Source organism: Halomonas saccharevitans (assembly GCF_900116405.1).
In the GTDB taxonomy this organism is placed as follows: Bacteria; Pseudomonadota; Gammaproteobacteria; order Pseudomonadales; family Halomonadaceae; genus Halomonas; species Halomonas saccharevitans.
The window spans coordinates 132380-188722 of record NZ_FPAQ01000001.1 but is presented as its reverse complement, the minus strand read 5'-3'; the positions used below and the strand labels follow the sequence as shown (position 1 = coordinate 188722).

Annotated in this window: 52 protein-coding genes (2 of these 52 only partly in view); 10 read left to right on the top strand and 42 right to left on the bottom strand. The window is 68.7% G+C overall.

The genetic code is table 11. From position 1 onward, the window contains the following. Positions 1 to 2056, bottom strand: the 5' portion of a protein-coding gene (locus BM388_RS00875) for a TonB-dependent siderophore receptor (protein WP_089846218.1). It extends 152 nt beyond the left edge of the window; only the first 2056 of its 2208 coding nucleotides appear in the window; its start codon is at positions 2054 to 2056; the stop codon falls past the left edge of the window. 166 nt (positions 2057 to 2222) lie between these two features. Continuing rightward, entirely contained in the window at positions 2223 to 4025 is a 1803-nt protein-coding gene (locus tag BM388_RS00870) for an ABC transporter ATP-binding protein (protein WP_089846216.1), read from the bottom strand. A 149-nt stretch (positions 4026 to 4174) separates the two neighbouring features. On the opposite strand from BM388_RS00870, the gene BM388_RS00865 reads away from it, so the two are divergent. The 3 genes from BM388_RS00865 to fhuB are packed head-to-tail and all read left to right on the top strand — an operon-like array spanning position 4175 to position 7867. Further along, positions 4175 to 4942 carry an ATP-binding cassette domain-containing protein gene (locus tag BM388_RS00865; RefSeq protein WP_089846213.1) on the top strand — a complete coding sequence of 256 codons (768 nt, stop codon included), beginning with the start codon at positions 4175 to 4177 and terminating at the stop codon, positions 4940 to 4942. 41 nt (positions 4943 to 4983) lie between these two features. Further along, positions 4984 to 5853, top strand: a complete 870-nt coding sequence (locus BM388_RS00860) for an iron-siderophore ABC transporter substrate-binding protein (protein ID WP_175535008.1) — start codon at positions 4984 to 4986, stop codon at positions 5851 to 5853. Continuing rightward, positions 5843 to 7867, top strand: a complete 2025-nt coding sequence (gene fhuB, locus BM388_RS00855) for a Fe(3+)-hydroxamate ABC transporter permease FhuB (RefSeq protein ID WP_245781419.1) — start codon at positions 5843 to 5845, stop codon at positions 7865 to 7867. Before BM388_RS00860 ends, fhuB begins: the two co-directional genes overlap by 11 nt. A 105-nt stretch (positions 7868 to 7972) precedes the next feature. On the opposite strand, the gene BM388_RS00850 is transcribed toward fhuB, so the two are convergent. The 3 genes from BM388_RS00850 to BM388_RS00840 form a co-directional block, all read right to left on the bottom strand. Further along, on the bottom strand, positions 7973 to 8584 hold the full coding sequence (locus tag BM388_RS00850; protein ID WP_089846209.1) for a superoxide dismutase: 612 nt from the start codon (positions 8582 to 8584) through the stop codon (positions 7973 to 7975). Between the two features lie 190 nt (positions 8585 to 8774). Beyond that, positions 8775 to 9725: an electron transfer flavoprotein subunit alpha/FixB family protein gene (locus BM388_RS00845; protein ID WP_089846208.1), complete on the bottom strand. Its 951-nt coding sequence runs from the start codon at positions 9723 to 9725 to the stop codon at positions 8775 to 8777. Between the two features lie 14 nt (positions 9726 to 9739). Then, entirely contained in the window at positions 9740 to 10489 is a 750-nt protein-coding gene (locus BM388_RS00840) for an electron transfer flavoprotein subunit beta/FixA family protein (RefSeq protein ID WP_089846206.1), read from the bottom strand. A gap of 394 nt (positions 10490 to 10883) precedes the next feature. Between BM388_RS00840 and BM388_RS00835 the strand changes: the two genes are divergently transcribed. After that, positions 10884 to 12524: an electron transfer flavoprotein-ubiquinone oxidoreductase gene (locus BM388_RS00835; protein ID WP_245781421.1), complete on the top strand. Its 1641-nt coding sequence runs from the start codon at positions 10884 to 10886 to the stop codon at positions 12522 to 12524. A 127-nt stretch (positions 12525 to 12651) separates the two neighbouring features. Here BM388_RS00835 and BM388_RS00830 read toward each other — a convergent pair whose 3' ends face one another. The 16 genes from BM388_RS00830 to BM388_RS00755 form a co-directional block, all read right to left on the bottom strand. Next, positions 12652 to 13482 (bottom strand): sulfurtransferase, encoded by an 831-nt coding sequence (locus tag BM388_RS00830; protein WP_089846202.1) that lies wholly within the window; start codon positions 13480 to 13482, stop codon positions 12652 to 12654. Next, entirely contained in the window at positions 13479 to 15770 is a 2292-nt protein-coding gene (locus tag BM388_RS00825) for an ATP-dependent helicase (RefSeq protein ID WP_089846200.1), read from the bottom strand. The genes BM388_RS00830 and BM388_RS00825 overlap by 4 nt, the downstream gene beginning before the upstream one ends. Further along, entirely contained in the window at positions 15767 to 16336 is a 570-nt protein-coding gene (locus BM388_RS00820) for a DUF1285 domain-containing protein (RefSeq protein ID WP_089846198.1), read from the bottom strand. The genes BM388_RS00825 and BM388_RS00820 overlap by 4 nt, the downstream gene beginning before the upstream one ends. Before the next feature lie 30 nt (positions 16337 to 16366). Continuing rightward, on the bottom strand, positions 16367 to 17212 hold the full coding sequence (locus tag BM388_RS00815; RefSeq protein ID WP_089846196.1) for a TatD family hydrolase: 846 nt from the start codon (positions 17210 to 17212) through the stop codon (positions 16367 to 16369). Positions 17213 to 17268: 56 nt separating this feature from the next. Beyond that, positions 17269 to 17604: a PilZ domain-containing protein gene (locus BM388_RS00810; protein ID WP_089846194.1), complete on the bottom strand. Its 336-nt coding sequence runs from the start codon at positions 17602 to 17604 to the stop codon at positions 17269 to 17271. A gap of 50 nt (positions 17605 to 17654) precedes the next feature. Further along, positions 17655 to 18656 carry a DNA polymerase III subunit delta' gene (locus BM388_RS00805; RefSeq protein ID WP_089846192.1) on the bottom strand — a complete coding sequence of 334 codons (1002 nt, stop codon included), beginning with the start codon at positions 18654 to 18656 and terminating at the stop codon, positions 17655 to 17657. Further along, complete coding sequence (gene tmk / locus BM388_RS00800; RefSeq protein ID WP_089846190.1) at positions 18647 to 19300, bottom strand: dTMP kinase; 654 nt, start codon at positions 19298 to 19300, stop codon at positions 18647 to 18649. The genes BM388_RS00805 and tmk overlap by 10 nt, the downstream gene beginning before the upstream one ends. Positions 19301 to 19319: 19 nt before the next feature. After that, the gene (gene mltG / locus BM388_RS00795) at positions 19320 to 20324 is read right to left on the bottom strand and encodes an endolytic transglycosylase MltG (protein ID WP_089846188.1); all 1005 of its coding nucleotides are present in this window, start codon (positions 20322 to 20324) and stop codon (positions 19320 to 19322) included. A 34-nt stretch (positions 20325 to 20358) separates the two neighbouring features. Next, entirely contained in the window at positions 20359 to 21159 is an 801-nt protein-coding gene (gene pabC / locus BM388_RS00790) for an aminodeoxychorismate lyase (RefSeq protein WP_089846186.1), read from the bottom strand. A gap of 31 nt (positions 21160 to 21190) precedes the next feature. Beyond that, a complete protein-coding gene (gene fabF, locus BM388_RS00785) occupies positions 21191 to 22429 on the bottom strand; it encodes a beta-ketoacyl-ACP synthase II (protein WP_089846184.1) in 1239 nt (412 codons plus the stop codon). 198 nt (positions 22430 to 22627) lie between these two features. Then, positions 22628 to 22861 carry an acyl carrier protein gene (gene acpP / locus BM388_RS00780; RefSeq protein WP_008956801.1) on the bottom strand — a complete coding sequence of 78 codons (234 nt, stop codon included), beginning with the start codon at positions 22859 to 22861 and terminating at the stop codon, positions 22628 to 22630. Between the two features lie 130 nt (positions 22862 to 22991). Then, the gene (fabG, locus tag BM388_RS00775; RefSeq protein ID WP_089846182.1) at positions 22992 to 23735 is read right to left on the bottom strand and encodes a 3-oxoacyl-ACP reductase FabG; all 744 of its coding nucleotides are present in this window, start codon (positions 23733 to 23735) and stop codon (positions 22992 to 22994) included. Positions 23736 to 23765: 30 nt separating this feature from the next. Then, positions 23766 to 24737: an ACP S-malonyltransferase gene (gene fabD, locus BM388_RS00770; RefSeq protein WP_089846180.1), complete on the bottom strand. Its 972-nt coding sequence runs from the start codon at positions 24735 to 24737 to the stop codon at positions 23766 to 23768. Between the two features lie 5 nt (positions 24738 to 24742). Further along, on the bottom strand, positions 24743 to 25864 hold the full coding sequence (gene plsX / locus BM388_RS00765) for a phosphate acyltransferase PlsX (protein ID WP_089846178.1): 1122 nt from the start codon (positions 25862 to 25864) through the stop codon (positions 24743 to 24745). Between the two features lie 38 nt (positions 25865 to 25902). Further along, positions 25903 to 26073, bottom strand: coding sequence for a 50S ribosomal protein L32 (rpmF, locus tag BM388_RS00760; RefSeq protein ID WP_089846176.1), 171 nt, complete (start codon positions 26071 to 26073; stop codon positions 25903 to 25905). Between the two features lie 32 nt (positions 26074 to 26105). Then, positions 26106 to 26633: a YceD family protein gene (locus tag BM388_RS00755; RefSeq protein ID WP_089846174.1), complete on the bottom strand. Its 528-nt coding sequence runs from the start codon at positions 26631 to 26633 to the stop codon at positions 26106 to 26108. Positions 26634 to 26762: 129 nt separating this feature from the next. Between BM388_RS00755 and BM388_RS00750 the strand changes: the two genes are divergently transcribed. Further along, positions 26763 to 27344, top strand: a complete 582-nt coding sequence (locus BM388_RS00750) for a Maf family protein (RefSeq protein ID WP_089846172.1) — start codon at positions 26763 to 26765, stop codon at positions 27342 to 27344. Positions 27345 to 27437: 93 nt separating this feature from the next. On the opposite strand, the gene sppA is transcribed toward BM388_RS00750, so the two are convergent. The 3 genes from sppA to BM388_RS00735 form a co-directional block, all read right to left on the bottom strand. Beyond that, positions 27438 to 28535, bottom strand: coding sequence for a signal peptide peptidase SppA (gene sppA / locus BM388_RS00745; RefSeq protein ID WP_089846170.1), 1098 nt, complete (start codon positions 28533 to 28535; stop codon positions 27438 to 27440). 66 nt (positions 28536 to 28601) lie between these two features. Continuing rightward, a complete protein-coding gene (locus tag BM388_RS00740; protein ID WP_089846168.1) occupies positions 28602 to 29252 on the bottom strand; it encodes an HAD family hydrolase in 651 nt (216 codons plus the stop codon). Positions 29253 to 29263: 11 nt separating this feature from the next. Continuing rightward, positions 29264 to 30211 carry an RluA family pseudouridine synthase gene (locus BM388_RS00735; RefSeq protein ID WP_089846167.1) on the bottom strand — a complete coding sequence of 316 codons (948 nt, stop codon included), beginning with the start codon at positions 30209 to 30211 and terminating at the stop codon, positions 29264 to 29266. A 564-nt stretch (positions 30212 to 30775) separates the two neighbouring features. On the opposite strand from BM388_RS00735, the gene rne reads away from it, so the two are divergent. Then, positions 30776 to 33856, top strand: coding sequence for a ribonuclease E (gene rne, locus BM388_RS00730; RefSeq protein ID WP_089846165.1), 3081 nt, complete (start codon positions 30776 to 30778; stop codon positions 33854 to 33856). Positions 33857 to 33966: 110 nt separating this feature from the next. Here the strand turns inward: rne and murB are convergent, their stop codons facing one another. Genes murB through BM388_RS00685 form a run of 9 tightly spaced genes read right to left on the bottom strand, consistent with a single transcriptional unit; the run spans position 33967 to position 42714 of the window. Beyond that, positions 33967 to 34980 carry a UDP-N-acetylmuramate dehydrogenase gene (gene murB / locus BM388_RS00725; RefSeq protein ID WP_089846163.1) on the bottom strand — a complete coding sequence of 338 codons (1014 nt, stop codon included), beginning with the start codon at positions 34978 to 34980 and terminating at the stop codon, positions 33967 to 33969. Beyond that, positions 34977 to 35453, bottom strand: coding sequence for a low molecular weight protein-tyrosine-phosphatase (locus tag BM388_RS00720; protein WP_089846160.1), 477 nt, complete (start codon positions 35451 to 35453; stop codon positions 34977 to 34979). The genes murB and BM388_RS00720 overlap by 4 nt, the downstream gene beginning before the upstream one ends. Then, entirely contained in the window at positions 35453 to 36241 is a 789-nt protein-coding gene (kdsB, locus tag BM388_RS00715) for a 3-deoxy-manno-octulosonate cytidylyltransferase (RefSeq protein WP_089846158.1), read from the bottom strand. Before kdsB ends, BM388_RS00720 begins: the two co-directional genes overlap by 1 nt. Beyond that, the gene (locus tag BM388_RS00710; RefSeq protein WP_089846156.1) at positions 36241 to 36450 is read right to left on the bottom strand and encodes a Trm112 family protein; all 210 of its coding nucleotides are present in this window, start codon (positions 36448 to 36450) and stop codon (positions 36241 to 36243) included. The genes kdsB and BM388_RS00710 overlap by 1 nt, the downstream gene beginning before the upstream one ends. 19 nt (positions 36451 to 36469) lie before the next feature. After that, positions 36470 to 37507, bottom strand: coding sequence for a tetraacyldisaccharide 4'-kinase (gene lpxK / locus BM388_RS00705; protein WP_089846154.1), 1038 nt, complete (start codon positions 37505 to 37507; stop codon positions 36470 to 36472). Beyond that, the gene (gene msbA, locus BM388_RS00700) at positions 37504 to 39249 is read right to left on the bottom strand and encodes a lipid A export permease/ATP-binding protein MsbA (protein ID WP_390882408.1); all 1746 of its coding nucleotides are present in this window, start codon (positions 39247 to 39249) and stop codon (positions 37504 to 37506) included. The genes lpxK and msbA overlap by 4 nt, the downstream gene beginning before the upstream one ends. Beyond that, complete coding sequence (locus tag BM388_RS00695) at positions 39246 to 39668, bottom strand: ExbD/TolR family protein (protein WP_089846152.1); 423 nt, start codon at positions 39666 to 39668, stop codon at positions 39246 to 39248. The genes msbA and BM388_RS00695 overlap by 4 nt, the downstream gene beginning before the upstream one ends. Continuing rightward, positions 39665 to 40378, bottom strand: a complete 714-nt coding sequence (locus BM388_RS00690; RefSeq protein ID WP_245781418.1) for a MotA/TolQ/ExbB proton channel family protein — start codon at positions 40376 to 40378, stop codon at positions 39665 to 39667. Before BM388_RS00690 ends, BM388_RS00695 begins: the two co-directional genes overlap by 4 nt. Before the next feature lie 38 nt (positions 40379 to 40416). Then, entirely contained in the window at positions 40417 to 42714 is a 2298-nt protein-coding gene (locus BM388_RS00685; RefSeq protein WP_089846150.1) for a DNA internalization-related competence protein ComEC/Rec2, read from the bottom strand. A 123-nt stretch (positions 42715 to 42837) separates the two neighbouring features. Here BM388_RS00685 and BM388_RS00680 point away from each other — a divergent pair, with 123 nt between their 5' ends. Further along, positions 42838 to 43380: a DUF2062 domain-containing protein gene (locus BM388_RS00680; RefSeq protein ID WP_089846148.1), complete on the top strand. Its 543-nt coding sequence runs from the start codon at positions 42838 to 42840 to the stop codon at positions 43378 to 43380. Positions 43381 to 43443: 63 nt separating this feature from the next. Here the strand turns inward: BM388_RS00680 and BM388_RS00675 are convergent, their stop codons facing one another. Beyond that, a complete protein-coding gene (locus tag BM388_RS00675) occupies positions 43444 to 44181 on the bottom strand; it encodes an ABC transporter ATP-binding protein (RefSeq protein ID WP_089846147.1) in 738 nt (245 codons plus the stop codon). After that, complete coding sequence (locus BM388_RS00670; RefSeq protein ID WP_089846145.1) at positions 44174 to 45415, bottom strand: lipoprotein-releasing ABC transporter permease subunit; 1242 nt, start codon at positions 45413 to 45415, stop codon at positions 44174 to 44176. Before BM388_RS00670 ends, BM388_RS00675 begins: the two co-directional genes overlap by 8 nt. A 144-nt stretch (positions 45416 to 45559) precedes the next feature. On the opposite strand from BM388_RS00670, the gene BM388_RS00665 reads away from it, so the two are divergent. Beyond that, positions 45560 to 46615 (top strand): agmatine deiminase family protein, encoded by a 1056-nt coding sequence (locus BM388_RS00665; RefSeq protein WP_089846143.1) that lies wholly within the window; start codon positions 45560 to 45562, stop codon positions 46613 to 46615. A 52-nt stretch (positions 46616 to 46667) separates the two neighbouring features. Further along, positions 46668 to 47570, top strand: coding sequence for a carbon-nitrogen hydrolase (locus BM388_RS00660; RefSeq protein ID WP_089846141.1), 903 nt, complete (start codon positions 46668 to 46670; stop codon positions 47568 to 47570). Positions 47571 to 47675: 105 nt separating this feature from the next. Here the strand turns inward: BM388_RS00660 and BM388_RS00655 are convergent, their stop codons facing one another. The 4 genes from BM388_RS00655 to BM388_RS00640 all read right to left on the bottom strand — a co-directional run bounded on the left by BM388_RS00655 (position 47676) and on the right by BM388_RS00640 (position 53154). Further along, on the bottom strand, positions 47676 to 48623 hold the full coding sequence (locus tag BM388_RS00655) for a Nudix family hydrolase (protein WP_089846139.1): 948 nt from the start codon (positions 48621 to 48623) through the stop codon (positions 47676 to 47678). An 82-nt stretch (positions 48624 to 48705) separates the two neighbouring features. Next, on the bottom strand, positions 48706 to 49935 hold the full coding sequence (gene argJ, locus BM388_RS00650) for a bifunctional glutamate N-acetyltransferase/amino-acid acetyltransferase ArgJ (RefSeq protein WP_089846137.1): 1230 nt from the start codon (positions 49933 to 49935) through the stop codon (positions 48706 to 48708). A gap of 57 nt (positions 49936 to 49992) precedes the next feature. Further along, positions 49993 to 52728, bottom strand: coding sequence for a preprotein translocase subunit SecA (gene secA / locus BM388_RS00645; RefSeq protein WP_089846135.1), 2736 nt, complete (start codon positions 52726 to 52728; stop codon positions 49993 to 49995). 69 nt (positions 52729 to 52797) lie between these two features. After that, positions 52798 to 53154: a hypothetical protein gene (locus tag BM388_RS00640; protein WP_089846134.1), complete on the bottom strand. Its 357-nt coding sequence runs from the start codon at positions 53152 to 53154 to the stop codon at positions 52798 to 52800. Between the two features lie 142 nt (positions 53155 to 53296). On the opposite strand from BM388_RS00640, the gene BM388_RS00635 reads away from it, so the two are divergent. Then, entirely contained in the window at positions 53297 to 53719 is a 423-nt protein-coding gene (locus tag BM388_RS00635) for a DUF721 domain-containing protein (RefSeq protein ID WP_245781417.1), read from the top strand. Between the two features lie 102 nt (positions 53720 to 53821). Here BM388_RS00635 and lpxC read toward each other — a convergent pair whose 3' ends face one another. From lpxC to ftsA, 3 genes are all read right to left on the bottom strand, one after another. Continuing rightward, positions 53822 to 54733: a UDP-3-O-acyl-N-acetylglucosamine deacetylase gene (gene lpxC, locus BM388_RS00630; protein WP_089846336.1), complete on the bottom strand. Its 912-nt coding sequence runs from the start codon at positions 54731 to 54733 to the stop codon at positions 53822 to 53824. A gap of 111 nt (positions 54734 to 54844) precedes the next feature. Further along, complete coding sequence (ftsZ, locus tag BM388_RS00625) at positions 54845 to 56029, bottom strand: cell division protein FtsZ (protein WP_089846130.1); 1185 nt, start codon at positions 56027 to 56029, stop codon at positions 54845 to 54847. 34 nt (positions 56030 to 56063) lie between these two features. Continuing rightward, positions 56064 to 56343, bottom strand: partial view of a cell division protein FtsA gene (gene ftsA / locus BM388_RS00620; RefSeq protein ID WP_089846129.1) — the 3' portion only. The gene runs 1010 nt beyond the window's last position; 280 of the gene's 1290 nt are visible here — the last part of the coding sequence; the start codon falls outside the window, past its right edge; it ends in the stop codon at positions 56064 to 56066.

Below are 56343 nucleotides of genomic sequence, written 5' to 3'. Positions count from 1 at the left end.
GGTCGACCAGCGCATAGGCGTCCTGGCGGGTCTTGCCGTCGGCGTTGTCGCGCTCGCGCTCGATATCGTCCTGCCAGCGCAGCCGGGCGCCGACCTTGAGCGCGGCCAGGGACGCCGGCCGATAGCTGGTGGTCGCACGCACCAGATGACGCGGGATATAGGTATTGGTGGCCTCGCCGTCGGCGTCCTCGATATCCAGGTAAGTGTAGCCTGCGCTCGCCTGCCAGCCCGGTGCCAGCTCACCGGCCAGGGTCACCTCGACACCCTCGCTGGTGATGCCGTCTGCCCCAGCGTAAACATCCCGGCCACCGATATTATCGATCACCTGAGCCACATTATTTTGCTCAGTACGGAACACGGCCAGGGCCGCATCGGCGCCCCCGTCAAAGACGTCCGCCTTGAGCCCCATCTCGTAGCTGGCCCCCTCGATGGGATCAAGATACTGGCCGCTGCGGTCCATCTCGGTCTGGGGATTGAAGATCTCGGTATAGCTGGCGTAGAGCGAGGCGCGGTCGGTGACGTCGTAGATCAGGCCGGCATAGGGCGTCAGCTCATAGTCGAGGGTGGTGTCCTGGGAGCTGCCGTACTGCTCGCCCACGGTGTCCAGCCAGCTCACCCGGGCGCCGGTGACCAGCGTCCAGCGGTCGGCCAGGTCCAGATTGCCGGCCCCGTAGACGCTGCGCTCCTTGATGGTGGCATCCCCTGTCCAATCCGGATCGCTATACCAACTCCCGGACTGGGGATAACCACCGTCCCAACCATCTAAATCCGGAATTTCATCTGGAGCATCACCATACAAGGACACCTGCTGGTTACGGCTCTGACTCCAGTCAGTCCCCAGAACCAGCTGATGATTTCGTCCAAAGAGATTCACATCTCCCTTAGCGTGAATATCGGCCACCCACTGTTCAAGATGACGGTCATACTGACTCACCAACATTGAATTTACAGGGTCACCATCAGCATTGAGATAGGTGGCCGGAATGTTACCTGTGCTCGCGTCAGGCACGTTACCGATATAGAGCATTTCGCCATCGGATATCATATCCAGATGCGTCACCGTACCCTTCAGCGACCAGTCGTTGGAGAGCCGCTGGGTCAGTTCGACGAAGCTGCGCTGGGTCTCGGTATTCCAGTATGACCAGTCGGGCGCCGATGACGTCGAACGATCATAGTCGGTGGAGTTGCCAGCCGAGTCGTAGAGCGGCAGCGCCCCCCACATGTTGCCGTCGGTGTCGTTCTGCTGCCAGGTATGCCCCAGCGCCAGCTGGGTGCTGTCGGTCAGGTCGGCTTCCAGCACGCCGAAGAGCACACCCCGCTCCCGATGAAGCCGATCCAGGTAGGAGTCGCTGTCCTGCCCCGCGGCCACCAGGCGGCCGCGCACCCGACCTTCATCGTCCAGGGGGCCGGAGACATCCAGTGCCAGACGGCGGTGGTCATCGCTGCCAAGACTGCCGGTGACGGAGGCGTGAGGGGTCGCGGTGGGGCGCTTGCGGACGAAGTTGACGGTGGCCGCCGGGTTGCCCGAGCCGGACATCAGCCCGGTAGCGCCGCGCACCACCTCAACCCGGTCGTAGACGGCGGTATCGATGTCGCCGTGGACGTTGTTGTAGGGCATGGGCAGGCGCAGGCCGTCGACCTGCAGGTTCGAGATCTCGAAGCCCCGCGAGCTGTAGTAGGTACGGTCCGTCTCGACACGCTCCACCGTCACGCCCGGCGTGGACTCCAGCACGTCGTTGATGGTGTCGAGGTTGAAGTCGTCGATCTGGGCCTGGGTCACCGTGGAGACGGACTGCGGGGTCTCGCGGGGTGTCAGGTCGAGCCTGGTTGCGGTGCTGGTCTGGGCGACCCGATAGTCGTCGGCCCCCTCGGTGACCAGCGACAGCGCCTCGGCCTCGACGGTGACCGTCTCGAGCTCTTCGGCGGACGCAGCCTCCTGGGCCAGCAGGGTGGGCGAGCCCAGCACGAGGCTGCCGAGGGCGGCGAGGCCAAGGGCGCGGCGCACGGCTTGGGCGAGGGGGTCGACCCCGACGCGGCGGGAAGCGGATGGGAACATGGGGAAAGCAAGCCTCTGGGTCAGATGCACGGGAAAGCGCATGATAATGACTCGCATTAATAACAACAACCCAATTGAAACTTATTCGCGTTTGAAGAGCCGCGTCGACGATACGACTCGGCGGTGGCCGTGGGGCCACCGCCTGGGAGAGCATGTGAGGCTCGCGTCAGCCCGAGACCGCCGTCGCCGCCTCGACCTCACCGGTCTGCACCCGCCACTGAGCGGCATAGCGCCCGTCCCGGGCGAGCAGCTCGGCGTGGCTGCCCCGCTCGACGACGCGGCCGGCCTCGATGACGGCGATCTGGTCGGCGTGGACGATGGTCGAGAGCCGGTGGGCGATCATGATCACGGTGCGGCCGTGGCCGATGCGCGAAAGCGAGCGCTGGATGGCCGCCTCGGTCTCGTTATCCACCGCGCTGGTCGCCTCGTCGAGCACCAGGATCGGCGGATCCTTGAGCAGCGCCCGGGCCAGCGACAGGCGCTGGCGCTGGCCGCCGGAGAGCCGAACGCCGCGCTCGCCCACCGCGGTGTCGAGCCCCTGGGGCAGCGCCTGGATGAAGTCCCAGGCCTCGGCGGTACGCGCCGCATCGACGATCTCGGCCTCGGGGGCGTCCGGTTTGCCGTAGGCGATGTTGTCGCGCACCGAGCCTTCAAACAGGTAGACGTCCTGGCTGACCAGGCCAATGGCTCCACGCAGCGAGGCCAGAGAGACCTCGCGGATCGGCTGGTCGTCGATCAGCACCCGTCCTGCTGCCGGGTCATGGAAGCGCAGCAGCAGCTTGATCAGCGTCGACTTGCCGGAGCCGGTAGCCCCGACCAATGCCAGGGTGTGCCCCGCCGGCACCGTCAGATCGATGCCCTGGACGCCGGCGCCCCCCTCGTCGTACCGGAAACTCACGCCCTCGAAGCGCACCGCACCGCGCACCGGCTTGGCCAGCGCCTCGGTCGCCTCATCGCGCACCCGGATGGGCGTGGCCAGCAGGTCGAGGATGCGCCGGGTGCTGGCCATGGCCCGCTCGAAGAGGTCGATCACCTGAGCCAGGCCGGTGAGCGGCCACAGCAGTCGCTGGGTTAGGAACACCAGCACGCCGTAGGCGCCCACGTTGAGCTCGCCCTTGAGCGCCATCATGCCGCCCACGGTGAAGGTCGCCAGGAAGCCGGCGAGGATCGCCATGCGAATCACCGGGATGAAGGCGGAGCTCAAGCGAATCGCCCGGCGATTGGCCTCCACGTAAGCCTCGCTGGCGGCCTTGAGACGCTCGGCCTCGCGGGCCTCGGCGGTGAAGCTCTTGATGGTGGCGATGCCGGCCAGGTTGTTGGCCAGCCGGCTCGAGAGCTCGCCGACCCGCTCGCGCACCTCGGCATACAGCGGCCCGGCCCGGCGCTGGAAATAGAAGGCGCCCCAGATGATCAGCGGGATCGGCGTGAAGGCCAGCAACGCGATCAACGGGGAGAGCACGAAGAACACCGCGCCCACGGCCACCACGGTGACGCCGACCTGGATCATGGCGTTGGCACCGCCGTCGAGGAAGCGCTCGAGCTGGTTGACGTCGTCGTTCATGGTCGCGACCAGCTGCCCCGAGCTCCTTGACTCGAAGAAGCCCATGTCCAGGCGCTGAGCATGCTCGTAGGCGTCCTGGCGCAGGTCGGACTGCAGACGCTGGGCCAAGTTGCGCCACAGGACCTGGAAGAGATACTCGAACAGCGACTCGCCGGCCCAGATGAAGAAGGTCAGCACCCCGAGCACCAGGATCTGCTGCTCGGCCGTGGTGAAGCCCAGCCCGGCGACAAAGCTCTCCTCCTGATTGACCACCACGTCGATGGCCACGCCGATCAGGATCTCCGGGGCGATATCGAAGAGCTTGTTGAGGATCGAGCAGAGCGTGGCGGCGATGATACGACGCCGGTAACCCCGGGCATAGCGCAAGAGGCGCCCCAGGGCCTGGAAGCTGGAAGCGGTGGAAGACATGGTGAGGGTCCTTGCAAACGGGGGACAAAGCCTAAGGCATGTCGGCGCCCGAACCAACCGATCATATTGATAAGTATTATCGTTTGCCTTACGCTTTGCGGCAATTCCGCTGCCCCCGCCGGGGCGGCCTTCCGCGAGCGGAGCCCTCCATGATTGAAACGCGCGCCGCCTCCTACGAGGTCAACGGCCAGTGCCTGCTGCATCCCCTCGATCTCGCCTTCGCGGAAGGCCGGGTCCATGGCCTGATCGGCCATAACGGCTCGGGCAAGTCGACCCTGCTCAAGCTGCTGGCCCGCCAGCAGCCCGCCACTCGGGGCGAGCTCAGGCTGGACGGCAAGCCGCTGACGAGCTGGGGCCATCGCGCCTTCGCTCGTCGGGTCGCCTACCTGCCCCAGCACCTGCCCGCTGCCGACAACCTCACGGGCCGCGAGCTCGTGGGCTTCGGCCGCTACCCCTGGCGCGGCCTGCTGGGCCGACATGGCCGCGATGACGAGGCGGCCATCGAGCGAGCCATGGCACTGACCCATACCGAGCCCTTCGCCGACCGCCAGGTGGACACCCTCTCCGGCGGGGAGCGCCAGCGCGTCTGGCTGGCCATGCTGCTCGCCCAGGGCAGCCGCTTCCTGCTGCTCGACGAGCCCCTAGCCGCGCTGGATATCGCCCACCAGGTGGAGGTGCTGGCGCTAACCCGAAGACTCTGCCGAGAGCTCGGCCTCGGGGTGATCATCGTGCTTCACGACATCAACATGGCATCGCGATACTGCGACCGTCTGGTGGCCCTGCACGGCGGCCGCCTGCTGGCCGAGGGCACGCCCGAGGCGCTGATGAACGGCGAGACCCTGAAGGCCATCTACGGCATTCCCATGCACGTCATGGCCCACCCCTGTGGCGAGCACCGCGTCGCCATCGCCCACTAGCCCGCTATCCATTGACCTTGGAATCGCCCCTGGAGTCACCCGTGCCCCGCCCTCGACGCGCCCTGACATGGCTGGCCGGCCTGACCGCCGCGCTGGTCGCCGCCGCGACCCCGGCCGATGCGCCGCGCCTCGCCACCCTCGACTGGACCCTGGCCGAGACGCTCGTCGCCCTCGGCGAGCCCCCCGCCGCCGTGGCCCAGGTCGAGGCCTATCATGCCTGGGTGGGCGAACCCGCCCTGCCCGCCTCGACGATCGATCTGGGCCTGCGCAGCCAGCCCAACCTCGAGCGGCTGGCAAGCCTGGCGCCGGAGCGCATCCTCATCTCGCCGATGTTCGCCAACCTGACGCCGCGTCTCGAGCACATCGCCCCGGTGGAAACCCTGCCGCTCTATCGCCCCGAGCGCGACACCTGGCGCGAGATGCGCGAACTGACCCGCTCGATCGGCGAGATGGTCGAGCGCCCCGAGGCGGCGTCGGGGCTGATCGAGCAGACCGAGGCCCGGCTCGATGCCCTGCGCCAGCGACTCGATGACGCCACAGCGCCGCTTCTGATCATGCAGTTCATGAATAGCCGCCATGTGCGGGTCTTCGGTGATAACGGCCTCTACCAGGCGGTGCTCGATCGGCTGGGCATCGACAACGCCTGGACCGGCCCCACCAATGCCTGGGGCTTCTCGCTGGTGGGCCTCGAGGCGCTGGCCGGCCTCGATGCCCGCCTGGTGGTGGTGGAACCCTACCCCGCCGGGGTCCGCGAGCGCCTGGACGACGGCGGCCTGTGGGGTCACCTGGTCGAGGCGAGCCGCGGCACTCCTATCGTGCTGCCGCCGATCTGGAGCTTCGGCGCACTGCCCTCGGCCGAGCGTTTCGCCGAGCAACTGGTGAATGCCCTGGAGCCCGACGATGCCGCCTGACGCCCTCGCCACTCGCCGCCCATGGCGTCCCCGACTGACCCCAGGCGCGCTCGGCCTGCCGCTCGCCCTCGGCGTGCTGGCCCTCGCCCTTGGCCACCTGCTCGCCGGTCCCGGTCTGGGGCCGGGCCTAATCGCGCTGTTCGCCCCCGAGGCGACGCTCGATGCCGCCTCGACGCTGGTGCTGCACTACGCCTGGTGGCCGCGACTCGCCATGGCGCTGCTCGCCGGCGGCGGCCTGGCGCTCGCCGGCGTGTTGATGCAGCAGGTGCTGCGCAACCCCCTGGCCGCCCCCACCACCCTGGGCGTGGCGAGTGGCGCCAACTTGGCGCTGATGGCCGCCTCGCTGATGGCCCCGGGCCTGCTGGGGCTGGGGCGGGAGTGGGTGGCACTGGCCGGCGGCGGCATGGCCATGGGCCTGGTCTTCGCCCTGGCCTGGCGGCGCGGCCTGGCGCCGGTGGTGGTGGTGCTCGGCGGCCTGGTGGTCAACCTCTACTTCGGAGCGCTCTCCATGGTGCTGCTGCTCTTCCATCAGGAGGAGCTAAAGGGACTGCTGATCTGGGGAGCCGGCTCGCTCGCCCAGAACGGCTGGCAGGACGTCGCCTTCCTGGCGCCGCGCCTGGCGATCGGCGGCCTGCTCGCCTGGCTGCTGCTGCGCCCCCTGGCGGTGCTCGCCCTCGACGAGGCCGGCGCGCGCAGTCTCGGCGTCTCGCTCAAGCATCTGCGCCTCGCCGGCCTCGGGCTCGCGGTCTTTCTCACCGGCTGCGTGGTCAGCGTGGTGGGCATCGTCGGCTTCATCGGCCTGGCCGCGCCCAATATCGTGCGCCTGGCCGGCGCGCGGCGCCTGGGCGCTCGGCTCGCCTGGTCGACGCTGCTCGGCGCCCTGCTGCTGGCCGCTACGGACCTCGTCCTGCAGCGGGTCTCGGGGCACCTGCCGACCCTGATTCCCACCGGCGCCACCACCGCGGCCCTGGGCGCCCCGCTACTGCTGTGGCTGATTCCGCGACTGCGCCTGGCCGGCGAGACGCCCCCGCGTGAGGCCCGCGCGCTCGGTGGGCGTCATCCGGCGCCCGGGCGGCTGGCCGGCGGGCTCGCCATCGCCTTGCTGGGCGTGGGGGCGGTCGCAATGCTCGCCGGTCAGGGCGCCGACGGCTGGCAGTGGGCCTCGCCCAGCGACTGGACGCTGCTGCAGTGGCGTGTGCCCCGGGCGCTGGCCGCCGCCGGCTGCGGGGTAATGCTCGCCATCGCCGGCACCCTGATCCAGCGCCTGACCGCCAACCCCATGGCCAGCCCCGAGGTGCTGGGCATCAGCGGCGGCAGCGCCATCGCCCTGATGGGCGCCATCTTCCTGCTGCCCGCTCCCGACAACCTGACGCTGGTGGCCGCCGGCACCCTGGGGGCGTTGGCCAGCCTGGCGGTGCTGGTGGGTCTCAACCGCGCCAGCGGCTTCCAGCCGGAACGGCTGCTGCTGACCGGCGTGGCGATCACCGCGCTGTTCGAGGCGATCAAGGGCGTGGTGCTGGCCGGCGGTGACCCCCGAGGCCAGCAGGTCATCGCCTGGCTATCCGGCTCTACTTACTACGTCGACCCGACCAGCGCGCTGTCGGTGGCCGCGGCGGCCCTGCTGCTGGCCCTGGTAGCCGCGCCGCTCGGGCGCTGGCTGGATATCCTGCCGCTGGGCGGCGCCACCGCCACGGCCCTGGGGCTGCCCCTGGCCCGCGCGCGGCTGGCGCTGCTGCTGATGGTGGCGCTGCTCACCGCCGGCGCCACCCTGGTGGTGGGGCCGCTCTCCTTCGTCGGCCTGCTGGCCCCCCACATGGCGCGCCTGATGGGCTTCGCCCGGGCCCGGGCGCACCTGGCCGGAGCGGCGCTCACCGGCGCCCTGCTGATGGTGCTGGCCGACGGGCTGGGCCGCCAGCTGCTGTTCCCCGAGGAGATCCCCGCCGGCCTGATGGCCTCGCTGCTAGGCGGCGCCTATTTCATGTGGGGATTGCAGGCCTCACCCTCACGGCGCTGAGGCCACCCACACCGCAACGAAAAGAGCCACGCCTCCTTGAGGCGCGGCTCTGGCTCGGTTCCAGACCAGGCTGATGACTTGCTCAGCCCTTGTCGGCCGACGAACTCAGCCGGTGGCGTTCTGATAGCGACGCTCGACGTCTGACCAGTCGATGACGTTGAAGAAGGCCGCCACGTAATCGGGACGCTTGTTCTGATACTTCAGGTAATAGGCATGCTCCCAGACATCCAGGCCCAGCACGGGCGTCCTGCCCTCCATGATCGGGCTGTCCTGGTTAAGCGTGTTCTCCACCTTCAGCTTGCCCTCCGGGGTGACGCTCAGCCAGGCCCAGCCGCTGCCAAACCGACCCAGCGCCGCCTTGGTGAAGGCCTCCTTGAAGGCGTCGAAACCGCCCAGCTCGCCGTCGATGGCCGCGGCCACCTTGCCCTGTGGCTGGCCTCCGCCGTCGGGCGACATCATCTGCCAGAACATGGAGTGGTTGGCGTGACCGCCGCCGTTGTTGATCACGGCCTGGCGTTTGCCGTCCGGTACATGATCAAGGTTCGCGATCAACTCCTCGACATGAACATCCTCAAGGCCGGTACCCTCGAGGGCGGCGTTGAGGTTGTTGACATAGGTCTGATGGTGACGGGAGTGGTGAATCTCCATGGTCAACGCATCGACGTGTGGTTCCAGAGCGTCGTAGGCATAGGGAAGATCGGGAAGGGTATGCGGCATGGTTCCTCCTCCTTGCTGGTATTCATGGGGCCCTCGGCCCCGCTACATTCTCAAGGATGGCAGAGAAGCACGGCTGTTGCTAATAGTTCTCGTTATCTCTTGTATAGTCATCGTTAATCAAAGCCTAACGCCAGATACGACAAGGCCGGCCCACTGGGGGCCGGCCTTGCATGGGACGAGCGACAGCGTTTTACAGCTTCTGCTCGAGCTCCGGCAGGACGTCGAACAGGTCGCCGACCAATCCATAGTCGGCCACCTGGAAGATCGGCGCCTCCTCGTCCTTGTTGATGGCGACGATCACCTTGGAGTCCTTCATGCCCGCCAGGTGCTGGATGGCCCCGCTGATGCCCACCGCGATGTAGAGCTCCGGGGCGACGATCTTGCCGGTCTGACCGACCTGCATGTCGTTGGGCACGAAGCCGGCGTCCACGGCGGCGCGCGAGGCGCCGATGGCCGCGCCGAGCTTGTCGGCGATGCCGTCGAGCAGCGTGAAATTCTCGCCGTTGCCCATGCCGCGCCCGCCGGAGACGACCACCTTGGCCGCACCCAGCTCCGGGCGGTCGCTCTGCGCCAGCTCCTCACCGACGAAGGTGGACTGGGCGTTGTCGGCCGCACTGGTGAAGGACGGGTCCACCGCTTCAATGGCGGCGCTGCCGCTGTCGGCGACCGCGTCGAAGGCGGTGGCGCGCACAGTGATCACCTTCAGGGCGTCGTCGCTCTGCACGGTGGCGATGGCGTTGCCGGCATAGATCGGCCGCTTGAAGGTGTCGGCACTCTCCACCGCGATGATCTCGGAGAGCTGGGCGACATCCTTCAGCGCGGCAACGCGCGGCAGCACGTTCTTGCCGGTGGTGGAACCCACCGCCAGCAGGTGGCTGTAGTCGTCGGCCAGTTTCGCCAGCAGCGCGCCCAGGGGCTCGGCGAGCTGGTGGGCGTAGACGGCATGGTCGGCCACGCGCACGCGGCTCACGCCGTCGAGTTGGGCGGCCGCCTCGGCGATGGCGCCGACGTTCTCGCCGGCCACCAGGACGTCGATGTCGCCGCCGCCCGCTTCGGCGATCTGCTTCGCCGCCGCCACGGCATGGGCAGTGGCACCGACCAGGGCGCCGTCATGATGTTCGGCAAGGACCAGAATGCTCATGAGATCAGCTCCTTTCAAAGCACTTTGGCTTCGTTCTTGAGTTTGTCGACCAGCTCGTCCACGGAGCCCACCTTGACGCCACCCTGGCGCTCGGCCGGCGACTCGACCTTGACCAGCTTGACCTTGGAAGCCACCTCGATGCCGAGATCCGCCGGCGTCTTGACGTCCATCGGCTTCTTCTTGGCCTTCATGATGTCGGGCAGCTTGGCGTAGCGCGGCTCGTTCAAGCGCAGGTCGGTGGTGACGATGGCCGGCAGGGTCAGCGACACGGTCTGCAGGCCGCCGTCGACCTCGCGGGTCACCTGCGCCTTGTCGCCCTCGATGAGCACCTCGGAGGCGAAGGTGCCCTGGGGCAGGCCGCACAGCGCCGCCAGCATCTGGCCGGTCTGGTTGTTGTCGGTGTCGATGGCCTGCTTGCCGAGGATGACCAGGCCCGGCTGCTCCTCCTCGACCACCTTGGCCAGCGCCTTGGCCGCGCCCAGCGATTCGACGCGCTCATCGGTCTCGACGTGCACGGCGCGATCGGCGCCCAGCGCCAGCGCGGTGCGCAGCTGTTCCTGGGCGGCCTTGGGGCCGACGGTGGCCACCACGACCTCGGTGGCCACGCCCTTCTCCTTCAGGCGCACGGCTTCTTCCACGGCGATCTCGCAGAAGGGGTTCATGGCCATCTTGACGTTGGTGAGGTCGACGTCGGAGTTGTCCGGCTTGACCCGGATCTTGACGTTGTAGTCGATGACGCGTTTGACCGCGACGAGTACCTTCATAGTGTCCTCGCTTGGTTCACTCTGGAAACCTGATGATGGAAGAAGCGGCCTCGACCTCCCGAACGTGCGGGCGGGAAACACGCCTCCTTGGAACCGGCTGGCATACCCTTATGCGTTTCATGCAAGCGTTTGATAGGCGCTACGGCGAAAAACGTTCCCAATGTGCCATGGCCGGCTCGGATCAACAATCCCCGACCCTGCCAAGCCACGCCGGTCACCCTTGCGCCCTGCACCATCGCAGGGGGTGACCCTTTGCCGCTATTATGCCTATCATGAGGCATGGCTAGAAGCAAACGACCGTTTTAAATCCTGTCGACGTTGGTCGCATCCGATGGCCGCGTCGTCGGGGACAGCAAGGAGAGTACTGGTGGAAGAACAAATCGAACGCGATTCCATGGACTTCGATGTCGTCATCGTCGGCGCCGGCCCCTCGGGACTCTCGGCGGCGTCTCGCCTGATGCAGCAGGCGAACGAGGCCGGTCAGGAGCTGACCGTGTGCGTGGTGGAGAAGGGCTCCGAGGTGGGCGCCCACATTCTCTCCGGGGCCGTTTTCGAGCCCCGCGCCCTCAATGAACTCTTCCCCGACTGGGAGGAGCTCGGCGCGCCGCTGACCACCCCCGCGACCCGCGACGAGCTCTATCTCCTCAAGGATGCCGAGAAGGCCCAGAAGCTGCCCAACGCCCTGGTGCCCAAGACCATGCATAACACCGGTGGAGACATCACCCGCTACGTGATCAGCGCCGGCAACTTGTGCCGCTGGCTCGGCGAGCAGGCCGAGGCGCTGGGCGTGGAGATCTTCCCGGGTTTCGCCGCCCAAGAGGTGATCGTCGAGGACGGGGTGGTCAAGGGAATCCTCGTCGGCGACATGGGCGTGGGCGCCGACGGACAGCCCAAGGACGGCCACATGCCGGGCATGGAGCTGCGCGCCAAGTACACCCTGTTCGCCGAGGGCGCCCGCGGCCACCTGGGCAAGCGGCTGATCCGCGACTTCGAGCTCGACGCCGGCAAGGATCCCCAGCACTACGGTATCGGCCTGAAGGAGCTGTGGGACATCCCCGCGGAGCAGCACGAGCCGGGACTGGTGCTACACGGCTCCGGCTGGCCGCTGGACAAGCAGACCCACGGCGGCTGGTTCCTCTACCACGCCGAAAACCAGCAGGTGGTGGTCGGCCTGATCATGGACCTCTCCTACCAGAACCCCTGGCTCTCGCCCTTCGACGAGTTCCAGCGAATGAAGCACCATCCGGTGCTCAAGGCCCACCTAGAGGGCGGCAAGCGCGTGGCCTACGGCGCCCGAGCGCTCACCAAGGGCGGACTCAACTGCCTGCCGAAGATGACCTTCCCCGGGGGCCTTTTGATCGGCTGCGATGCCGGCACCCTCAACTTCGCCAAGATCAAGGGCCTGCACACCGCCATGAAGTCGGGCCTGGTGGCGGCCGAGTCGGTCTTCGAGGCGCTCAAACAGGGCGACGAGGGCGGTGGCGAGCTGACCACCTTCACCGAGAAGTGGGAAGCGAGCTGGGCCTATGAGGAGCTCAAGGAGAGCGCGAGCTTCGGGCCGGCGATCCACAAGTACGGCACCGTCGGCGGCGGCGCCTACAACTTCCTCGACCAGCTGCTCGGCGGCAAGCTGCCCAACGTCCACGACACCACGCCGGACCACGCCCGGCTGAAGCCGGCGGCCGAGTGCGAGAAGATCGAATACCCGAAGCCCGACGGCAAGCTCTCCTTCGACAAGCCCTCTTCGGTGTTCCTGTCGAACACCAACCACGAGGAGGACCAGCCCTGCCACCTGAAGCTGGCCGATCCGGAGCTGCCGATCCGCGACAACCTGCCCACCTATGCCGAGCCCGCAAGCCGCTACTGCCCGGCCGGGGTCTACGAGGTGGTCGAGGCGGACGACGGCACGCCCAGGTTCCAGATCAACTTCCAGAACTGCGTGCACTGCAAGACCTGCGACATCAAGGATCCGGCCCAGAACATCACCTGGGTGGCGCCGGAGGGCGGGGGTGGACCCAACTATCCGAACATGTAAGCTAGAAGCTAGATAGCAGCATAATGACGATCGCCCCCCTTGCCTTGCCATGGGGGCGATCTTTCTTCCAGCTTCAAACGCAAGCCCGCGAAGCGGGCGCTCTTACGGCTCCGGGCGCAGCCCGGGCTCAGTCACCGGTGGCGATGGGTCTCGCGGGATCATGGATCCACTCGCTCCAGGAGCCGGCATAGAGCCGCGGCAGCGCTCGCCCGGCCACGGCGTAGGCCAGCACGTTATGGCAGGCGGTGACTCCCGAACCGCAGTAGGCGATCAAGGCATCGGCCTCGGGCAGTTCGCGGGCCAGCACCTCGGCGCGCTTGAAGTGGCCGCTGGCGTCGAGGTTGTCGGCGCTGGGGCGGCACACCGCGCCGGGAATGTGGCCGGCCACCGGATCCACGGGCTCTGCCTCGCCGCGAAAGCGCTCGCTGCTGCGGGCATCGACCTTCAGTGCCCCGTCGGCGGCGACCTCGTCGACCGCGACGAGGGCCGCGTCGCGATAGGCAGGCCGCCAGTCCGACGCTGCCGCCACGGCGTCCGGGTCGCCGTCCTCGCGAAGCTCGCCCCCCGCCGCTAGCCAGGCCTTGAGTCCGCCGTCGAGCAGGCGCACGTCGGGATGTCCCGCCCAGCAGGCGAGCATCCACCAGGTTCGCGCCGCCGCCAGCTGTCCGCCCATGTCGTCGTAGACCACCACCGGCTGCTGTGGCGTGATACCCAGACGCTGCAGCACCGCAGTGAAGGCCTCGGGGTCGGGCAGCGGATGCCGGCCGCCCGCTCCCGGCGCGGCGGCCAAATCGCGATCGAGGTCGACATGCAGGCTGCCCGGCAGGTGGGCCTCGACCCACAGCCGGCGACCGGCATCGGGCTCACCCAGCCGCGCGCGGCAGTCCAGCAGGCGAGGCGGATGGGTCTCCTCGAGGGCATCGGCCAGGGTGGCGGCCGAGATCAGCGGCTTGGTCATGCGTCGACTCCGTCCAGCAGTTCGATGGGGGCCCGGCAGGCGATCAGGCGGCGCCGGCCGGCCGTGCGGAAGCGTACCTCGATCACCGGGTTGTCGGGATCGCCCTCCACCACGTCGATCTGACCCTCGCCGAAGACCGCATGGCGCAGGGCCTGGCCGACTCGGAACTGGCCCGGGGCGACGCGGCCCGGCTCCGGCGCGGCGGGCCGCGCTCGGGCCACCGGCAGCGAGTGGCCCAGCGAGGCCAGGTAGCGCTGAACGAGCGCGGGATCGGCGACCTCCAGCGGGGCGCCCGGCTCGGCGGCCTCGCTCTCGGGCGCCTCACGCTCGACCGGCTCTCTCTCGACCGGCCTCCCGGCGCCGAGATCGACCTCGGCCAGTCGGCGGGCGACCCGCTCACCGTCCTGCCAGGCGGATTCGCCGATGAAGCGGCTGGGGCGGTGCTCGCCGCCGTCGTGGAGCAGGACCAGACGCTCCCGAGCCCGGGTGATGGCAACGTAGAAGAGTCGCCGCTCCTCCTCAAGCCGCGCCGGGGTCAGCGGGTTGTCGCGGGTGTAGTGGGGAAAGTCCTCCTCGTTGGTGCCGGCCAGCAGCACCAGCGGCCACTCGAGCCCCTTGGCTCCGTGCACGGTGTTGATCAGCACGCCGTCCTGGCGATTCTCGACCGGACGGCACAGGAGCTCGATGAAGGCGGCGGTGTCATTGCCGAGTTCGCGGGCCTGCTCGACCAGCACGTCGAGCAGGCGCACGTCTTCCTCACCCTTGTCGCGCCGCGCGGCGGCGCGCTTCAGGACCTTCTCGGCCTCCACCGCCTCGAGCACGTGCTCGAGCAGGCGGGCCGGCGGCCAGGTCGAGCGCCGCGGCAATTCGCAGAGCAGCGACCAGCGCCGCTTCAGGGTGCGCCGCTGATGGGGTTTGAGCCCCTCCAGCATAGGATCATGACGTTCCGGCCAGCGTTGAGTCTCGGCCAGCCGGGTCGCCAGGGCGGCGATTCGCTCCCGGGCCACGAAGGAGGTGGGCTGGGCCAGCAGCAGGGCCAGGTGGCCCGGATCTTGGAGCAGCCGCGGCTCCAGCGCCAGTCGCAGGTAGCCGGCCAGGGCCTCCACCAGCGGCAGGCGGAAGACGAAGCGATCCTCCCGGGCCAGCCGGAACGGGATACCTTGGCGCAGCAGCGCCAGCTGCAGCGGGACCGAGAGGGCCCAGCTGCGCACCAGCAGGCAGGCCTCGTCGAGGCCCCGTCCCTGGCGATGCCAGGCGCCGAGCTCGTCGAGCAGCGCCCGGCCGCCCTGCCCCACCGCGAGTCCGGTGTGGGGATTGTCGGGGGCGGCCAGGCAGAGCTGGTCGGGGCGCCGGCGGTTGGCGGCGATGGCGTGGTTGGCGGCCAGCGCCAGGGCGTGGCCGTGGCGGAAGGTGGTGGAGAGCGGGTAGTCATGCGCCGCGCCGAAGGTGGCGGTGAAGTTCTCCAGCATGGTGTCGGGATGGGCGCCGCGCCACTCGTAGATGCACTGGTTGGCATCGCCCACCGCCATCACCTCGGCCTCGCCCCCGGCGAGCAGCGCCAGCAGGCGCTGCTGGGCGGTATTGATGTCCTGATACTCGTCGATCACCACGTGATCGAGGAAGCCCTGCACCCGGCGGCGCAGCGCGGCGTCCTCCTCCAGCGCCAGCAGCGGCCGATAGAGCAGATCGGCGAAGGTCATCAGTCCCTGCTCGGCCAGCAGCCGCTCGGCATGCTCGAAGGCGGCAACGAAGTGGCCGGTCTCCTCGCCGAAGTCGAGTCGCGCATGCAGCTCGGCGGGCGAGGCCATCTCGGCCTTCACCAGCCCGCAGAAGTGCGCCAGCGCCTCGAGTCGCTCGGCGTCCAGCGCCGTCTCGCGGGCCTCGGGCTCCTCGGCCAGCGCCGCCAGCGTCGCCTGGCGCAGCAGCCGCTCGAGCTGCCAGTCGGCGGTGAGCAGCTGACGAGGCGCCAGCACGCCCCAGCGAGTCAGGCTGGCGGAGAGCCGATGGCCGAGCGAGTGAAAGGTGCGCACGTCGGGCAGAGCCTGGCCAGCCGGCGCCATGGCCGCGAGCCGCGCCTGGAAGTCCTCGCGGGCCGAGCGGTTGAACATCAGCACCAGTATCCGCCCCGGAGGCACGCCGCGGGCCAGCAGGTGCAGCACCCGGGCGACCATGGTGGTGGTCTTGCCGGCCCCGGCCACGGCCGCGACCCGGGCGTGCCCCCGCGCGTGAGAGACCACCGCCTGCTGTTCGGCGGTCAGCGACGGAGAAGAAGCGGAATGCTCGCTCATCGGCCGTCGCCGCCCCGGCGCTCGTTCGCCTCGAGTCGGCCGAGCGGCTGCCATGTCCCGGCGCTGGTCAGCCCCAGCTCGAGGGCGCCCTCCTCGCCCTCCCGGGTCTCGGCCTGCTCGACGAGCCGGTAGTAGACGTTGCGCCCCAGGCGGGCCGCGAGGCCGAAGCGGATCGGCACCTCGGGGATCGTCTCCCCGGCCGGCGTCTCGCTGAGGGTCAGCCGGCATTCCTCGTCGAGGCGTACTCGATCGCCGACGTTAGTGATGAGCCACCAGTCGCCCGCCTCGAGCTCGGCATCGACGATCAGAAAGGGACGATCCTCGACGCGGATGCGCTGCATCTCGGCCGGCGTGACCAGCCAGTAGTCGCCCTCGGCCTCGCGGCGCAGGATGGTCGACAGCAGGCGCACCAGGCGCGGTCGCGCGATGGCCGTGCCCTCGTGGAGCCAGCGCCCGTCGGCGGCGATGGTGAGGTCCATCACGCCGCGCTGCGCGGGGTGCCAGCGATCCACGGGGGGAATCTCGCCGTGGGGCTCGATCTGTGCCAGCAGGGGATCGAGGGTCATGGCAACGGCCTCCGTCGGTGGCGTCTCGGCCTAGACCAGCCCGGCGCGGGACAGGGCGTCGCGGACGCCCGCCGGCGCCTCGGGGGCCGCCGCGCGGAACAGGTGGTAGAAGTTGGCGGTGGTCTGGGCGGCGAGCTCCTCGATGCTGATGCCCCGCGCCTCGGCGATGCACTCGGCGACCTCGACCACCCAGGCCGGCTCGTTGGGCTTGCCGCGGTGCGGCACCGGGGCCAGGTAGGGGCTGTCGGTCTCGATCAGCAGCCGGTCCAGCGGCACGCGCCGGGCCACCTCTCGCAGCGACTCGGCGTTGCGGAAGGTGACGATGCCGGACAGCGAGATGTAGAAGCCGTGGCGCACCGCTTCCCGGGCCATGTCGAGGTCCTCGGTGAAACAGTGCAGCACCCCGCCCACCGCCGGATCGACGTGCTCGCGGATCAGCGCCAGGGTGTCCTCGCGGGCTTCGCGGGTGTGGATGATCACCGGCAGTTCGAGCTCGCGGGCGGCGATCAGCTGGCGACGGAAGCGCTCGAGCTGCACCTCCCGGGAGGGCACCGAGTCGGGGGACTTGTCGAGGTAGTGATAGTCCAGCCCGCACTCGCCGATGGCCACGGCACCGAAGCGCTCGGCCGACTCGATGATCGCCGCCACGTCGGGCTCCGCCTCGAGCGACTGCAAGGGGTGGATGCCGGCCGAGATCACCACGTCGTCGTGAGCACGACTGATCTCGGCCAGGGTCGGCAGGTCCTCCAGGGTCACGGCGATGGCCAGGAACTGGCAGACGTCACGAGCGCGAGCGGCCTCGAGAGCGGCGGCGAGATCGCCATGGTGCGTGCCGGGATCGAGGCGGTCGAGATGGCAATGGGAGTCGACGAACATGCGAGGAACTTCCGAAATGGCAGAGTGGGTTCAGACGGGCGGACAGGCGGGGTCCGTCACAGGGTGTAGGTCGGCGCGCCCTTGTCCAGCTGGCCGGCCAACAGCGTCTCGATGCGATCGCGCACGGCCTGATCCTCGGGGCTGAAGTGGATGCCAATCCCGGGGACTCGGCGGCCGGCCACGCCTTCGGGCGAGACCCACACCACCTGGCCGGTGACCGGCACCCGCTCATCATCGCCGGGCAGCATGAGCAGCAGGAAGACCTCCTGGCCCAGCGCGTAGCGCTCACGGGTGGGCACGAAGATGCCGCCGCGCTCGAGCACAGGCATGTAGGCCGAAAGCAGGGTCGGGACATCCTGGATGGTCAGCGAAAGTGCCTTCTGTGCGGCCATGGTGTCTCCCTTTGCGAAGCGTCACCGCGAGTCAGGATCGTCGCGGCGCGTCAGGAACGCAGCAGCGTGGACCAGCGAACCAGCCAGGCCTCGAGGGTCAGCTGGGGATTGGGATTGCCGCCCTCGGCCAGCAGCCGTCGCTGCTCACGGGCATAGTCCAGCAGGCGGAACCAGTCGCGTACCCGAGCATTCTTGACCGCCTGACGGTAGAGCACCAGCAGGTCGGGGTTGCGAAGCTCGGCGGTATCGCCCGAGAGCCCCAGGCGAATCAGGTCTTCGAGCCAGATGATACCGTACCACAGGATGGCGTCGATGGACTGGCGATCCAGGCGGGCCGCCTCGGCCACCGGCTCGCTACCGCGCATCAGCGCCTCGAAGGTCTCCGCCAGCTGCTGACGCAGCGCCCGAGCACTCGGCTCGGCGAGCTCCAGAGCGCGCAGCGGCAAGCCTCCCGCGGCGCGAAACCAGAAGCGGGCCTCCTCCTCGCCCCCCAGCTGCTCGATCAGCCAGGGTCGACAGTCGGCCTCGGCCGGCACCGGCAGGCTCCAGTGCTGGCAGCGCGAGCGGATGGTCGGCAGCAGCCGCGAGGGGATGTCGGAGAGCAGCACGAAGAGGGTGCGCCCGCCCGGCTCCTCGAGACTCTTGAGCAGCGCGTTGGAGGCCGCCACGTTCATCGCCTCGGCCGGGGCGATGGTGATCACCCGGTAGCCGCCCTGCTGGGCGGTCTGGGCGACGAAGGCGTTGACCTCGCGCACCGGACCGATGCGGATCAGCCGCTTGCCCTCCTCCGGCGCCACCCGCAGCAGGTCGGGATGGTAGCCCGAGGCGAGCATGTGGCAGGCGTGGCAGTCCCCGCAGGCGAACTCGCCGGGCGCGGCGCAGAGGGTACGGGCCACCAGGGCCTCGGCAAGCGACTGCTTGCCGATGCCGTGGCCGCCCGAGATCAGCAGGGCGTGGGGCAGCCGCCCGGCGTCGGCCAGCCTGACGAGCTCGCGCCAGCGCGGCATCAGCCAGGGCAGCGGGCGCGGCACCTCGACGGGGCTCATCGCCATGCGGCCATCCGCGCGTCCAGGCGGGCCAGCAGCTCGGCGCGCACCGCGTCGATAGCGGCGCCGGCATCGATCACCGCCATCCGCTCGGGGGCAGCCTCGGCGCGCTCGAGGTAGGCCCGACGCACCGCCTCGAAAAAGTCGCCGCGCTCACGCTCGAAGCGGTCGCGCACCTCGCCCTGCCCCGCGAGGCGACCGTCCAGGCGCCGCTGAGCGGCGGCCATGGACATGTCCAGCAGCAGCGTGAGGTCGGGCTCGAGGCCCTGCTGAACGAAGGCCTCGAGCTCGGCGATGCGCGCGGCGTCGATACCGCGCCCGCCGCCCTGGTAGGCATAGGTGGCGTCCGTGAAGCGATCGCAGACCACCCAGGCGCCGCGCGCAAGGGCCGGCTTGACTACCCGCGCCAGGTGCTGGGCGCGGGCGGCGAAGACCAGCAGCAGTTCGGCATCCGGGTCGAGGGGCTCCTCCTCGCTCGGATCCAGCAGCAGCCGGCGAATGTCTTCCGCCCGGGGGGTGCCCCCCGGCTCGCGAGTCGCCACCACCTCGTGCCCGCGGGCCCGAAGATGCTCGACCACCAGGGCGAGGTTGGTGGACTTGCCCACCCCCTCGCCGCCTTCCAGGGTGATGAATCGTCCGCGCTCGGTCATGTTCGATGCCGCTCCATGGTCAGCGATTGCGGATATACCGGTTCACCGCGTTGTTGTGCTCGCGCAGGGTACGCGAGAAGTGATGGGTGCCATCCCCCCGCGCAACGAAGTACAGGGTCTCGCCCTCGGCGGGGTGCACCGCGGCCTCGAGGGCGGCACGTCCCGGCAGGGCGATCGGCGTCGGCGGCAGCCCGTCGATCACGTAGGTATTGTAGGGCGTGGGCTCACGCAGGTCGGCCCGGGTGATGTTGCCCGCGTAGCGCTCGCCCATGCCGTAGATCACGGTGGGATCGGTCTGCAGGCGCATGCCCCGCTCCAGGCGGCGTTTGAACACGCCAGCGATCTCGGGCCGCTCCTCGGGCGCGCCGGTTTCGCGCTCGATCAGCGAGGCCATGATCAGGGCCTGGTAGGCACTCTCGAGGGGCAGGTCCTCGTCGCGCTCTTCCCAGACGCTCGCAAGAGTGGTCTCCATGCGCTCGAGTGCCTGGCGCAGGATCTCCAGGTCGCTGAGCCCCTTGTGATAGCGATAGGTGTCGGGGAAGAACCAGCCTTCGGGATGGCGTTGCTCCCGGTCGAGCAGCGCCATCACCTCGATGTCGCTGAGCCCTTCGGTGCGATGCTCGAGCTTGGGGGCCTCGTCGAGCGCCTCGCGCATCTGGCCGAAGGTCCAGCCCTCGGGGATGGTCAGCGAATAGGTGACCACCTCGTGGCTGCCCAGCAGCGCCAGCAGCTCCCGGCCGCTCATTCCGGGCTCGAGGCGGTACTCGCCGGGGCGCAGGTCGGGCAGGCTCTCGGGCTCCAGGCGTGCCAGCAGGCGAAAGGCCCAGACCTCCTCGAGGATACCGCGCTCGGCCAGCTCGCCGACCACGCGATGGTAGCCGGCGCCGGCCGGCACCTCGTAGAGCGTCGGCGCCTCGAGGACGATGGGCGCCTCGAGGCGCGACTGCCAGTAGCGGTGGCCGGCGAACAGCGCCAGGCCCGCCAGCAGGGCCAGCACCAACAGAATCTTCAACAGACGCAGCATGCGTGTCCTCGTTCCGTCATCACGACTCGCTCGTTCATGGGGTAATAGCGGGGTAGCCCAGCGCCTCGTGGGCCAGGGCCTGCAGGGGGCGATGGCTCGGCCCGACCCGCCAGTGGCGCAGGGGATTGCCCTCGGCATCGTCGAGCCTCGCCACCGGCCAGAGCCCCTGCAGCGAGTTGCCGAGCCACAGCGCCTCGACCCGCTCCAGCGTCTCGGGCGCGGCGTCGACCTCCCGGATCGGCGCCCGTTCGAGCAGCGTCACGCGCAGGGTGCCGGCCACGCCGCAGCGATCGAGCCGGGGCGTCTCGAGGACGCCGTCGCGCTGCCAGAAGAGGTTCATGCAGGTGGCCTCCACCAGCCGCCCCTCGGCGTCACAAAGCAGGCCCTCGGCCGTGTCGGCGTTCGTCCACTCGGCGCGGGCCAGGACGTTCTCGAGGCGATTGAGGTGTTTGAGGCCGGCGAGCAGGGGCTGGATGCCCAGGCGCAGCCGGCAGTGGCGCACCCGCACGCCGTGCCGCCAGCGCTGGGCGCTGGGCGCGAACGGGTCGAGTCGCCAGCGCAGCCGGGGCTCGAGAGTCTCGGGGAGCGCATAGCCCCGACCGCCGCTACCGCGGGTCAGGATCAGTTTAAGAACCGAAAGCCCCTCGCCGGCCTCGACCAGCGGCGCCTCCAGATGCTCCCGGGCGGGCAGCGGCATCCCCAGCACCCGACAGCCTCGAGCGAGGCGCGCCAGATGCTGCTCCCACAGCAGCGGCGTACCATCACGCACGAGGACGGTCTCGAAGAGACCGTCCCCATAGGCGACGCCACGATCCTCCAACGGCCAGTCGCTCATTCCCGCCTCTGCCACCGCCATGGGCCGCGGCTCAGACCTTGCTGAAGAGCAGCGTGCCGTTGGTGCCACCGAAGCCGAAGGAATTGGACAGGCTGACGTCAATCTTCATCTCGCGCGCGGTGTGCGGTACGTAGTCGAGATTGCAGCCTTCCTGGGGATTGTCCAGATTGATGGTCGGCGGCGCCACCTGGTCGCGGATCGCCAGGATGCTGAACACCGCCTCCACGGCGCCGGCCGCGCCCAGCAGGTGACCGATCATCGACTTGGTGGAGCTGACCGCCACCGACCGGGCGGCCTCGCCCATCACGGACTCGACGGCGCGACTCTCGGCCAGATCTCCGGCCGCGGTCGAAGTACCGTGAGCGTTGATGTAGTCGACGGCGGCAGGGTCGATGCCGGCATCCTGGATGGCGTTGCTCATCGAACGAGCCGCGCCGCGGCCATCTTCCGGCGGCGCCGTCATGTGATAGGCGTCGTCACTCATGCCGAAACCGGTGAGCTCGGCGTAGATGGTCGCTCCACGGGCCTTCGCCTGCTCGTACTCCTCGAGCACGATCACCCCGGCGCCATCGGAGAGCACGAAGCCGTCGCGATCCCGATCCCAGGGGCGGCTCGCCGCCTCGGGATCGTCGTTGCGGGTGGACAGCGCGCGGGCCGCCGAGAAGCCGCCGAGGCCCAGCGGGGTGGTCGCCATCTCGGCGCCGCCACAGACCATCACGTCGGCGTCGCCATAGGCGATGGTGCGCGCGCTGTAGCCGATGTTGTGCGTACCGGTCGTGCAGGCGGTGGTAATGGCGATATTGGGGCCGCGGAAGCCATGCTGGATCGCCAGGTTGCCGGAAATCATGTTGATGATCGAGCCCGGCACGAAGAACGGCGAGATCCGGCGCGCCCCGCCCTTGTTGAGGGCGTTGTGGTTGTTCTCGATCATCGGCAGGCCGCCGATCCCCGAGCCGATGGCCACGCCGATACGATCGGCGTTCTCTTCGGTGCACTCGATCCCCGCATCGGCGATCGCCTGGCCGCCCGCCGCCATGCCGTACTGGATGAACAGGTCCATCTTGCGGGCGTCCTTGGGATTGAGATAAGGACTGATGTCGAAGTCCTTCACCGAACCGCCGAAGCGCGTATTGAAGGCGCTGACATCGAAGTGTTCGATGGGGGCGACACCGCTCTTGCCGGCCAGGATATTGGCCCAGCTCTCCTTGACGGTATTTCCCACCGGCGTGACCAGACCGAGCCCGGTCACCACAACCCTTCTACGAGCCATCAGCTTTCCTCCAGACAACCTTGGTGACACGACCCCATCGCGGGATCGTCATTGCGCGCATTATACCCGAGTCTCCCCGACCTGTGCGGGATCGGCAAGTTCCCTACGCGCATAGCACGAGAGCCGTCCTGCCACGGCAGGACGGCTCTCCTCGGGGCACGGCCCCGGACGCTTCAAAAAGCGGTATCGACCGCCACCTTACTGGTGGGCGTTAACGTAGTCGATGGCTTCCTGAACGGTGGTGATCTTCTCGGCTTCCTCGTCGGGAATCTCGGTATCGAATTCTTCTTCGAGCGCCATCACCAGCTCGACGGTGTCCAGGGAATCCGCGCCGAGGTCTTCGGTGAAGGAAGAGGAGTTCTGGATGTCTTCTTCCTTGACGTTCAGACGCTCAGCCACAACCTTCTTAACGCGCTCTTCGATGGTGCTCATTATGACTACTCCAGTCGTTCACATTGGCCGTTCGGAAACCAGCCGTTAAAGATCCAGATCCGCTAGCCGGAAGCTGCGGCGTAGTTTATAGACGCCCCGGGGTCGGCGCAACCGCCTCCCCCTGAAGGCTTCAACGCATGTTCATGCCACCGTTGACATGCAGGGTTTCGCCGGTGATGTAGCCCGACGTCTCGCCGGTCAGGAAGCCCACCGCCGCCGCGATCTCCTCGGGATCACCGAGCCGAGAAAGGGGAATCTGGCCGAGCAGCATCTTGTGCTGCTCTTCGGGCAGCGCCTCGGTCATGTCGGTGGCAATGAAGCCCGGCGCCACCGCATTGACGGTGATGGCGCGCGAGGCGACCTCACGGGCCAGCGCTCGAGTGAAGCCCTCCATGCCGGCCTTGGCGGCAGCATAGTTGGTCTGCCCCAGGTTGCCCATGGTGGCCACCACCGAGCTGATCGAGACGATGCGCCCGAAACGCGCCCGAGTCATGCCGCGCAGGCACGCCTTGCTGACGCGATAGACGGACTTGAGATTGGTGTCGATCACCGAATCCCACTCGTCCTCCTTCATGCGCATCAGCAGGTTATCGCGGGTAATGCCGGCGTTGTTGACCAGGATGGTGGGCGCCCCGAACTCCTCGGTGATCGCCTTGATCAGGGCGTCGACGCTGGCCTGGTCGGTGACGTCCAGCTTGCGGCCGCCCCCCTCGATGCCCGCCGCGGCGAGATCGGCGTCGATCCGTTCGGCGCCGGCATCGCTGGTGGCGGTGCCGATCACGATGCGACCCTGGCGCCCCAGCTCATGGGCGGTGGCGCGGCCGATGCCGCGACTGGCCCCGGTGATCAGGGCGACTCTACGCTCGGTTGTCATGGTCTCTTCCGTCTACGTCCTGAAGATGAATCAGCCATTGGCCGACGGCGACTGGCCGGCGGCTTCCCTGGCCAGCTCGAGGGCCGCGGTGAGGCTGTCCGGATCATTGACCGCCAGCCCCTTGCTGCCCTTTGCAATGCGCTTGTTGAGGCCGGTGAGTACCTTGCCGGGCCCGCACTCGATGAGCACCTCGGCGCCCTGACCGGTCATGGCCTCGACGCATGAGGTCCAGCGTACCGGCTGATAGAGCTGCTCGATCAGCCGGGTGCGCAGGGTCTCCACGTCGGCATGCGCCTGGGCATCCACGTTCTGATAGACCGTGTAGCGCGGCGAGCGCAGCTCAATCTCCTCCATGGCCGCGGCCAGCCGCTCGGCGGCCGGACGCATCAGGTCACAGTGGGAGGGTACCGACACGGGCAGCGGCATGGCACGCTTCGCCCCGGCCTCCTGGCAGGCCACGATGGCGCGCTCGACCGCCGCCTTGCTGCCGGCGATGACCACCTGACCGGGGGCATTGTAGTTGACCGCAGCAACGACGTCGCCGTCCGCGGCGCGGGCGCAAGCCTGCTCGACGGCACCGTCATCCAGGCCGAGGATCGCCGCCATGGCACCCTCGCCCACCGGCACGGCCGCCTGCATCGCCTCGCCGCGCAGCTTCACGAGCCGCACGCCTTCGGCGAAGGTCAGGGCACCGGCACACACCAGGGCGCTGTACTCGCCCAGGCTGTGGCCGGCCATGGCACCGGGCCTCGGCCCCTCGAGCTCCTGCCAGACGCGCCAGATCGAGACGCTGGCCGTGAGCAGCGCCGGCTGGGTGCAGGCCGTGGCGTTGAGCGCCTCGGCCGGGCCTTCCTGAACCACTTGCCAGAGGTCGTATCCCAGGGCGTCGGAGGCCTCCTCGAAGGTGGTGCGCACCACGCTGTAGCGCTCCGCCAGCTCGCGCAGCATGCCGATCTGCTGCGAGCCCTGCCCGGGAAAGATGAGGGCAAGGGATTGTGTCATGTCGATCACCTTTGCGCTTGTTGACTGTCGTCGATGCCGGTTGCACCCGGCAGGATCGGCCCCTCGGGACCGGATCCGCTCTCGACTCGACCGACGGCGGCCGAATCGACAGCGGACCGTCGATGATGCAGTTCAGCGGCCAGCCGACTCGGCAAGTCGCGACTGACTTCGTTGGCGGCGCGCTGGATCGCGAAGCGAAAGCCCGTGGCATCGGCGCCGCCATGACTCTTGATCACGATCCCGGCGAGCCCCAGCAGGCTGGCCCCATTGTAGCGGACGGGGTCGAGCTCACCCCTTAGGCGTCGCAGTGCCGGCCGGGCCAGCAGCCCCACCAGCCGACTGCTCCAGCGGGCCTCGAAGGTCGCCTGCACCCGCTCCACCAGCAAGCGCGCCAGGCCTTCGCTGGCCTTGAGCACCGCATTGCCGACGAAGCCATCGCAGACCACCACGTCGGCGGCACCGCTGAAGACCCCGTCACCCTCGACATAGCCGAGGTAGGTGATGCCGGGATGCTGACGCAGCCAGGCATCCGCCTCGCGCACGCTTGCGGTACCCTTGGTGCCCTCGACGCCGACGTTGAGCAGCGCTACCCTCGGGGCGGCGAGGCCGTCCACGTGGCGCGCCATGACCTCGCCCATCAGGGCGAAGTCCACCAGGCGTGCGGCGCTCGCCTCGACATTGGCCCCCAGATCGAGCAGATAGCAGCGCCGCCGATCACGGGTCGGAATGGCGGTGCTGATCGCCGGCCTGGGGATACCCGCCACCGTGCCCAAGGCACGCCGCGAAAGGGCCATCAGGGCGCCGGTATTGCCGGCGCTGACTCCGGCCGCGGCCTCACCACTGGCGATGCTGTCGAGCATGAGAGCCATGCTGGTGCCGGCACCGTGACGCAGCGCCTCGCTGGGACGCTGCGCCTGACGAACCACGCCGGGCGCATCGCTGACCCGCAGACGCACCGCCGCCGCGGCAAGCTGCCGCGGCAGGCGGGCGATCTCGTCATTAAGCCGCTCGGCAGGGCCAAACAGCTGGAGCTCGAGATTCGGGTCGTCGCTGACCGCCTGAGCAGACCCCATTACGACCGGGCGGGGACCGAGGTCCCCGCCCATCGCGTCGATGGCGATCCGCACGTCAACGGCCAGCCACTACCGCTCGCGTCGCCGTCGTCTTAAACCTCGACGACCTTGCGACCGCGGTAGAAGCCGTCCGGCGCCACGTGGTGACGCAGGTGGGTGGTGCCGGTTTCCTTGTCCTGGGACAGGGCCGCGGAGGTCAGGGCGTCGTGGCTACGGCGCATGCCGCGCTTGGAACGGGTCTTGCGGTTCTGTTGAACTGCCATGGGTTATCACTCCAGAGTGAAACGAGGGTGTATCAGAGTTTGCCCTTGATCTGCCGCAGCACATCGAAAGGGTTCGCCGGGGCGTCGGCCGACGCGTCGGTCGCCTCCCCGCTGGTCAGCTGGTCGCGCGAGACCGGGCACTCGGCCTCGTCGTGGTAAACCACCTGGGGCAGGCTGAGGATGATCTCATCCTCGACCACCGCCATCAGGTTCAGCTGTTCGTTTTCCACCAGCACCGGTTCATGGGTGCTCGGCAGCTCCGCGGCCAGGGCGTCGCTGGTGACCATCCCCAGCCGGAAATCGCTCTCGACGCGCTGCGCCATGGGCTGGAGACAGCGGCGGCACGGGATCTGCAACTCGGCTTCCAAGTGGCCGCGAATCTCCCGGCGACCTTGGGAGTCGATGGCAAAATCCAGCCACACCTGACCATCACCGGCCTGGGCGCCGACTTCGTCTTCGAGTCGGGCCAGCTCGGCGAGTGCCACCAGGCCTTCCAGGTGTTCGGCACGGGCCGCGAGCTTGTAGGGCTCGACCCTGCCGGGGAGTCTTGAGGTCAACATAGGCGCGCAATGATAGGCACTCCCCTCCCCCCTGTCAAAGCCGCCATCACCCCGGGTTAGAATGGCTGCGCGACGCCTGAGTCGTCATCATGCGTCTCGCCCATTCGCCCCACCGCAGAGGAAGCCTTCATGCCCCGCCTGGTCCTTGCCTCCGGCTCTCGCTGGCGCCGCCAGCTGCTCGACCGCCTTGCCCTCCCCTATGCCTGGGAGAGCCCCGATATCGACGAGACGCCGCGTCCGGGCGAAACGCCCGAAGCGCTGGTGCATCGCCTGGCGCTGGCCAAGGCCGAGCGGTTAGCGGCGAGCCACCCTGACCACCTGATCATCGGCTCCGACCAGGTGGCGCTGTTCGAGGGCGAGATCCTCGGCAAGCCCGGTGACGAGACCACGGCACGCGCCCAGCTGGCGCGCTTCTCCGGCCAACGAGTGCGCTTTGTCACCGGCCTGGCGCTGATCGATACCGGGCGCGGCCGGCATAGCGTCTGTCACGAGACGTATGACGTGGTGTTTCGTCGACTCGACGAGCGGGAGATCGCGACTTACGTCGCCCGGGAGCAGCCGCTGGACAGTGCCGGCAGCTTTCGCATGGAGGGCCTGGGCATCACGCTGTTCGAACGCCTCGAGGGCGAAGACCCCAACACCCTGATCGGCCTGCCGCTGATCCGACTCTGTGCGATGCTTCGCGAGGCAGGGCTCGACCCGCTGGACTGACACCCAGCGACCGACAGAAGCTCCCGCGATCGGCAAAAGCACCCCGCGCCTGAGAAGAGCCCCTCCCCGACGGCGCGGGGCATCGAGCGTCGCTTACGGCAGCTGGTAGCGCACCGGCGTCTCGGCCTGCGGGAGCCCCACCCACTCGGCGGCGACTCGGCCGAACTGCCGGGAGATCCGCTCGAACGGATCCAGGCGCGGCGTGTAGTCCTGCAGCCGCGCACCCTCGAAGCGGCGCGCCAGGGTATCCAGGCTCCCCAGCTCATCCACCAGGCCGAGCGCCTGGGCCTGCTCACCCGTCCAGATCAGCCCGCTGAACAGCCGCTCGTCATCGGCCAGGCGGTCGCCGCGCCCGGCGCGAACGTCGTCGATGAACTGCTGGTGAGTCGTCGCCAGCACCTCCTGCCAGAAGTCACGCTGCGCCTCGGCGACGGTGGAGAAGGGATCGAGGAAGGCCTTGTTCTCCCCGGCGGTGAAGACACGACGCTCGACCCCGAGACGCTCGATGGCCTCCTCGAAGCCGAAGCCGGCATGGATCACCCCGATCGAGCCCACCAGGCTCGCCGGAGCGGCGACAATCTCGTCGGCCGCGGCCGCCACATAGTAGGCGCCGCTGGCGCCGATGTCCTCGACCACCGCGACGATCGGCTTGTTGCCCTCCTCGCGCAGCCGCATCACCGCATCGAAGATGCGCTGGGACTGCACCGGACTGCCGCCGGGACTGTTGACATGCAGCACCACCGCCTCGGCCTGCTCGGCCCTCCAGGCTCGCTCGAGCCCCTCGATGACGCGCTGGGCACTGGCCGGCGACTCGCTGTCGATCACGCCCTTGACCTCGACGACGCCCAGGTGTCGCCCGGCAGGTGCCGCTGCCCCCGGCGCCACGAAGAGCCCATAGAAGGTGGTGGCGAGCGAGGCCAGGATCAGCAGCGCGAAGAAGAAGCGGAAAAACAGCTTCCAGCGCCGCGAGCGGCGCTGCTCGACCAGCACACCGTCGATCCAGCGATCCATCATCGCCAGCTGAGCCAGGCGCTGGCGTTCGCGCAGCGTCTCGGCATCCTCGTCGCCGGACGGCTCGACATCGGCCACCGCGGCATCGGCCGGCGAGCCCTCACGCGCCTGGCGCGCCTGCTCGGGCGTCAGCTCAGGGCCCGTCGTCCAGCGGTCATCCCGCTTGTCGTCGTCGCTCATGGTAATCCTTCCCCTGGTGGGCTGATCGTTGTCGGGCGGGTCGTGGCGGACCTGAAAATGAAAGAGCTAGCCGTGAAGCCAGTCGAAGAGTTCAGGCACCGTCTCGGCGGTGAGCACCGGGCGACTGACGGCCAGCCGGTCCGGGGCATGCACGCCCCAGGTCACCGCGATGCGATCCATGCCCAGCGCCCTGGCCATCTCCAGGTCGTATTCCGTGTCACCGATCATCACCGCCTCGTCGACATCGACGCCGAGCTCGACGAGGAGCTCCTCGAGCATGCGCGGATGCGGCTTGGAGAGGGTCTCGTCGGCGGTGCGACTGCCGTGAAACCAGCCGCCGCTGCCGCTCTCGCGGAAGATGCGATCCAGGCCGCGTCGGCTCTTGCCGGTAGCCACGGCCAGCTGCTGCCCCTCCCGTCCGCGCAGCCGGGCGAGTCCCGCCTCGACGCCCGGATAGAAGCGCATCGGCGTGACGTCTCCCTCGACGAAATGGTAGGCGTAGCGGGCCCTGAGCCGCTCGGCCCGCTCGGCATCGATCCCGGGGCAGAGCGTGGCGATGGCCTCGGGCAGGCCGAGACCGATGATGTTGCGCACCGCGCCCGCCTCGAGCTCACCCAGGCCTGCATCCCGGGAGGCCGCCTGCATGCAGGAGACGATACGGGCGATGGAGTCCATCAGAGTGCCATCCCAGTCGAAGATGGCCAGTCGATAACGCATGAGATCTCCTGTCAGCGAGATTGGCGCGCTCGGGAGAGCGCCGCCTCAAGCTCGTCGGGCAGCGGTGCCTTGATCTGCACGGGGCGACCGCTGGTGGGTTCGGGAAAGGTCAGCGAGGCGGCATGCAGGAAGAGCCGCGAGATGCCGAGACCCGACGCCAGGCGCTGGCTCTCGCGGCTGCCGTACTTGTCGTCGCCGAGCAGCGGATGCCCGGCATGGGCGGCATGTACGCGAATCTGGTGCGTCCGTCCGGTGACCGGCTCGGCCTCGATCAGCGTGACTCGATCGAAGGTCTCGCGCACCGCGAAGCGGGTGCGGGCCACCTTGCCGGCCGAGTCGACCCGCACCCGCCGCTCGCCATTGCCGAGCTCGAAGCGGTCGAGCCTGGCGCTGACGAAGTCGCGACGCGCCGGCCAGCGACCCGCCACCAGGGCCAGGTACTGCTTGTCCATGCGGTGCTGCTTGAGCGACTCGTTGAGCGCCAGCAGCGCCGGACGTGACTTGGCCAGCAGCAGGCAGCCGGAGGTATCACGATCCAGGCGGTGCACCAGCTCCAGGAAGTCGAGATCCTCGCGCACCTGGCGCAGCGCCTCGATCAGGCCGATCTTGACCCCGCTGCCGCCGTGCACGGCCAGCCCCGAGGGCTTGTTGATCACCAGCCAATCGCGCCCTTCCACCAGCACGCTGCCGGCCAGCAGGTTACGCAGGTTGTCGCTGACCTCGCGCACCGCCTCGCGTGGCGCGAGACGCAGCGGCGGGATGCGCACCAGGTCGCCCAGCGCCAAGCGCGTATCCGCCTTGACCCGCTTCTTGTTCACCCGCACCTCGCCCTTGCGCACGATGCGATAGATCAGCGCTCGCGGCGCCCCCTTCATGCGCGTCAACAGGAAGTTGTCGACCCGCTGGCCGACCTGACCCTCGGTCACTTCCACCCACTGCACGTCGCGCCCTTCGGCCATGCCGCCACTCCACTGAAAAACCGCTCGAAAGGCGCATTCTAACGCAGTGTGCACCATCCTGCGCCAATTGCTGGCCACCCCCGTTACTGGTATATTGCCGACTCGCCTCAATGGGTCGTGACGACCCGCTAGAGCGCCTGCACGACAGACACGCAGGCCGAGGCGAAAAGATCGGGCCGCGAAGATCCTCGCCAATCCGAGGTCCCGCCGCCGACAAGCAAACGATACTACGCCACGCCCGGCTCCGATCGCGCCCGCTGAGGCATGACCGGAGACCACGGGATACGTACAACAACGTGCCGGAGGCCGGCGTTGGCGAATCGATGAATGCCAGGTGTTGGCGGTGACCGCAGAACCGGATGGGCGATGTCCCACCGTGACATGTCCTGCCACCGCCCCGTACTCAACATGATCATGCCGCGTCGGATCCATCGTGCAAGGATGCTCCGGGGCGGCCGGGCGCTATACCGCATCCGCGACATGCGCTGAGCACAGGCACGCTGCAGCCAGCGGTTCGCCTCCGTCGTTGACCACCATCCGGCACGTCCATATTTGTGAGACGACATGAAACGGATGCTCATCAATGCGACCCAGCCGGAAGAGCTGCGCGTCGCGCTGGTCGATGGACAACGCCTCTACGATCTGGACATCGAATCCGGTGCCCGGGAACAGAAGAAAGCCAATATCTACCGCGGCAAGATCACCCGCGTCGAACCCTCCCTCGAAGCCGCCTTCGTCGACTTCGGTGCCGACCGCCACGGCTTCCTGCCCCTCAAGGAGGTCTCCCGCGACTACTTCCTGAAGGAGCCCTCCGGGCGCCCCAGCATCAAGGAAGTGCTCAAGGAAGGTCAGGAAGTCATCGTCCAGGTCGACAAGGAGGAGCGTGGCAACAAGGGCGCAGCGCTGACCACCTTTATCAGCCTGGCCGGCCGCTTCCTGGTGCTGATGCCCAACAACCCGCGGGCCGGCGGCATCTCGCGGCGCATCGAGGGCGAGGAGCGCAGCCAGCTCAAGGAGGCCATGGGCCAGCTGACCGTGCCCGACAAGATGGGCATGATCGTGCGCACCGCCGGCATTGGTCGCTCCCCCGAGGAGCTGCAGTGGGACCTCGACTATCTCATCCAGGTGTGGGAATCGATCACCGAGGAGGCCGGCAAGCGCGCGGCCCCCTTCCTGATCTACCGCGAGTCCAACGTCATCATCCGCGCCATGCGCGACTACCTGCGCCAGGACATCGGCGAGGTACTGATCGACAGCGAAGAGGTCCACCAGGAGGCGCTGGCCTTCATCCGCCAGGTGATGCCCTCCTACCAGCAGAAGATCAAGCTCTACGTCGACGAGGTCCCGCTCTTCTCGCGCTTCCAGATCGAGTCGCAGATCGAGACCGCCTACGAGCGCGAGGTCAAGCTGCCGTCCGGCGGCTCCATCGTCATCGACCACACCGAGGCGCTGGTCTCCATCGACATCAACTCGGCGCGCGCCACCCGGGGCAGCGACATCGAAGAGACCGCCCTGCAGACCAACAGCGAGGCGGCCGACGAGATCGCCCGCCAGCTGCGCCTGCGCGACATCGGCGGCCTGGTGGTGATCGACTTCATCGACATGAGCCCGGCACGCAACCAGCGTGAGGTCGAGAACCGCATGCGCGACGCGCTGAAGCTCGACCGCGCGCGAGTGCAGATCGGCCGCATCTCGCGCTTCGGCCTGATGGAGATGTCTCGCCAGCGCCTTCGCCCGTCGCTCGGCGAAACCAGCGGCGTGGTCTGCCCGCGCTGCGACGGCCAGGGCACCATCCGTGACGTGCGCTCCATCTCGCTCTCGATCATGCGTCTGATCGAGGAAGAGGCCATGAAAGAGCGCAGCGCCCAGATCCGCGCGATCCTGCCGGTGCCGGTGGCCACCTACCTGCTCAACGAGAAGCGCAGCGTCCTGGCCGAGATCGAGCGTCGCCAAGACGTGCGGGTGGTGATGCTGCCCAATCCCGACATGGATACGCCCCACTACGACGTGCAGCGCCTGCGCGACGACCACGTGGACGAGGAAGGCACCGCCAACCTCTCCAGCCATGAGCTCTCCACCGAGAGCGAAGTGGGCAAGGAGCCTGAGGCCGCCTTCGGCAAGCCGATACAGCGCGCCGAGGCCGCGGTCAAGACGGTGATCCACCACGAGCCGGCCCCCGCCTCCCTGCAGAAGGAGGAGGCCGAGGCACCGGCACCCGCCGCCAAGGCCCCGGCCGCCAGCAAGCCCAGCGCGCCCAAGGCCTCCAGCGCCAAGGCACCGGCGGCCAAGGCGCCGAGCGCGCGGCCGGCCGCCGAGCCCGAGGGCGGCGTCCTGGGACGCCTGGTCAAGGGACTGGCCAAGCTGCTCGGCGGCGACGAAGCGCCCACCGAGCAGGAGAAGAAACCCGCCGCTCGCCGCAGCGAGTCATCGACCGCCAGCGACCAGACGGCGCGCAAGCCCGCCGCGCGTGACGACGATCGCGGCAGCCGCGGCGGCCGCCAGCGCCGGCAGCGCAATGACGATCGTCGCGGCACCGCTCGCCAGGAGGGCGGGCGCGATGAGGGCAAGTCCACCGCCAACGAGGGACGCGGCAACCGTGGCGGCCGTGGACGTGGACGCCAGGACGACAACCGCCAGGCACCGCGCCAGCAGGAAGCGCCCAAGGGCCGTGACGACAAGCCCCGCGATGACAAGCCGCGCGACGACAAGAGCCGCGAGGAGAAGCCCCGCGATGACGCACGCCGCCAGAAGCCGAGCGACAAGCCGGCCGAGAAGGTAGCCGACAAGCCGAGCGAGAAACGCGCCGAGACGCCGGCGGCCAGCGAGCCGGTCGATGATGGCAAGCCGAAGCGGTCCCGCAACAACCCGCGAAGCCGCACCCGCAAGCACGCCATCAATCCCAAGGCAGAAGCCGAGCAGCAGCGCCTGCAGGCCGAGGCCGCCGAGGCGCCCAAGGCCGAACCGGTAGCGACAGAGGCCAAGGGCGATGCACCGGCCAAGGCCGAGCAGCAGCCGACCGAGGCCAAGACAGGCGAGAAGGTCGAGCCCAAGGCCGACTCCAAGCCCGAGCCTAAGCCGATCGAAGCCAAGTCCGACGAAACGGTCGAGGCCAAGGGCGAACAGCCGGACGCGTCAAAGCCCGCCGAGCCGAAAGCCGCCGAAGCCAGGACTGAGCCGAAGGCCAAGGCTGACGATAAGGCCGAAGCCAAGCCCGAGCCGAAAGCCGAGGCCAAGCCCGAGCCGAAAGCCAAGGACAAGACCGACGAGAAGGTCGAGACCAAGGGCGAACAGCCGGACGCGTCAAAGCCCGCCGAGCCGAAAGCTGCCGAAGCCAAGACTGAGCCTAAGGCCGAGGACAAGGCTGACGAGAAGGCCGAAGCCAAGCCCGAACCTAAGCCCACCGAGTCCAAGGCTGAGCCGAAAGCCGAGCCCAAGACCGAAGCGAAGCCCGAGCCGAAGCCGACAGAGACCAAGGTCGAGGAGAAGGTCGAGCAGCCGGGTGAATCCAAGCCTGCCGAGGTGAAAGACGAGCCTCAGGCCGACGCCAAGGCCTCTCGTCGTCGGGGACGTCGCGCGCACAACGATCCGCGCGAGATCCGCCGCCGCGAGCAGGAGGCCAAGGCTCAGGAGGGCAAGCAGGGCTGATCCCTGCCCTGCCCCCAACGACAACGCCCGCAGCCATGGCTGCGGGCGTTGTCGTTTAGGGTCACGGTCAGCTCGATGTGGAGCGAATCTCCCGCCCCATGTCTATGGCCCTAGACTCCAGCCCACCGAGGCTCACGTTCGAGGCTGACGCCGAAGCGCTCCCGCACCCGGGCAGCTACTTCGCCGGCGAAGCCGAGCAGCTCGTCGGCACTGCCACCCCCGAAGTGCACCAGTACCAGGGCCTGGCGGTCATGTACGCCGAAATGGCCCCTGCGCCACCCCTTCAGCCCGCAGCGATCGATCAGCCAGCCGGCCGCCAGCTTGACGCGACCATCGGGCTGGGGAAAGTTCGGCATGGCGGGATGCTCGGCCAGCAGTCGGCGGACGCGCTCGCCATCGACCAACGGGTTCTTGAAGAAGCTGCCGGCATTGCAGAGCGTCGCCGGGTCGGGAAGCTTCTCGCCCCGGATCGCGCAGACCGCCTGGGCCACCGCCAGCGCCGTCGGCTCGGCATCTAGCCGGCTCGCCAGGTCGCCATAGCCAAGCCGTGGACGCGGCGTCCGCGACACGCGAAGTACCAGCCGCGTGATCACCACCCGGCCCTCCAGCGCGCCCTTGAAGACGCTGTCTCGATAGCCGAAGGCGCAGTCGGCGGCCGACAGCACCGCCTCGCGGCCGTCGTCGAGATGCACCAGATGCACCGACTCGAGAAGATCACTCAGCTCGACTCCGTAGGCGCCGATGTTCTGGATCGGCGCCGCCCCGCAGTGGCCGGGAATCAGCGCCAGGTTCTCGGCGCCCCACAGCTCACGCTGCGCCAGGGCCATCACCAGCGCGTGCCACGCCACCGCCGCCTCGGCATGCACCAGCACTGAGTCGCCCTGCTCTTCCAGCCACCACTGCCCCATGGCCGGCTGGATCACCAGCCCCTCGAGTCGCTCGGGCAGGATGAGGTTGCTGCCGCCGCCGAGCACCGTCAGCGGCCAGTCGTGCCGCTGCGCCAGGGCCAGCGCCTCGCGCAACTCGGCCAGGGTCGCCGGCGCCGCATGATGCTCGGCGACGCAGGGCAGCCCGAGCGTGTTGGCATCGGTCAGGGCGTGATCGGTGTGGAGCGCCAGGCTCAAGGCGAGGCCTCCAGGCGCGAGGCGATATCGACCAGCAGCCCCCGGGAGGCCGCCTCGACCAGGTCCAGCACCGCCTCGAAACCGTCCTCATCGCCAAAGTAGGGGTCGGGCACGGCGCGCTCGGGCCAGCCGGCGAAGGCGAGAAACAGCGCGACCACCGCCTCGCTGGACGCGGGGCGCTGCGCCTCGATGGCGGCGAGGTTGTCGTGGTCCATGGCGAGAACGTAGTCGAAACGCTCGAAGTCCTCGACGGCGAGCTGTCGCGCCCTGAGATCGGACAGGTCGATCCCGCGTTGCATGGCGGCTTCCCGTGCACGGGCATCCGGTGCCTTGCCCACGTGCCAGGGCCCGATGCCGCAGGAATCGACCTCGACCCTCGACGCCAGGCCGGCCTGCTCGAGATGGGCGCGGAAGACCCCTTCGGCGGTCGGCGAACGGCAGATGTTACCTAGGCAGACGAAGAGCACACGCATCAGGCGCCTCCCGAAGGGTCATGGCCCGCGAGCAGCTCGCGCACCCGCGCGAGGTCCGCTTCGGTATCGACGCCGGCCGGATGAGGCACCTGGGCCAGGGCGACCTGAATGGCATGGCCGTGGTGCAGGGCGCGCAGCTGCTCGAGCTGCTCGAGTCGTTCCAGCGGTGACGGGGGCCAGTCGCGATAGTCGGCGAGAAAGCCCACCCGATAGGCGTACAGGCCGATGTGGCGCAGCCAGGCATCGGTCTCGAGCAGCTCAGGGCGCCGAGCGAAGGCCTCGCGATCCCAGGGGATGGGTGCCCTGGAGAAGTAGAGGGCACGCCCGGAGAGCGAGCGCACCACCTTGACCGCATTGGGGTTGAAGAGTGTCTCGACGTCGCTGATCGGCTCGGCCAGGGTGGCGATGGACGCCTCGGGATCGTCGAACAGCCGGGCCGCGACCTGGTCGATCAGCAGCGGCGGAATCAGCGGCTCGTCGCCCTGCACGTTGACCAGCACGGCGTCGTCGGCCAGCCCAAGGCGTTCGGCCACTTCCGCCAGGCGGTCGGTACCGGAGGGATGATCGTCACGCGTCATCACCACCTCGGCGCCCAGCGGCACGAGAGCCTCGCGGATGCGCTCATCGTCAGTGGCCACCACCACCCGCCCGGCGCGACTCTCGCCGGCGCGCCGCCAGACGTGCGCCACCATGGGCTCGCCGGCGATGTCGGCCAGCGGCTTGCCGGGCAGGCGTGAGGAGGCATGCCGTGCGGGAATCACCGCGATGAAGGAGTCGGCGTCGCCCATCACTCCTCCCCCGTGCGTCCCGGAGAGTCGTGCAGCGTCTCATCGACGCTCATGGCGCGCGCCTCCTCGGGCAGCATCACCGGGATGCCGTCGCGGATCGGATAGGCGAGGCTATCGAAACGACACTCGAGCTCGAGAGCCTCGCGGTTGTACTTCAGCTTGCCCTTGCACAGCGGGCAGACCAGCATTGCCAGAAGTTCCTTGTCCATGACTCCCCCTCGTGGTGATTCAGTTCGTCGCCCGGGCCTCGCCCGGCGTCGGGTAAGATGATGACAGGGCGTCCAGCCGTTGCGCCAGCCAGGCGCGGAAGGCGGCATCGGGTTGCGCCTCTACCTCCAGGACCCAGCTCTCGTCGGGCGCCAGGCCCCGACACTTCACCGCGTCCTTGGCAGTCATCACCAGCGGTCGATCGTCGCCGAAGACCAGATCGTCGGCCGTGTAGTGGTGGTGATCCGCGAAGGCATGCGGGATCGCCTCGACGCCCTGGTCCGCCAGGGTCGCGAAGAAGCGTGGCGGATGGCCGATACCGGCGATGGCGTGCACCGCCCCCTCGAAGGGCAAGGGCGAGAGCGGACGGCGCTGGCCATCGCCGAGGCGGCGCCAGGCGGCGGGCTCCAGGGCCATGGCGTGGGCGCCGGGCGGCGGCGTGAAGGCCGGCGTGCCGTTGATCACTAGCGCATCCACGCGGTCGAGCCGCGAAAGTGGCTCGCGCAGAGGGCCCGCCGGCAGGCAGCGGCCGTTGCCCAGGCCGCGCCGCCCGTCGACCACCACCAGCTCCAGGTCGCGGCCCAGCGCCAGGTGCTGCAGGCCGTCGTCGCCGAGCAGGATATCGCAGCCGGCCTCGAGCAGGCGCCTCGCTCCGCGCGGCCGGTCCGGGTCCACGACCACCGGCAGGCCGGTCTGGTCGGCCAGCATGCGCGGCTCGTCGCCGCAGGCGGTGACCGGGGTCGAGGCGTCCAGCAGCAGCGGGTAGTGCTCGCTGCGACCGCCATAGCCCCGGGAGAGGATGCCCGGAGACCAGCCCTGCTCGGCCAGGTGGCGGGCCAGCCAGGCGACCAGCGGCGACTTGCCGGTGCCGCCCAGGGTGACGTTGCCGACCACGATCACCGGCACCGGGGCCTGCCACACCGCCTTGCGGCCCGACGCGTAGGCCGCGGCACGACGGCGCACGGCCAGGCGATAGAGCGCCTCCAGCGGTCGCAGGGCGGCAAGCCAGGCGTCGCCGCGGTAGGCCGCCGTCAGCCAGCGCTCGCCGAGGCCGGTCATGCCGGCCCGGGCTCCTGGAACTGCAGCCGATGCAGCGCGGCGTAGGCGCCGTCGCGAGCTAGCAGCTCGTCGTGAGAGCCCTGCTCGATGATCTCGCCCTGCTCCATGACCAGGATGCGGTCGGCCCGCTCGATGGTCGAGAGGCGGTGGGCGATGACGAAGGTGGTCCGGCCCTGGCACACCTCCTCCAGGGCCGCCTGGATGTGGCGTTCCGATTCGGTATCCAGCGCCGAGGTCGCCTCGTCGAGCACCAGCAGCGGGGCATCCTTGAAGATCGCCCGGGCGATGGCCAGGCGCTGGCGCTGGCCGCCGGAGAGCATCACGCCGTTCTCCCCCACCACGCTGTCGTAGCCGTGCGGCATGCGCTCGATGAATTCGTGGGCATGGGCGGCCCGGGCAGCGGCCTCGATGGCGGCGGGGTCAGCCCCCGACACGCCATAGGCGATGTTGTCGGCGATGCTCGCGTTGAACAGCGTGACCTGCTGGGAAACCAGGGCGATCTGGCGGCGCAGCGGGGCCAGGCGGTACTCGCCCTGTTCCACCCCGTCGATCAACAGCCGTCCCGCGGTGGGGCGATAGAAGCGAGGCAGCAGGCCGACGAGGGTCGACTTGCCGCTGCCGGAGCGGCCGACGATGGCGACCATCTCGCCGGGTGCCACCTCCAGGTCGATGCCCTTGAGGACCTCGGGCTGGTCGTCACCGTAGGCGAAGCGCACCCCTTCGAAGCGGACTCGCCCCTCGAGGCGACCGGGCTCATGGGTCCCGGTGTCGGGCTCGGGGGGCTCCTCGAGCAGCCCGAACAGTTCGCCGGCGGCGGCGATGCCCTTCTGGATCTCGCTGTTGATCTCGGTAAGCTGTCGCACCGGCTTGGCCATCAGGGCCGCGGCGGTGATGAAGGCGACGAATTCGCCCGGCGTCATCTCATCGAGCAGCGCCGGCGACATCGCGAGCCACACCAGCAGCGCCAGCGACAGCGCCACCAGCAGCTGGATCACCGGAGTGCTGGTGGCCTTGGTCAGCGCCTCCTTCATGCTCTGGCGACGATTGACCTCGCTGGCCCTCTCGAAGCGCGCCTTCTCGAAGGTCTCGGCGCCGTGGGTGCGCACCACCCGATAGCCCGAGAGCGCCTCGGAGGCGACGTGGGTGACGTCGCCCATGGAGCGTTGGATGCGCCGCGAGATACGCCGGAAGCGCTTGCTGGCGTAGCTGACCACGCCGCCGATCAGCGGCGTCACGGCCAGAAACAGCAGGGTCAGCATCCAGTTGGTCCACAGCAAATAGACCACCAGGCCAATCACGAAGAGGCCCTCGCGCAGCAGGATGGTGACCGCCTTGGTGGCGGCCCCGGTGACCTGCTCGACGTGGTAGGTCACCCGGGAAATCAGGTGCCCCGTAGAGTGAGCATCGAAGAAGCGCCCGGGAAGATGCAGCATGTGGTTGAAGACGTCACAGCGCAGCGCATGCACCAGGTTGCGGGCCACGCTGCTCATGAAATAGGTACCGAGGAAGGTGCCGAGGCCGCGCGCCGCGAACATGCCCACCACGAACAGCGGCAGGAACAGCCGGAAGGCCGCGTCCGGGTTCTGGATGCCGTCGATCAGTCGCTTCATCATCTCGGCAAGCGCCGTGCTCGAGGCGGCATAGATCACGTAGCCCAGGATCGCCAGGGCAAAGGCGCGCCAGTAGGGCTTCACATAGCCCAGCAGGCGCTTGTAGAGGTTCCAGCCGGAATGTTCGATCACGGTGTCTCCGCTTGAGGTTTTGCAACGGCCTCGGTGGCGATGCGAACGTGCCGGATCTCGAGACCGGCGGCCCGGTCCAGCACGCGCACCACGTCGGCATGGGCGGCCCGCCCGTCGGCCTCCACCACGAGGCCATGTTCGCGGGCCTGTTCGGCCTGTGCCGCCAGGGCATCACTGAGCGTCCCGGCGGAATACGTTCGATCATCCAGGCGATACTCACCAGAGGCGGTGACCACCAGGGTCACCGGGCCGGCCTCCATGGGCTGGCCGCTCGCGCTCTCGGGCAGTTCGAGTTCCAACGCCTGACGAGTCTCGAAGGTGGTCGAGACCATGAAGAAGATCAGCAGCAGGAAGACCACGTCGATCAGCGGCGTGAGGTTGACCTCCACCGGGTCGCGTCGCCGCCGGGAGAACCTCACAACGATTTCACCCCGGGCGCAGTGCGGCCATCCGCCTCTCGCTGCTCGTTGCCGCGCGAGGCAGACTGCACCTCGTCGGCACGGCGTTCGGCCAGCACCAGCTCGCCGGGATAGTGAGCGAGGTACTCGACCACCTGGCCGGCCTGCTCCTCCATGCGCACGGTGATGTCCTCGACCCGACGCTGGAAGTAACGGTGAAACATCAGCGCGGGAATCGCCACGGTCAGGCCCGCCGCGGTGGTCACCAACGCGCGGGAAATGCCGCCGGCGAGATCGGCGGTGCGACTCGCCCCGTCGCCGCTGACGATCACCGCGAACACCTCGATCATGCCCACCACGGTGCCCAGCAGGCCGATCAGCGGCGTGATGGCAGCGATAGTGCCCAGCGGACTCAGGAAGCGCTCCATGTCGTGGATCACCGCGGTGGCGGCCTCCTGCAGCCGGGCGCGCACCTGCTCATGGCCGAGTCGGGCGTTGCGCAGCCCGGCGGCGAGTACCCCGCCCAAGGGCGAGTGTGCCTCCAGCCAGTAGAGGTTGATCTGACCGCGCGCCATCAAGTGGCAGACCTCCTGACCCAGTCCGGCCGGGGCGATGCGGCGCGCGCGCAGGGTCCACAGGCGCTCGATGATGATCACCGAGGCCAGCAGCGAGCAGCCCAGCAGCGGCACCATCAACCAGCCGCCGGCGATCAGGGCATCCATCATGTCCATGGCGTTCTCCCCGGGTATGACCGGCCCATGGGCCGGCATCAGTGGGGCGATTCTAACGCAAGGCAGCCGCCTTCGACACCGCCGCGCCGCCAGGCGGCCGGCCGCGCGGTGATGAGCCGCGATTGCGCCCCGTCGCCGAGCCACAGGGTCACGGCGCCGTCCTGGGCGGTGTTCCACAGACAGCTGCCCACCTCGCGAAAGCGACGCACGACGCGATCCGCCGGATGGCCGAAGGCGTTGTGGCGCGCCGCGCTGAAGATCACGTGGCGCGGCGCCAGGCGTCGCACCAGCTGCAGCCCGGAGCTAGTGGCGCTGCCGTGGTGGCCCGCCACCAGCAGCGTGATTCCCGGCGCCACCTCGTCGAGAAAGCGCCGTTCGGCTTCGCGGCCGACATCCCCGGTGATCAGCAGCCGCTGGTCACCGACGCTGATCAGCAGCACGCAGGAGCGATCGTTGGCGGAGAGCCCAGCGGTCTCCCGAGGCGGCCACAGGATGCGAAAACTGACCCCGTCATGCCGCCAGCGTCGCCCCGCCGTGCAGGGCCTGGCCGGCCGACCCACGTCTTCGCCGGGAGGCGCCAGGATGCGCCGCACTCGATGCGCGTCGAGCAGTGCCGGCAGGCCGCCGGCATGGTCCTGGTCGGCGTGGCTGACGATGACATCGTCGAAGCGCTGGCCCGGCGGCCACAGCGCGGCCAGCGGCATGAAGCCCGAGGCGAAGCGCGGACCGGTATCATAGAGGGCCCGATAGCCGGCAGTACGCAGCTCGATCAGCTGGCCCTGGCCCACGTCATGAATCCGGACCTGCAGCTGCCCGTCGGCGAGCATCGGCGGTGCAGAGGCAAGCCCCAGCGGTACCAGCATCAGCGCCGCCGTGGCCGCCAGGCGCAGGCGCATCGCGAGGCCCGGCAGCGCCCAGAGCAGGCCGGCCAGCCCCAGCGCCAGGCCAAACGGCACCACCCGCGCCGGGTCCGGCCGCCACAGCGGCAGCCGGGCGACCGCCCACTCGAGCAGCGTGGCCAGGGCATCCACCAGCAGGCCGAAGAGATCCCAGCAGAGCATCGAGAGCGGGGGCAGCCAGGCGGTGAGCCAGCCGAGCAGCCCGAGGGGCACCAGCAGCGTGCTGACCAGCGGCACGGCGACCAGGTTGATCAGCGGTGCCGTCGGCGCCAGTCGATCGAAGGCCAGCAGCACGGCGGCGGCCATCACCGGCGCCAGCAGCAGCTGAGTGCGCACCAGGGCCCACAGCCAGCCGGACAACCCTCGCGGACGGGCTCTCCCCTGCCAGATCAGGATCAGCAGCGCCACGGCGGAAAACGACAGCCAGAGACCGGGCCGCCAGGCCGATAGCGGATCGACCGACAGCACCAGAGCCAGCGCCAGCCACCAGGCCTGCCAGGGGCCGGGCGCGTGTCGTCCGCTGGCCACCCAGAGCCCCACCAGGGTCATGATCATGGCGCGCAGCGCGGGCGGCTCAAGGCCGGCGAGCACGGCGTAGCCCACCGCCGAGGCGGCGGCCAGCCACCAGGGCCACACCGCCAGGCGCCAGGCCCCGGGCGTCATCAGCCGCGCCGCGCCCCGCGCGAGCCACAGGGCAAAGGTCGCCACCAGCCCGACATGCAGGCCGGAGATCACCACCAGGTGGGTGGTGCCGCTGGCATTGAGCAGGTCCCAGTCGGCGCGCTCGAGGCGTTCGCTGGCCCCCAGGGTCAGCGCCGCCAGCCACCGCGCCTGGCGATCCGGTAGCGCCTGGGCATCGAGGTGGTCGAGGGCCTGCCGGCGCAGCGAGACACCGGCTTCGGCGATCCTTACCGGTGGCGGGTCGCGACGCACGTAGCCGCTGGCCTGGATGCCCTCCCGCCGCAGCCAGGCACCGTAGTCGAAGGTGTCGGGGTTGGCGAAACCGGATGGCGGGCGCAGGCGCACCGTCAGCCCCCATCGCTCGCCTGCCTCCAGGTCGGGGGCCTCGAAGAAGGAAAGACGCACCCGCGTCAGATCTTCACAGGCCGGCAGTCCGACCGTCGCGGCCCGACACGCGTCGACCGACAGGACCACTCGGGCGAGACCCGCATCGCGGCGCACCGAGATCAGCGAGCCCTCCAGACGCAGGTCCTGACGAGTCAGGCCCGGGGCGAGCTCGCCGCCGCGCAGCGTCAGCAGCTGCACGGCAACCAGGGCCGTCACCAGAAGTCCCAGCGCGAGTCGCGGGCGGCGCCCGGCCAGAGCCGCCAGGAGGGCGAGCGCGAGCAGCTCGGCGCTTCCCGGCATGACGAGATGACCCACCAGCACGCCAGCCAGCACGGCGAGCGCCAGGGGAATGGCCAGACCCAGCAGCATGATGTCGTCCCTGAACGGCAGGCATGGCAACCCGCCCTCCATCGTGTCAGCGAGACGCATCATGGCGAGGCAGGCGACTTCTATGGATAATAGCTCGGGTTTCGACGCCGCGAGCTCGTCTTCATGCCGCGCAGACTCCTGCAGCGCTACTTGCCTCATCCCGACGCCCTCAGGCGCCGACGCTCCCTGCGCGTGGTCGGCCACCTGATCGGCAATCCGTCGCTGTGGGTGCTGACAAGGCGCAGCGTGGCTAACGCCTTCTCCGTGGGGCTGTTCAGCGCCCTGCTACCGATCCCCTTCCAGATGCTGGTGGCCGCCCTGGGCGCCTGGCTGGCGCGCTGCAACCTGCCACTGTCGATCGGCCTGGTGTGGATCACCAACCCGCTGACCATGCCGCTGATCTTCTACGGCAACTATCGCCTGGGCGCCTGGCTGCTGGATACGCCCGTGCGCCAGGCGCCTGATCATATCTCCACTCAGTGGATCGCCGAGCAGCTGGTGGAGATCCTGCCGGCGCTCGCGCTAGGATCGCTGGTCGCGGCGGTGGTCATCGCCGCCCTGGCCAACCTGGCGATCCGCCTGATCTGGCGCTGGCAGGTGTCACGCAGCTGGCGTCAGCGCACGCGCCGGCGCCGCCGCTCGCACGAGGCCGCCCAGGAACCCTGACGCACAACGCACGCGGCCGGCGCCAAGGCGCCGGCCGCTGCTTCATCGCCCCACCGGACGCGTTCAGGCGCTAGCGGGCTGCTCGATCAGGCGTCCGCCGTCGAGCTGGAGGACGCGATCCTGATGGGCGGCGAGCCCCGGATCGTGGGTGACGATCACGAAGGCGCAGGCCGCGCTTGCCGCCAGCTCGTCCATCAGCGACAGGATGCTCGCCGCGGTGGTCTGGTCAAGGTTCCCGGTGGGCTCATCCATCAGCATCAGGCTCGGATCGGTGACCAGCGCCCGGGCGATGGCCACCCGCTGGCGCTCGCCCCCGGAGAGCTCACCCGGCTTGTGATCGGCCCGGTCGGCCATGCCGACACGCGTGAGCAGCTCCCGGGCGCGCTCCTCGGCGTGGCGCTTGCGCTGCCCGCGAACGATCAGCGGCAGCGCCGCATTCTCGAGCGCCGTAAACTCCGCCAGCAGGTGATGGAACTGATAGACGAAGCCAATCTGGCGGTTGCGAAAGCGCCCCAGGTCGGCGTCGTTGAGTGCCCGCAGCGATTCGCCGGCGATGCACACCTCACCGCGGCTGGGCTGATCCAGCCCGCCCAGCAGGTTCAAGAGCGTGGTCTTGCCGGAGCCGGAGCTGCCGACCACGGCGACCCGCTCGCCCGCCTGCACCCGCATCTCCAGGCCGTCCAGAACGGTCAGATCCCGCGGCCCCTCGCGATAGACGCGGGTCAGATCCGTACACTCGAGCATCACCTGCCCCGCTCGGCTGGCCGCAGCGGGGCGTGGCGTCGTGGCCGTATCACTCATAGCGCAGTACCTCGGCAGGCTGGACCCGCGCGGCCCGCCAGGCCGGATAGAGGGTCGAGAGGAAGGTCAGGATGAAGGCCGCGGAGACGATGTTGCGCACATCGGACCAGATCAGACGCGAGGGCAGCTCGCTGATGAAGTAGACGCCGGCATCGAGGAAGTGGATGCCGAAGGTGCTCTCCACCCAGCCGATCAGGTCCGACACGGTCAGCGCCAGCAGCACGCCCACCGCGACGCCGACCAGGATGCCGATCACCCCGATCGCCAGTCCCTGAACGATGAAGATACCCATGATCGAGCGCGGCGTGGCGCCGATGGTGCGCAATATGGCGATATCGGCCCGCTTGTCGGTGACCACCATCACCAGGGTGGAGACGATGTTGAAGGCCGCCACGGCGATGATCACCGTCAGCAGCAGCGCAATCATGCGTTTTTCCATCTGGATCGCCTGGAAGAGATTGCCATGGGAGTAGGTCCAGTCGAGCCCCCGGTAGCCGGCGCCGAGCTCGTTGATGATGGCGCGGGTCTCGCTGCCGGCGACGAACAGGTCGTCGAGCTCCAGGCGCAGCCCCCCCACGGCATCGCCCAGGCGCGCCAGGGTCTGCATGTCCTCGATGTGGGCATAGGCCAGGGCGGCGTCCAGGTCGGCGCCGACGCTGAAGATGCCGCTCACCGTGAAACGCTTGAGCCGGGGGAACACTCCGGCCGGGGTGATCGAGGCCTCGGGCACCAGCAGGGTGACGCGATCGCCCACCCCCACGCCCAGGCGGCGGGCGAGGATGGAGCCCAGTACGACGTTCCATTCGCCCGCTTTCAGGTCGTCGAGCCGGCCCTGACGCATGTTCTCGTCGACGATCGACACGCGACTCTCCCAGGCGGGCTCGATGCCGTTGACCATGGCGCCCTCGTTGCGACCGCCCACCGAGAACATGCCCTGCTGCTCCACGTAGGGCGCGGCGCCGATCACCCGCTCGCGCTCGATGAGGCGTTCGGCCAGGGACTGCCAGCCGGTGAGCCCACCCGGCGACTCGATCTTGGTGTGCGGCACCATGCCGAGCACGCGGGTGCGCAGCTCGTGGTCAAAGCCGTTCATCACGGAGAGCACCAGGATGAGCACCGCGACCCCCAGCATGAGGCCCAGCATGGAGGTGAGGGAGATGAAGGAGATGAAGTGGTTGCGGCGCTTGGCCCGCACATAGCGCAACCCGATCAGGAAGGGGAGACGGTCGATCATGGGAACGTTCCTTGTCGGCGGGCGCCCATGGTACGGTTTTTTGCCCGCCCCTGCATCGCCGCTGGCGGCCGCTTGCGCGATCATTGCATCATTGACGGCGGCGGCCTACATTGCGCCGTCACGACCCGCACGAGACTCGCACCCATGGCCCATCGCCTGCTCCCCGAATGGCATCCCCAGGATGCCGTGCAACTCACCTGGCCCGGCGCCGACAGCGACTGGGCGCCCCTGCTCGAGCGCATCGAGGCGACCCTGGAGGCCATGGTGGTGGCCATCGCCCGCTATCAGGCCGTGCTGATCGCCGTGCCGGATGCGGCCACCCGTGGCCACCTGACTCGGCGCTTCGCCTGCCTGGGCGTGGACCCCGCTCGCCTGCGACTGATGGTCGCCCCCGCCGACGACACCTGGGCGCGCGACCACGGCCCGATCGCCGTGGCCGAGGGCAAGGCGCCGCGGCTGCTCGACTACGTCTTCACCGGCTGGGGCGGCAAGTACGAGGCCGCTCGGGACAACACCCTGACCCGGCGCCTGGCCGAGGCCGGCGCCTTCGCCTGCCCGGTCACCTCGAGCGAGCTGGTGCTGGAGGGCGGCGCCATCGAAACCGACGGCGAGGGCACCCTGCTGACCACCGAGGCCTGCCTGCTCAACCCCAACCGCAATCCCGAGCTCGATCGGGCGGCCATGGAGGCGCGCCTCAAGCAGGACCTGGGGGTCTCGCGGGTATTGTGGCTGACCCACGGCCACCTGGAAGGCGACGACACCGACAGCCACATCGACACCCTGGTGCGCTTCTGCGACCCGGCCACGCTGGCCTATGTGCGCTGCGATGACCCGACGGACTCCCACTACCCGGCGCTTGCCGCCATGGAGGCCGAGCTCAAGGCGCTGCGCCGCGCCGACGGCGAGCCCTACCGGCTGGTGCCCCTGCCCTGGCCGCGCGCCTGCCATGACCCGGTGGACGGCCACCGCCTGCCCGCCACCTACGCCAACTTCCTGATCATCAACGGCGCCGTGCTGGTCCCGACCTACGGCGACGCCGCCGATAGCCTGGCGCTTAGCGCCCTGGCCGGCGCCTTCCCGGGCCGCGACCTCATCCCCATCGACTGCCTGAGCGTGATTCGCCAGCACGGCAGCCTGCACTGCCTGACCATGCAGCTGCCCGCCGGCAGCCTGGCCACCAAGGACACGACAGTTGCGTGACGCACGAGGCGCCGAGGTAGCCTCGCACACCGAACTACGAGGAGACTTATTCATGTCCCGTCATCTAAAGGTGGGCCTGGTCCAGCAGCCCGCCTGGCCCGACAAGGCCAAAAGCCTCGATGAGAGCGAGGCCGGCATCCGCGAGCTGGCAGGCGCCGGCGCCCAGCTGGTGATGCTCCAGGAGCTTCACGCTACCCACTACTTCTGTCAGACCGAGGACACCGACGTCTTCGACCTGGCCGAGCCCCTCGACGGGCCGACCGGCACTCGGCTGGCGGCGCTGGCGAAAGAGCTCGACATCGTGCTGGTGGGCTCGCTGTTCGAGCGCCGCGCGCCCGGCCTCTACCACAATACCGCGGTGGTCTATGATCGCGATCGCGGCCGCGTGGGCCACTATCGCAAGATGCATATCCCCGACGATCCGGGTTTCTATGAGAAGTTCTACTTCACCCCCGGCGACCAGGACGACGCCCGCGACCAGGGCTTCACGCCGATCGACACCTCGCTTGGGCGGCTCGGCGTGCTGGTGTGCTGGGACCAGTGGTACCCGGAGGCGGCGCGGCTGATGGCACTCGCCGGCGCGGAGCTGCTGCTCTACCCCACCGCCATCGGCTGGCATCCGCCGGACGACACCCCGGAAAAACAGCGCCAGAAGGAGGCCTGGACCCTCATCCAGCGCAGCCACGGGGTGGCCAACGGCCTGCCGGTGGTCGTCGCCAACCGTGTCGGCCACGAGGCGGATCCCTCCGGGGCCACGCCGGGTATCGATTTCTGGGGCGGCAGCTTCATCTGCGGCCCCCAGGGCGAGCTGCTGGCCCACGCCGGCGAAGAGGCCGCGCGGATGCTGGTGACGCTGGACATGGCGCGCAGCGAGGACGTGCGACGCATCTGGCCCTACCTCAGGGATCGGCGTATCGACGCCTACGGAGATCTGGTCCGCCGCTACCGGGACTGAGGCGGCCAAGCCGCCAAAAGTGTGGGGGCTGCTAGGCAAAAGCAAACCCCGAGGCAACGGGCCTCGGGGTTTGCTTGTAGCTCGGCGCTTGTAGCTCGGCGCTGATTACTTCCAGAAATCGCGGATCGAGGCGATGCCCTGGGCGCCCACGGCGCGCGCGTGATGGGCATCGAAGCGGGTCATGCCGCCCAGTGCGAAGACCGGCATGCCGGCGTGCTCCACCAGCTGCTGGAAGTCGTGCCAGCCGATGGGGGGCACCTCGGGATGCGAGGGCGTGGTGCGCAGCGGCGACAGGGTCACGAAATCGCAACCGATGCGGCGCGCGTGATCCAGCTGCCGGCGATCATGGGTCGAGGCCGACAGCCACTTGGCCTCGGCCACCGGACGGCGTTCCAGGCTCATCAGGCGATCGCTGGTCAGATGGATGCCGTCGGCGTCCACGGCTTCGAGCAGCGACGGCTCGCCGTTAAGCACCAGCCGGGCGCCCCGTGCCCGGCAGAGCTCGAGAGCCTGCTCGGCGCGGCTCAGGTAATCCGCCTCGCCCAGCGACTTGGCCCGCAGCTGCACCAGGCGCACGCCATCCTCGTCGAGGGCACGCACCAGGCACTCCTGGAAACGAGAATCGTCGGCCTCCTCCCCGGTGATCAGATACTCCGTCGGCAGCATCACCGCGCGCAGGATCGGCAGGTTGGCCGCCGGGAAGGGATAGTTGACCAGATCGCTCATCGGCACCCAGCGCACGGCCTGCCCCTCGCGCCCGAACGGCTCGCCGGCGAAGTCATGCACCTGCCATACGTCCAGCAGGATATGCTTGTCGGAATATTCGTGATGGATGCGGATCAGCGGCTGGGCGCGCCGAATCTCCACGCCCAGCTCCTCGTGGAGCTCGCGTTTGAGCGCCTCCAGGCCGGTCTCGTAGGGGGCCAGCTTGCCGCCGGGAAACTCCCAGAGGCCGCCATGATCGACGTTGGAGGGACGACGGGCCAGCAGCACCTCGCGGCCGTCGGCACTGATGATGGCGGCCGCCGCCACGTGCACCCTTCTCTTCACCATTGCGTTCATTGACTCCTACCCGCTGTTCCACACGGCCTCGGCCGTGTGGGGTTTCTGTCTGATTGCCGACCAAGAAACTCGGTCAGCTACGATAGTCGGCGTTGATGCTCACGTAGTCGTGGGACAGGTCCGAGGTCCAGACCGTGGCCTCCTGCTCGCCGCGCCCCAGGGCGATGCGGATCTCGATCTCCTCGCGGGCCATCTCCGCGCTGCCGGCCTCCTCGACATAGCCGGGAGCGCGACCGCCGCTTTCGACCAGGCGCACCTCGCCCAGGTCGATGGTGACGCGGTCGACGTCGAAGTCCTCGACGGGCGCCCGACCCACCGCGGCGAGGATGCGCCCCCAGTTGGCATCGGAGGCGTAGAGCGCTGTCTTGACCAGCGGCGAGTGTGCCACGGTGAAGGCCACGTCCAGCGCCTCGCGACGGCTGTGCGCGCCCTCAACCCTCAGGGTGACGAACTTGGTCGCGCCCTCGCCGTCGCGAATGATCGCCTGGGCGAGCTCGGTCATCACCTCCAGCAGCCCCTCGCGAAAGCGCTCGAGTGCCTCGCCGTCGACCACCGCCGCACCACGCCCGGTGGCGATCAGCAGGCAGGCGTCGTTGGTCGAGGTGTCGCTGTCCACGGTGATGCAGTTGAACGAGCGCTCCACCGCCTCGCGCAGCAGCCCATCGAGCAGCGACTGCTCGATGGCGGCATCGGTGGCCACGAAGGCCAGCATGGTGGCCATGTCGGGACGGATCATGCCCGAGCCCTTGGCGATGCCGTTGATGGTCACCGTTTCGTCGCCAAGCGTGAGGGTGATGCTGGCGCCCTTGGCTCGCGTGTCGGTGGTGAGGATGCCCTCGCCCGCCTCACGCCAGGCCCCGGGCCCATCGTCGAGGGTCTGTACCGCGCCGGGCAGGCCGGCCAGCAGGCGCTCCATGGGCAGCGGCTCACCGATCACCCCGGTGGAGAACGGCAGCACGCTCTGCGCCTCCACGCCGGCCAGCCGCGCCAGCTCGGCACAGGTGGCCCGGGCGTCACTGAGTCCCGTCGCGCCGGTACCGGCATTGGCATTGCCGGTGTTGATCACCAGGTAGCGCGCGCCCTCGCCGCGCGCCACGCAGGCGGCGAGATGCTCTCGGGCCACCGTCACCGGCGCCGCGCAGAAGGCGTTGCGGGTGAAGGTGCCCGCTACCCTCGCCCCCTCGGGGATCTCGATCACCACCAGGTCGCGGCGCTCGGGCTTCTTGATGCCGGCCATGGCGGTGCCCAGCCGCAGCCCCGCGATCTGCGGCATCTCGGGAAAACGTGTCTCGCCCACTGCCATCGTCTCGTCTCCTCTATCGACCGGGACTTGCCCGGCCCGTCACCTCAACTCACGGCCTCAGCTCAGCTTGCCGCAGCACTGCTTGAACTTCTTGCCCGACCCGCAGGGGCAGGGGTCGTTGCGCCCCACCTTGGGGCCCTCGCGGCGCAGCGGGCGACCGTCGGCGCCCGGTGCCGGTGCGGCCGGTGCCTCGTCGCGCGCGTCGCCGGCCATGGCCGGCTCGTCGTGGCGGCTCGCCGCCGTCGCCTTCTCACGCTCCAGCGCCTCGCGACGCTGGCGCTCGAGCTCCTCGACTTCCTCGGGACGACGCACCTGGACGTGGCTCAGGATGCGCGTCACGTCGGCCTTGATGTTGGTCAGCAGGTGCTGGAACAGCTCGAAGGATTCGCGCTTGTACTCCTGCTTGGGGTTCTTCTGGGCATAGCCCCGCAGGTGGATCCCGCGGCGCAGGTGGTCCATGGACTGCAGGTGCTCCTTCCAGCGCGTGTCGAGCACCTGGAGCATCGCCTGCTTCTCGAAGCGGCGCATGAGGGTCTCGCCGGCCTCGGCGACCTTGGCCTCGTAGGCCTCGCGGTGCATGGTCTGGAGCCGTTCGCGCAGCTGCTCCTCATGGAAGCGCTCATCCTGCTCGGCCCACTCGACGACCGGCGCATCCAGGTTGAACTCACTCTTCAGGTGGTCCTGGAGCCCGGCCAGATCCCACTGCTCGGCCAGGCTCTGGGGCGGTACGAACTCGCTGATGGCGAGATCCAGCACCTCCTCGCGGATGCCGGCGACGTTCTCGGAGATGTCCTCGGCGGCGAGGATCTCGTTGCGCTGCTCGTAGATGACCCGACGCTGGTCGTTGGCCACGTCGTCGTACTCGAGCAGCTGCTTGCGGATGTCGAAGTTGCGACCCTCGACCTTCTTCTGGGCCCGCTCGACGGCATTGGAGACCATCTTGTGCTCGATCGCCTCGCCCCGCTCCAGGCCCAGCGCCTGCATCAGCCGCTGGACCCGGTCGGAGCCAAACAGCCGCATCAGGTTGTCTTCCAGCGAAAGGAAGAAGCGCGTCGAGCCCGGGTCACCCTGGCGGCCGGCACGGCCGCGCAGCTGGTTGTCGATGCGCCGGGATTCGTGACGCTCGGAGCCGACCACGTGCAGGCCACCGGCCTCCAGCACCGCATCATGGCGCGCCTGCCACTCCGCCTTGAGCCGCTCGAGTTCGGCCTCAGAGGGATTCTCCAGGGTGGCGGCCTCGGCCTCCCAGTTACCGCCGAGCACGATGTCGGTACCGCGACCGGCCATGTTGGTGGCGATGGTCACGGCGCCGGGACGGCCGGCCTGGGAGATGATCTGCGCCTCGCTCTGGTGCTGCTTGGCGTTGAGGACGTTGAAGGAGATGCCGGCGCGCTTCATCAGCTCGGCCAGGTACTCGCTGGTCTCGATGGAGGCCGTGCCGACCAGCACCGGACGCCCCGCTTCCGTCTGGGTCTGGACGTCCTCGATGATCGCCTCGAACTTTTCCTCGGCGGTCAGGTAGACCAGGTCGTTAAGGTCCTTTCTCACCAGCGGTCGGTTGGTGGGAATCACCACCACGTCCAGGCCATAGATCTGTCGGAACTCGAAGGCCTCGGTGTCGGCAGTGCCGGTCATGCCCGAGAGCTTCTCGTAGAGGCGGAAGTAGTTCTGGAAGGTGGTGGACGCCAGCGTCTGACTCTCACGCTGAACCGTCACGCCCTCCTTGGCCTCGACCGCCTGGTGCAGGCCCTCGGACCAGCGCCGCCCCGGCATACTGCGACCGGTGTGCTCGTCGACGATCACCACCTGACCATCCTTGACGATGTAGTCGACGTCGCGGTGATAGAGGTGACGGGCGCGCAGCGCCGAGTGCATGTGCTGCAGCAGGTTGAGGTTCTGGGCCGCGTAGAGGGAGTCCGCCTCGCCGAGGAGCTCCTGCTCGCGCATCAGAGACTCGACTTTGTGGTGGCCACCCTCGGTGAGCTCCACCTGTTTCTGCTTCTCGTCGAGGGTGAAATCGCCACTCTCGGGATCCTCCTCGTCGCTGCACTGCTCGAGGTGATGCGCGAGCCGGTCGACCACCTGATAGAGCTCGGTGTTCTCGTCCACCGCCCCGGAGATGATCAGCGGCGTGCGCGCCTCGTCGATGAGGATCGAGTCGACCTCGTCGATGATGGCGAAATGCAGGTCGCGCTGCACCTTCTCCTCCAGCGAGAAGGCCATGTTATCGCGCAGGTAATCGAAGCCGAACTCGTTGTTGGTGCCATAGGTGATGTCACAGGCGTAGGCGTGGCGCTTCTCCTCGGGGCTCTGGCCAGCATAGATGACGCCCACCGACAGGCCCAGATATTCATAGAGCGGGCGCATCCACTCCGCGTCGCGGCGGGCCAGGTAGTCGTTGACCGTGACCACGTGAACACCCTTGCAGGGCAGCGCATTGAGGTAGACGGCGAGGGTCGCCACCAGCGTCTTGCCCTCGCCGGTCTTCATCTCGGCGATGCGGCCGCTATGCAGGGTCAGGCCGCCGACCATCTGCACGTCGAAATGGCGCATGCCCATGACGCGCCGGCTGGCCTCGCGGACCGTCGAGAAGGCCTCCGGGAGCAGCGCCTCGAGAGACTCTCCCCCCTCGAGGCGCTCGCGAAAGTGTTCGGTGCGGCCCTTGAGGGCGGCCTCATCGAGGGCTTCGTGGTCGGCTTCCAGGGCGGTCACGCCCGCGACCTGGCGGTTCATGCGTTTGACGTCGCGGTCGTTCTTCGAACCGACGACCTTGCGTAACAGGTTATTGATCATGAAGGATCCAGTGGCTGCGTATGATGTCGCATCGCGGGCAAGGGCTCGCGACCTCTCCGGGGCGGTGGCTCAGCGGCCGGCGGGAGGGCCACGGCGCGACAGGACGTCATGGGCGGCAACCGGAAAACAGGGGGGCGCGGGACGCGGAAGGCTTCGCCGCGTCGCAAGTGGCCAGCCCATGCGGCGGCGGACCCAGCGCCCCAGAGCGCGACTGCGCGCCTGGAGGCGGGAGCGCACGCGCAGCAGCACGGGCACCAGCAGGCTGACCTGGGCGGCCCGCTCGACGGGGCGCAGGGATTCCAGCTGGGCGAGGCCCGCCGGCAACAGGCAACCTACCAGCAGACCGGCCAGCCACCAGCGCGTCGCGCGGCGCATGCGCCGCGAGCCCTGGGGGCCGGCGCAGTTGTCGGTGATGGCGGCGGGCATGCTGTCGACGGCCTCCGGTGCGTGCTAGGCTCTGGCTGTTCAAGGGCCGCCTGGATCATGGCGGCCGACGGATAACGGCAGGGCTTCGACCCCGAGAATCAAGCAGATGAGTATAAAGGTTAAGCGGTTCCGAGCACAGCCCATGTCCCGCCTGCTGGAAGGTCGCGGCGAGCTAGGCGCCTTGATGCGTATGGCCACCCTGGTCGAGCGGGCCCAGGCCCATCTGCGCGACCATCTGCCCGAGGAGATGCGCGAACATGTCTTCGTCGGCGGCTTCCATCAGGGGCGGCTCGCGCTGATCACCGACCGCGCCGTCTGGCTGACCCGGCTGCGCTACGAGCAGCCGCGACTGCTCGGCCTGCTGCACCAGCTGCCTGGGTTCGAGGCGGTCACCGGCTTCACCCTCAAGGTGCGGCCCGTGCGCCCGACCCGCCCGCCGTTGCGCCAGACCCGCCACCTGCCGGAGAAGGCCGCCGATGAGATCACGAGCTGCGCCGCCGACGTCGACGACCCCGGCCTCAAGCGCGCCCTGGAACGACTGGCTGCCCACGCCGAGAAACCCTGAGCGGCTCTCGAACAGGACGCACACGAAAACGCCGCCATCCTCTCGGATGGCGGCGTTCTTGAGACTGCCCGGTGCCGCTTTTGGCTTCAGGCCCTGGCGGCTTCAAGCCATGGCGGGCGCCGCATAGGAAATCGGGGCCTTCTCGGCCTCGCCCTCGAAGGTAACGAGCTCCCAGGCCTCCGGCTGAGCCAGCAGCGCACGGCACAGCTGGTTGTTCAGGGCGTGTCCCGACTTCACGCCGCGGAACTCGCCGATCAGGCTGTATCCGAGCTGGTAGAGATCGCCGATGGCATCGAGGACCTTATGCTTGACGAACTCGTCGTCGTAGCGCAGCCCACCCTCATTCACGATGCGGTAGTCGTCGACCACGATGGCATTATCGAGGCTGCCACCCAGCGCCAGGTTGTTGGCACGCAGGTACTCGAGATCACGCATGAACCCGAAGGTCCGCGCCCGGGACACTTCCTTGACGAAGGAGGTGGTGGAGAAGTCCACCATCGCGGTCTGCGACTGCCCCTCGAATACCGGGTGATCGAAGTCGATGGCAAAGGAGACCTTGAAGCCCTGGTGAGGCAGGAAGATGGCCTCCTTGTCGTCTTCGCGCACCACGATCTCACGCTTGATGCGGATGAATTTCTTTGGAGCATTCTGCTCGGAGATACCCGCCGACTGGATCAGGAAGACGAAGGGCCCCGCGCTACCGTCCATGATCGGCACCTCGGGCGCGCTGACGTCGACGTAGGCGTTGTCGATGCCGAGGCCGGCGAAGGCCGACATCAGGTGCTCGACGGTCGCGACCTTGGCTCCACCCGCTGATAGTGCGGTGCACAGAGTGGTATCGGTGACGTGCTCGGCGCGAGCCGGTATCTGCACCTCGGGCTCGAGATCAGTGCGCACGAAGACGATCCCGGTGTCGGCCGGCGCCGGACGCAGCGTCAGGTAGACCTTCTTGCCGGAGTGCAGGCCGACACCGGTGGCGCGGATGACATTCTTAAGGGTTCGTTGTCTGATCATGGGCAGTCGCCAGGCAGTCATTGGTTATCAAACAGCGTTCACTATAACACCGAACGGCCGTTTCAACAAAGAAAGATGACCCGGTGCCCGCTATTCACGCAATAGGCCGCCTCAATCGGCTTGGCGGCGCAGAAAGGCGGGAATGTCCAGATAGTCATCGAGCTCTTGGGAGGGGCGCTTCTCAGGCTGAGCCTTGGGCCGCGGCGCCTCCTGGGGCTCCGGCTTGGTTGCCGCCGCGGCCTGACCACGACTGGCAGCTGCCGGCGGACGCTGGCGGTAGCCGCCGGTTTCGGCACGGCGCGAAGACGCCTCACGGGCGGCCGATTTCTGCGCCTGCTGGCCGTCGAGGCCGGCCGCGACCACGGTCACGCGCAGCTCGTCGGTCATGTCCATGTCGATGGAGGTACCAACCACGATGGTCGCATCCTGGGAGGCGAACTCCTGAACGGTGGCACCCACGTCGTTGAACTCGCCGATGGAGAGATCTGGGCCAGCGGTGATGTTGACCAGGATGCCGCGGGCGCCATGGAGGTCGATGTCCTCGAGGAGCGGGCTGCGGATGGCCTTCTCAGCGGCCTCGCGGGCGCGATTCTCGCCGGTGGCGCCGCCGGTGCCCATCATCGCCATGCCCATCTCGGACATCACGGTGCGCACGTCGGCGAAGTCGACGTTGATGATGCCGGGGCTGGTGATCAGCTCGGCGATGCCCTGCACGGCCCCCAGCAGCACATCATTGGCCGCACTGAAGGCGGTCAGCAGGGTCGCGCTCTTGCCCAGCACCGAGAGCAGCTTCTCGTTGGGGATGGTGATCAGCGAGTCGACGTGCTCGGAGAGCTCCTTCATGCCCTCCTCGGCGGCGCGCATGCGCTTAGGACCCTCGAACGGGAAGGGGCGCGTCACCACGGCGACGGTAAGAATGCCCAGTTCCTTGGCTACCTGGGCGACCACGGGCGCGCCGCCGGTGCCAGTACCCCCGCCCATGCCGGCGGTGATGAAGACCATGTCGGCCCCGCCGAGCAGTTCGGCGATGCGCTCACGGTCTTCCATGGCGGCCTGACGACCGACGTCGGGGTTGGCACCGGCGCCGAGCCCTTTCGTGATCTCGCTGCCGAGCTGGAGCACGGTCTTGGCGGCGACCCGCTTGAGGGCCTGGGCATCGGTGTTGGCGCAGATGAACTCGACGCCCTCGATGTTGCTCTCAACCATGTGGTTGACGGCGTTACCGCCACCGCCCCCGACACCGATAACCTTGATGACTGCACTGCTGGAGGGTGCGCTATCTACCAGTTCGAACATAAGTCCCGTCTCCTGGACCGCAACCGCGGCCCTGTCAGAAATTTCCTTTGAACCAGCCCTTGATCCTTGCCAACGCCGGAGTCCCTTCCCCTGCGTCACGCCGGGCATTGTCGTCGCGCCTGGGCCGCGCCGACAAACCACCCCCGGCTCCCTGGCGGCCATGCCCTTGACGGGTTTCCAGTAGAGCGTAATGCAGCAGGCCGACACCCGTCGAATAAATCGGGTTACGCACCACGTCGGCCAAGCCACGCACATTCTGCGGACAGGCGATGCGCACCGGCATGTGGAAGATCTCCTCGGCCAGCTCGACCACG

Bases quoted from the DNA above. Each gene is read 5' to 3' on its own strand.
- BM388_RS00750 (WP_089846172.1), top strand. From the start codon at position 26,763: ATGCCCCGCCTGGTCCTTGCCTCCGGCTCTCGCTGGCGCCGCCAGCTG.
- fabD (WP_089846180.1), bottom strand. From the start codon at position 24,737: ATGACACAATCCCTTGCCCTCATCTTTCCCGGGCAGGGCTCGCAGCAG.
- kdsB (WP_089846158.1), bottom strand. From the start codon at position 36,241: ATGGGCGACGCCGACTCCTTCATCGCGGTGATTCCCGCACGGCATGCC.
- BM388_RS00640 (WP_089846134.1), bottom strand. From the start codon at position 53,154: ATGCCCGCCGCCATCACCGACAACTGCGCCGGCCCCCAGGGCTCGCGG.
- acpP (WP_008956801.1), bottom strand. From the start codon at position 22,861: ATGAGCACCATCGAAGAGCGCGTTAAGAAGGTTGTGGCTGAGCGTCTG.
- BM388_RS00690 (WP_245781418.1), bottom strand. From the start codon at position 40,378: ATGGACATGATGGATGCCCTGATCGCCGGCGGCTGGTTGATGGTGCCG.
- BM388_RS00815 (WP_089846196.1), bottom strand. From the start codon at position 17,212: ATGTTCGTCGACTCCCATTGCCATCTCGACCGCCTCGATCCCGGCACG.
- pabC (WP_089846186.1), bottom strand. From the start codon at position 21,159: ATGAGCGACTGGCCGTTGGAGGATCGTGGCGTCGCCTATGGGGACGGT.
- fabF (WP_089846184.1), bottom strand. From the start codon at position 22,429: ATGGCTCGTAGAAGGGTTGTGGTGACCGGGCTCGGTCTGGTCACGCCG.
- fhuB (WP_245781419.1), top strand. From the start codon at position 5,843: ATGCCGCCTGACGCCCTCGCCACTCGCCGCCCATGGCGTCCCCGACTG.
- argJ (WP_089846137.1), bottom strand. From the start codon at position 49,935: ATGGCAGTGGGCGAGACACGTTTTCCCGAGATGCCGCAGATCGCGGGG.
- BM388_RS00825 (WP_089846200.1), bottom strand. From the start codon at position 15,770: ATGAGCGAGCATTCCGCTTCTTCTCCGTCGCTGACCGCCGAACAGCAG.
- rne (WP_089846165.1), top strand. From the start codon at position 30,776: ATGAAACGGATGCTCATCAATGCGACCCAGCCGGAAGAGCTGCGCGTC.
- BM388_RS00820 (WP_089846198.1), bottom strand. From the start codon at position 16,336: ATGACCCTCGATCCCCTGCTGGCACAGATCGAGCCCCACGGCGAGATT.
- BM388_RS00830 (WP_089846202.1), bottom strand. From the start codon at position 13,482: ATGACCAAGCCGCTGATCTCGGCCGCCACCCTGGCCGATGCCCTCGAG.
- BM388_RS00655 (WP_089846139.1), bottom strand. From the start codon at position 48,623: ATGGTGAAGAGAAGGGTGCACGTGGCGGCGGCCGCCATCATCAGTGCC.
- ftsZ (WP_089846130.1), bottom strand. From the start codon at position 56,029: ATGTTCGAACTGGTAGATAGCGCACCCTCCAGCAGTGCAGTCATCAAG.
- sppA (WP_089846170.1), bottom strand. From the start codon at position 28,535: ATGAGCGACGACGACAAGCGGGATGACCGCTGGACGACGGGCCCTGAG.
- BM388_RS00870 (WP_089846216.1), bottom strand. From the start codon at position 4,025: ATGTCTTCCACCGCTTCCAGCTTCCAGGCCCTGGGGCGCCTCTTGCGC.
- BM388_RS00805 (WP_089846192.1), bottom strand. From the start codon at position 18,656: ATGGCGATGAGCCCCGTCGAGGTGCCGCGCCCGCTGCCCTGGCTGATG.
- BM388_RS00685 (WP_089846150.1), bottom strand. From the start codon at position 42,714: ATGCTGCTGGGTCTGGCCATTCCCCTGGCGCTCGCCGTGCTGGCTGGC.
- BM388_RS00675 (WP_089846147.1), bottom strand. From the start codon at position 44,181: ATGAGTGATACGGCCACGACGCCACGCCCCGCTGCGGCCAGCCGAGCG.
- BM388_RS00840 (WP_089846206.1), bottom strand. From the start codon at position 10,489: ATGAAGGTACTCGTCGCGGTCAAACGCGTCATCGACTACAACGTCAAG.
- BM388_RS00735 (WP_089846167.1), bottom strand. From the start codon at position 30,211: ATGGCCGAAGGGCGCGACGTGCAGTGGGTGGAAGTGACCGAGGGTCAG.
- BM388_RS00755 (WP_089846174.1), bottom strand. From the start codon at position 26,633: ATGTTGACCTCAAGACTCCCCGGCAGGGTCGAGCCCTACAAGCTCGCG.
- BM388_RS00845 (WP_089846208.1), bottom strand. From the start codon at position 9,725: ATGAGCATTCTGGTCCTTGCCGAACATCATGACGGCGCCCTGGTCGGT.
- secA (WP_089846135.1), bottom strand. From the start codon at position 52,728: ATGATCAATAACCTGTTACGCAAGGTCGTCGGTTCGAAGAACGACCGC.
- mltG (WP_089846188.1), bottom strand. From the start codon at position 20,324: ATGCTGCGTCTGTTGAAGATTCTGTTGGTGCTGGCCCTGCTGGCGGGC.
- tmk (WP_089846190.1), bottom strand. From the start codon at position 19,300: ATGACCGAGCGCGGACGATTCATCACCCTGGAAGGCGGCGAGGGGGTG.
- rpmF (WP_089846176.1), bottom strand. From the start codon at position 26,073: ATGGCAGTTCAACAGAACCGCAAGACCCGTTCCAAGCGCGGCATGCGC.
- BM388_RS00660 (WP_089846141.1), top strand. From the start codon at position 46,668: ATGTCCCGTCATCTAAAGGTGGGCCTGGTCCAGCAGCCCGCCTGGCCC.
- BM388_RS00720 (WP_089846160.1), bottom strand. From the start codon at position 35,453: ATGCGTGTGCTCTTCGTCTGCCTAGGTAACATCTGCCGTTCGCCGACC.
- BM388_RS00710 (WP_089846156.1), bottom strand. From the start codon at position 36,450: ATGGACAAGGAACTTCTGGCAATGCTGGTCTGCCCGCTGTGCAAGGGC.
- BM388_RS00835 (WP_245781421.1), top strand. From the start codon at position 10,884: ATGGACTTCGATGTCGTCATCGTCGGCGCCGGCCCCTCGGGACTCTCG.
- lpxC (WP_089846336.1), bottom strand. From the start codon at position 54,733: ATGATCAGACAACGAACCCTTAAGAATGTCATCCGCGCCACCGGTGTC.
- BM388_RS00665 (WP_089846143.1), top strand. From the start codon at position 45,560: ATGGCCCATCGCCTGCTCCCCGAATGGCATCCCCAGGATGCCGTGCAA.
- fabG (WP_089846182.1), bottom strand. From the start codon at position 23,735: ATGACAACCGAGCGTAGAGTCGCCCTGATCACCGGGGCCAGTCGCGGC.
- BM388_RS00810 (WP_089846194.1), bottom strand. From the start codon at position 17,604: ATGGCCGCACAGAAGGCACTTTCGCTGACCATCCAGGATGTCCCGACC.
- BM388_RS00670 (WP_089846145.1), bottom strand. From the start codon at position 45,415: ATGATCGACCGTCTCCCCTTCCTGATCGGGTTGCGCTATGTGCGGGCC.
- BM388_RS00865 (WP_089846213.1), top strand. From the start codon at position 4,175: ATGATTGAAACGCGCGCCGCCTCCTACGAGGTCAACGGCCAGTGCCTG.
- BM388_RS00850 (WP_089846209.1), bottom strand. From the start codon at position 8,584: ATGCCGCATACCCTTCCCGATCTTCCCTATGCCTACGACGCTCTGGAA.
- BM388_RS00680 (WP_089846148.1), top strand. From the start codon at position 42,838: ATGCCGCGCAGACTCCTGCAGCGCTACTTGCCTCATCCCGACGCCCTC.
- BM388_RS00740 (WP_089846168.1), bottom strand. From the start codon at position 29,252: ATGCGTTATCGACTGGCCATCTTCGACTGGGATGGCACTCTGATGGAC.
- lpxK (WP_089846154.1), bottom strand. From the start codon at position 37,507: ATGACCGGCCTCGGCGAGCGCTGGCTGACGGCGGCCTACCGCGGCGAC.
- BM388_RS00635 (WP_245781417.1), top strand. From the start codon at position 53,297: ATGTCCCGCCTGCTGGAAGGTCGCGGCGAGCTAGGCGCCTTGATGCGT.